General features: G+C 70.0%; 47 protein-coding genes and 2 pseudogenes (1 of these 49 running past the window's edge). 20 read left to right on the top strand and 29 right to left on the bottom strand.

The window, feature by feature from the left end; genetic code table 11:
• Positions 1-787 precede the first annotated feature (787 nt).
• Complete coding sequence (locus KME79_RS28450; RefSeq protein ID WP_219547332.1) at positions 788-1,606, top strand: DUF4259 domain-containing protein; 819 nt, start codon at positions 788-790, stop codon at positions 1,604-1,606.
• A gap of 437 nt (positions 1,607-2,043) precedes the next feature.
• Entirely contained in the window at positions 2,044-2,472 is a 429-nt protein-coding gene (locus KME79_RS28445; protein WP_148030836.1) for a hypothetical protein, read from the top strand.
• A gap of 126 nt (positions 2,473-2,598) precedes the next feature.
• Here the strand turns inward: KME79_RS28445 and fmdA are convergent, their stop codons facing one another.
• From fmdA to KME79_RS28395, 10 genes are all read right to left on the bottom strand, one after another.
• Positions 2,599-3,846 carry a formamidase gene (gene fmdA, locus KME79_RS28440; RefSeq protein WP_219547330.1) on the bottom strand — a complete coding sequence of 416 codons (1,248 nt, stop codon included), beginning with the start codon at positions 3,844-3,846 and terminating at the stop codon, positions 2,599-2,601.
• A 69-nt stretch (positions 3,847-3,915) separates the two neighbouring features.
• The gene (locus KME79_RS28435) at positions 3,916-4,566 is read right to left on the bottom strand and encodes an AmiS/UreI family transporter (protein ID WP_219547328.1); all 651 of its coding nucleotides are present in this window, start codon (positions 4,564-4,566) and stop codon (positions 3,916-3,918) included.
• A 94-nt stretch (positions 4,567-4,660) separates the two neighbouring features.
• A complete protein-coding gene (locus KME79_RS47510; protein WP_219547326.1) occupies positions 4,661-4,936 on the bottom strand; it encodes an FmdB family zinc ribbon protein in 276 nt (91 codons plus the stop codon).
• 270 nt (positions 4,937-5,206) lie between these two features.
• Positions 5,207-6,445, bottom strand: a complete 1,239-nt coding sequence (locus tag KME79_RS28425; protein WP_219547324.1) for a GNAT family N-acetyltransferase — start codon at positions 6,443-6,445, stop codon at positions 5,207-5,209.
• 12 nt (positions 6,446-6,457) lie between these two features.
• Positions 6,458-6,793, bottom strand: a complete 336-nt coding sequence (locus KME79_RS28420; protein WP_219547322.1) for an ArsR/SmtB family transcription factor — start codon at positions 6,791-6,793, stop codon at positions 6,458-6,460.
• 278 nt (positions 6,794-7,071) lie between these two features.
• A complete protein-coding gene (locus KME79_RS28415; protein ID WP_219547320.1) occupies positions 7,072-8,274 on the bottom strand; it encodes a TetR/AcrR family transcriptional regulator in 1,203 nt (400 codons plus the stop codon).
• 45 nt (positions 8,275-8,319) lie between these two features.
• Positions 8,320-9,144 (bottom strand): SDR family NAD(P)-dependent oxidoreductase, encoded by an 825-nt coding sequence (locus KME79_RS28410; RefSeq protein ID WP_219547319.1) that lies wholly within the window; start codon positions 9,142-9,144, stop codon positions 8,320-8,322.
• 18 nt (positions 9,145-9,162) lie between these two features.
• Complete coding sequence (locus KME79_RS28405) at positions 9,163-9,576, bottom strand: MaoC family dehydratase (RefSeq protein WP_219547317.1); 414 nt, start codon at positions 9,574-9,576, stop codon at positions 9,163-9,165.
• Positions 9,573-10,010, bottom strand: a complete 438-nt coding sequence (locus tag KME79_RS28400) for a MaoC family dehydratase N-terminal domain-containing protein (protein ID WP_219547315.1) — start codon at positions 10,008-10,010, stop codon at positions 9,573-9,575. Before KME79_RS28400 ends, KME79_RS28405 begins: the two co-directional genes overlap by 4 nt.
• A gap of 1 nt (position 10,011) precedes the next feature.
• On the bottom strand, positions 10,012-11,199 hold the full coding sequence (locus KME79_RS28395) for a lipid-transfer protein (RefSeq protein ID WP_219547313.1): 1,188 nt from the start codon (positions 11,197-11,199) through the stop codon (positions 10,012-10,014).
• A 145-nt stretch (positions 11,200-11,344) separates the two neighbouring features.
• Between KME79_RS28395 and KME79_RS28390 the strand changes: the two genes are divergently transcribed.
• From KME79_RS28390 to KME79_RS28380, 3 genes are read left to right on the top strand one after another with little or no spacing between them, the layout of a single operon-like run.
• On the top strand, positions 11,345-12,280 hold the full coding sequence (locus KME79_RS28390) for an NAD(P)H-dependent flavin oxidoreductase (protein WP_219547311.1): 936 nt from the start codon (positions 11,345-11,347) through the stop codon (positions 12,278-12,280).
• 5 nt (positions 12,281-12,285) lie between these two features.
• Positions 12,286-13,848 (top strand): acyl-CoA synthetase, encoded by a 1,563-nt coding sequence (locus KME79_RS28385; RefSeq protein WP_219547309.1) that lies wholly within the window; start codon positions 12,286-12,288, stop codon positions 13,846-13,848.
• A gap of 25 nt (positions 13,849-13,873) precedes the next feature.
• The gene (locus tag KME79_RS28380) at positions 13,874-15,574 is read left to right on the top strand and encodes a tannase/feruloyl esterase family alpha/beta hydrolase (protein ID WP_219547307.1); all 1,701 of its coding nucleotides are present in this window, start codon (positions 13,874-13,876) and stop codon (positions 15,572-15,574) included.
• A gap of 101 nt (positions 15,575-15,675) precedes the next feature.
• Here the strand turns inward: KME79_RS28380 and KME79_RS28375 are convergent, their stop codons facing one another.
• From KME79_RS28375 to KME79_RS28365, 3 genes are all read right to left on the bottom strand, one after another.
• A complete protein-coding gene (locus KME79_RS28375; RefSeq protein ID WP_219547299.1) occupies positions 15,676-16,275 on the bottom strand; it encodes a sigma-70 family RNA polymerase sigma factor in 600 nt (199 codons plus the stop codon).
• A gap of 241 nt (positions 16,276-16,516) precedes the next feature.
• On the bottom strand, positions 16,517-17,965 hold the full coding sequence (locus tag KME79_RS28370) for an FAD-dependent oxidoreductase (RefSeq protein ID WP_219547297.1): 1,449 nt from the start codon (positions 17,963-17,965) through the stop codon (positions 16,517-16,519).
• Between the two features lie 135 nt (positions 17,966-18,100).
• Positions 18,101-19,162, bottom strand: coding sequence for a flavin-containing monooxygenase (locus KME79_RS28365; RefSeq protein ID WP_219547295.1), 1,062 nt, complete (start codon positions 19,160-19,162; stop codon positions 18,101-18,103).
• A gap of 65 nt (positions 19,163-19,227) precedes the next feature.
• Between KME79_RS28365 and KME79_RS28360 the strand changes: the two genes are divergently transcribed.
• From KME79_RS28360 to KME79_RS28340, 5 genes and pseudogenes are all read left to right on the top strand, one after another.
• On the top strand, positions 19,228-19,551 hold the full coding sequence (locus tag KME79_RS28360; protein WP_219547293.1) for an ArsR/SmtB family transcription factor: 324 nt from the start codon (positions 19,228-19,230) through the stop codon (positions 19,549-19,551).
• 71 nt (positions 19,552-19,622) lie between these two features.
• Positions 19,623-21,002, top strand: coding sequence for an FAD-dependent oxidoreductase (locus KME79_RS28355; RefSeq protein ID WP_219547291.1), 1,380 nt, complete (start codon positions 19,623-19,625; stop codon positions 21,000-21,002).
• Between the two features lie 124 nt (positions 21,003-21,126).
• A complete protein-coding gene (locus KME79_RS28350) occupies positions 21,127-21,849 on the top strand; it encodes an MFS transporter (RefSeq protein ID WP_219547348.1) in 723 nt (240 codons plus the stop codon).
• A 32-nt stretch (positions 21,850-21,881) separates the two neighbouring features.
• Positions 21,882-22,232: an ArsR/SmtB family transcription factor gene (locus KME79_RS28345; protein WP_219547289.1), complete on the top strand. Its 351-nt coding sequence runs from the start codon at positions 21,882-21,884 to the stop codon at positions 22,230-22,232.
• Positions 22,229-23,102, top strand: a pseudogene (locus KME79_RS28340) (FAD-dependent oxidoreductase). Before KME79_RS28345 ends, KME79_RS28340 begins: the two are co-directional and overlap by 4 nt.
• Here KME79_RS28340 and KME79_RS28335 read toward each other — a convergent pair.
• From KME79_RS28335 to KME79_RS28315, 5 genes are all read right to left on the bottom strand, one after another.
• Complete coding sequence (locus tag KME79_RS28335) at positions 23,092-23,484, bottom strand: arsenate reductase ArsC (protein ID WP_219547287.1); 393 nt, start codon at positions 23,482-23,484, stop codon at positions 23,092-23,094. The pseudogene KME79_RS28340 and the gene KME79_RS28335 overlap by 11 nt on opposite strands.
• Positions 23,477-24,547, bottom strand: coding sequence for an ACR3 family arsenite efflux transporter (gene arsB / locus KME79_RS28330; protein ID WP_308249081.1), 1,071 nt, complete (start codon positions 24,545-24,547; stop codon positions 23,477-23,479). The genes KME79_RS28335 and arsB overlap by 8 nt, the downstream gene beginning before the upstream one ends.
• A gap of 30 nt (positions 24,548-24,577) precedes the next feature.
• A complete protein-coding gene (locus KME79_RS28325) occupies positions 24,578-24,919 on the bottom strand; it encodes an ArsR/SmtB family transcription factor (RefSeq protein WP_148030859.1) in 342 nt (113 codons plus the stop codon).
• Between the two features lie 48 nt (positions 24,920-24,967).
• Positions 24,968-25,642: an arsenate reductase ArsC gene (locus KME79_RS45400; protein ID WP_219547285.1), complete on the bottom strand. Its 675-nt coding sequence runs from the start codon at positions 25,640-25,642 to the stop codon at positions 24,968-24,970.
• Between the two features lie 456 nt (positions 25,643-26,098).
• A complete protein-coding gene (locus tag KME79_RS28315) occupies positions 26,099-27,085 on the bottom strand; it encodes an NAD-dependent epimerase/dehydratase family protein (RefSeq protein ID WP_219547283.1) in 987 nt (328 codons plus the stop codon).
• Between the two features lie 161 nt (positions 27,086-27,246).
• Here KME79_RS28315 and KME79_RS28310 point away from each other — a divergent pair, with 161 nt between their 5' ends.
• The gene (locus tag KME79_RS28310) at positions 27,247-27,699 is read left to right on the top strand and encodes a MarR family winged helix-turn-helix transcriptional regulator (RefSeq protein WP_219547281.1); all 453 of its coding nucleotides are present in this window, start codon (positions 27,247-27,249) and stop codon (positions 27,697-27,699) included.
• Positions 27,700-27,812: 113 nt separating this feature from the next.
• Here KME79_RS28310 and KME79_RS28305 read toward each other — a convergent pair whose 3' ends face one another.
• Both KME79_RS28305 and KME79_RS28300 read right to left on the bottom strand, forming a co-directional pair.
• Positions 27,813-30,218, bottom strand: a complete 2,406-nt coding sequence (locus tag KME79_RS28305; protein WP_219547274.1) for an ABC transporter permease — start codon at positions 30,216-30,218, stop codon at positions 27,813-27,815.
• A complete protein-coding gene (locus KME79_RS28300; RefSeq protein ID WP_308249082.1) occupies positions 30,218-30,886 on the bottom strand; it encodes an ABC transporter ATP-binding protein in 669 nt (222 codons plus the stop codon). Before KME79_RS28300 ends, KME79_RS28305 begins: the two co-directional genes overlap by 1 nt.
• 180 nt (positions 30,887-31,066) lie before the next feature.
• Here KME79_RS28300 and KME79_RS28295 point away from each other — a divergent pair, with 180 nt between their 5' ends.
• Together KME79_RS28295 and KME79_RS28290 are read left to right on the top strand one after the other, a co-directional pair.
• Positions 31,067-31,741: a response regulator transcription factor gene (locus KME79_RS28295; RefSeq protein ID WP_219547263.1), complete on the top strand. Its 675-nt coding sequence runs from the start codon at positions 31,067-31,069 to the stop codon at positions 31,739-31,741.
• Complete coding sequence (locus tag KME79_RS28290; RefSeq protein WP_219547261.1) at positions 31,734-32,807, top strand: sensor histidine kinase; 1,074 nt, start codon at positions 31,734-31,736, stop codon at positions 32,805-32,807. The genes KME79_RS28295 and KME79_RS28290 overlap by 8 nt, the downstream gene beginning before the upstream one ends.
• 161 nt (positions 32,808-32,968) lie before the next feature.
• Here the strand turns inward: KME79_RS28290 and KME79_RS28285 are convergent, their stop codons facing one another.
• Both KME79_RS28285 and KME79_RS45395 read right to left on the bottom strand, forming a co-directional pair.
• A complete protein-coding gene (locus KME79_RS28285; RefSeq protein WP_219547259.1) occupies positions 32,969-33,733 on the bottom strand; it encodes a VOC family protein in 765 nt (254 codons plus the stop codon).
• 384 nt (positions 33,734-34,117) lie between these two features.
• A pseudogene (locus KME79_RS45395) lies at positions 34,118-34,463 on the bottom strand (transposase); the annotation flags it as partial.
• Here KME79_RS45395 and KME79_RS28275 point away from each other — a divergent pair.
• Positions 34,455-34,838, top strand: a complete 384-nt coding sequence (locus KME79_RS28275) for a hypothetical protein (RefSeq protein WP_219547255.1) — start codon at positions 34,455-34,457, stop codon at positions 34,836-34,838. The pseudogene KME79_RS45395 and the gene KME79_RS28275 overlap by 9 nt on opposite strands.
• Before the next feature lie 129 nt (positions 34,839-34,967).
• Here KME79_RS28275 and KME79_RS28270 read toward each other — a convergent pair whose 3' ends face one another.
• From KME79_RS28270 to KME79_RS28260, 3 genes are read right to left on the bottom strand one after another with little or no spacing between them, the layout of a single operon-like run.
• Positions 34,968-35,456, bottom strand: coding sequence for a hypothetical protein (locus KME79_RS28270; RefSeq protein WP_219547253.1), 489 nt, complete (start codon positions 35,454-35,456; stop codon positions 34,968-34,970).
• Complete coding sequence (locus KME79_RS28265) at positions 35,453-36,931, bottom strand: ATP-binding protein (protein ID WP_219547251.1); 1,479 nt, start codon at positions 36,929-36,931, stop codon at positions 35,453-35,455. Before KME79_RS28265 ends, KME79_RS28270 begins: the two co-directional genes overlap by 4 nt.
• A gap of 7 nt (positions 36,932-36,938) precedes the next feature.
• Positions 36,939-37,613, bottom strand: a complete 675-nt coding sequence (locus KME79_RS28260; RefSeq protein WP_219547249.1) for a response regulator — start codon at positions 37,611-37,613, stop codon at positions 36,939-36,941.
• Positions 37,614-37,804: 191 nt separating this feature from the next.
• Here KME79_RS28260 and vanY-N point away from each other — a divergent pair, with 191 nt between their 5' ends.
• The 4 genes from vanY-N (at position 37,805) to KME79_RS28240 (ending at position 41,049) form a co-directional block, all read left to right on the top strand.
• The gene (vanY-N, locus tag KME79_RS28255; protein ID WP_219547247.1) at positions 37,805-38,377 is read left to right on the top strand and encodes a D,D-peptidase/D,D-carboxypeptidase VanY-N; all 573 of its coding nucleotides are present in this window, start codon (positions 37,805-37,807) and stop codon (positions 38,375-38,377) included.
• Between the two features lie 630 nt (positions 38,378-39,007).
• Positions 39,008-39,610, top strand: a complete 603-nt coding sequence (locus tag KME79_RS28250) for a superoxide dismutase family protein (RefSeq protein ID WP_219547245.1) — start codon at positions 39,008-39,010, stop codon at positions 39,608-39,610.
• 144 nt (positions 39,611-39,754) lie between these two features.
• A complete protein-coding gene (locus tag KME79_RS28245; RefSeq protein WP_219547242.1) occupies positions 39,755-40,162 on the top strand; it encodes a DUF3592 domain-containing protein in 408 nt (135 codons plus the stop codon).
• Positions 40,163-40,212: 50 nt separating this feature from the next.
• Positions 40,213-41,049 (top strand): alpha/beta fold hydrolase, encoded by an 837-nt coding sequence (locus KME79_RS28240; protein WP_219547240.1) that lies wholly within the window; start codon positions 40,213-40,215, stop codon positions 41,047-41,049.
• Positions 41,050-41,129: 80 nt separating this feature from the next.
• On the opposite strand, the gene KME79_RS28235 is transcribed toward KME79_RS28240, so the two are convergent.
• From KME79_RS28235 to KME79_RS28225, 3 genes are read right to left on the bottom strand one after another with little or no spacing between them, the layout of a single operon-like run.
• Positions 41,130-43,307 (bottom strand): xanthine dehydrogenase family protein molybdopterin-binding subunit, encoded by a 2,178-nt coding sequence (locus KME79_RS28235; RefSeq protein WP_246640557.1) that lies wholly within the window; start codon positions 43,305-43,307, stop codon positions 41,130-41,132.
• Positions 43,304-44,287: an FAD binding domain-containing protein gene (locus tag KME79_RS28230; RefSeq protein WP_219547238.1), complete on the bottom strand. Its 984-nt coding sequence runs from the start codon at positions 44,285-44,287 to the stop codon at positions 43,304-43,306. Before KME79_RS28230 ends, KME79_RS28235 begins: the two co-directional genes overlap by 4 nt.
• Entirely contained in the window at positions 44,284-44,736 is a 453-nt protein-coding gene (locus KME79_RS28225; protein ID WP_219547344.1) for a (2Fe-2S)-binding protein, read from the bottom strand. Before KME79_RS28225 ends, KME79_RS28230 begins: the two co-directional genes overlap by 4 nt.
• A gap of 699 nt (positions 44,737-45,435) precedes the next feature.
• Here KME79_RS28225 and KME79_RS28220 point away from each other — a divergent pair.
• Complete coding sequence (locus KME79_RS28220; RefSeq protein WP_219547236.1) at positions 45,436-46,176, top strand: pentapeptide repeat-containing protein; 741 nt, start codon at positions 45,436-45,438, stop codon at positions 46,174-46,176.
• 72 nt (positions 46,177-46,248) lie between these two features.
• Here the strand turns inward: KME79_RS28220 and KME79_RS28215 are convergent, their stop codons facing one another.
• Positions 46,249-46,743, bottom strand: coding sequence for a hypothetical protein (locus tag KME79_RS28215; protein ID WP_219547234.1), 495 nt, complete (start codon positions 46,741-46,743; stop codon positions 46,249-46,251).
• 281 nt (positions 46,744-47,024) lie between these two features.
• On the opposite strand from KME79_RS28215, the gene KME79_RS28210 reads away from it, so the two are divergent.
• Positions 47,025-48,802, top strand: the 5' portion of a protein-coding gene (locus tag KME79_RS28210; protein WP_308249080.1) for an AMP-dependent synthetase/ligase. The gene runs 16 nt beyond the window's last position; 1,778 of the gene's 1,794 nt are visible here — the first part of the coding sequence; the start codon lies at positions 47,025-47,027; its stop codon lies beyond the right edge, outside the window.

The raw sequence follows: 48,802 nt of genomic DNA, 5'->3' as shown, positions 1-48,802 counted from the left end.
GGCGAAGACTTCACTCTGGATTGGGATATCGCCCGCCATCGGAAGTACTAGAGGAATGGTTCGATAACCGAGTCGCGGCATGATATAGTTTCATTTGGGTCGAGTCCGGAAAATTCGGAGCCCCTCAACCCACGCCGAGGGAGGGCAGCAGCCAGAGCTGGGTGCGCAGCATGTCTCCCAGGACAGCCAGCCTGCCCCGGAGATCGGATGGCCCCATCGTCTATCCCGTTCCTTGGACGATCGTCCGCAGACTCCGCTTTGATCACCTGGCCGGTGTTCGCGGTTCGAGGTCTTCCTCCAGCAGCCGCCCATCCATCACCAGCACTGTGGGCGTGCTTTGATCGCCTTTCGCCCTGATGTTGATCGCGTAGTCGGCCAGGCGACCAGGCGAAGCATCACCGGCGCATAGGCGGCGACAGCGGCGATGGCGAGATGGAGGAGTTCACTCCCTGACCCGAGAAGCACCCCGATCCCCGTTTCCTGTCTGACGCCGCGGCATGCCTTGAATACCCTGCGTGCGCCGTTCATACCGTTCGTTTCCAGTGGTCTGCCCCGCCGCCTTCAGTATGGGACGCCGGCGCCGAAGCGACCTCCGTGGCTCCGGCCTGCGGAGGGCTGGCGCCAGGGGAGTTCCAGATGTTCAACTGGCATGCCTTTCGGTGCTCACCGCTGAGCATCCCTACGTCGGGTCGGTGATCTTGGGCGATCAGGTGCGACTTGTGCTCGTAGATGGATGACCGTGACCCCTGCGCATACCCTGATCGCCTCTTCGCTAAGGAGTCGCAGCATGGATGACCCGACGCCCTTCTTCGAAGGCCCCTTCGACAGCGACGAGGCCGCCGACGCCGTCGCGGAATTGGAAGAAGGCGATGACATCGCGGCGGCGATGACCGAGGTGCTCGACGAGTTCGTCCGCGACAGCGAGGACTATGCCGAGGAGGGCCAGGTGGAGGCCGCCCTGGCGATCGCCTGTCTGATCGCGGCCCGCATCTCGGGAATCGCTCCCGATGAGGCCGCTCATCACTGGCTGGACCGCAACCCCTTCACCGTCTCCGATGACCTGCGTCGCCTGGCCGCCGTGGCGTTCAATGTGGCCACCCGTGCCGACGACAACTATCTCCGCGAGGTCTGGGCCGCGGACTGGCCGGTGTTCCTGGAGCATCTGGAGCCCTACCGCAAGGCCCTGTTCGGTGAACCTCAGGAGCCGGCGGCCCCGTTCGTTGTGGACTTCTCCCGCCCCGGCAAGCACTGGCTCCAGGTGTTCTGGAGCACCACCGACCAGAGTCTGCCGCACGACAGCGCCTACGCCGATGTCGCCGGACACCTTGTCCAAGCTGTCAACGAGGCTCCGGAGTGGCTCGCCTGGTGGCGTCGGGCCGGCCTGCAGGAACTGCTCGTCTTCGGGGAACTCGTGCCGGGCGTCTACAGCGAGCGGATCTCTCGTGGCCGCACCACAGCCGAGGTCTGGATCGGCTTCGGTCACTCCCCTGAAATCTCCAGGGACTCCGCCATTCAGCAGGTCGCCGATGATGTTCGTACGGCTCTGAGCGCGGCAGGCCGTTACCTCGGCCTCGCTCCTGTTCCCTCGCTTCCCGCCCTTGACTGAGACATCCCGAAACCACCGGCTCGGCAAGCGGAGCGATCGATCGACGTGGTGACCACGCACAACCCGTGAGCCGTGAACGACCTCTACTTCTCCCGGCAGACCGGATTCCCGCTGGACCGGATGAACCCGTACGGATCGAGCCTGGTCTACGGTCACCCGCAGGTGCCGACGGGCGCGGCCTCTTCAGCGGCTGCGCGGCCGGGGACACGGCGGGGGCTGTGGTCGTGGAGGTCAGCGACCCCTGAACACCGGCGTGCAAGCTCACCTTGGATGGGATGGCCACTGGGCCAAATTCTGGCAAAGCTATTTCAAAGTCACTTCCACCCCCCACGGCTAACCTCACAAATGCGGCAATTCACCCACAATTCCAGTTACCCTCGTTGACAGCCTCGTACAACTCCGGAACAGGAGCGCTCGCACCTTCGAAAGGTTGATCAATGAACAACGACGCCGTGTGGGTTCGGGGCGTGACAGGTATGCAGCTGCACCACTCCACGGACCTCCAGGACGCCGGCCGCTTCCTGGGCAACGCCATGATGGCGCTGCGGGCGGCCCACGTACGAACCGGCGACGACCGGTACTCTGACCTCGCCTCCCAGCTGAAGACCCTGGTGGCGGAGGCCCGCACGCTGGAGACCCAGGCTCGCACCCGCCTGGAGGGACTGCACGCGACGCACCCGGAGCAGTTCGTACGCTGCCGCGAAGGCGAAGACCCGTGGCCGGACGAGATCCAGGCGGGGTTCATTCCCCGTCACACCTGCTACGACCAGTGCCTCTACCACGACCACGGTGTCCTCGATGCCATCACGCAGTGCACCTGCGGTCGTCCGCCGTGCCGCGCATGCGCTATCGGCGGCACGCCGTGAGGTGAAGCTCGCCTCGCATCCTGGCATTCAGTCACAGCACCGACCTGATCGCCGACCTCTCGGGGTCCAAGCGACGAGCGGCGAGGCCCGGTCGGCCCCGCCGTCGTGGTCTCGGTGACGTCCCCCTCAACTCGTCACGGCGCACTTGCCCCGGTCCTGCTTGACGGGCCCTTCCATGTTCGGACGTACGTCGAAGTCGAAGATCTCGGTGGGCAGGTAGAGCGAGCAGCAGGCGTTGGGAATGTCGACGATCCCGCTGACACGCCCTTCGATCGGCGCCGAGCCGAGGAGCAGATAGGCCTGTTCGCCGCTGTAACCCCACCTCTTGAGATACTCGACGGCGTTGAGACAGGCCCTGCGGTAGGCCACCGTCGCGTCAAGGTAGTAGTTGGTGTCGGTGTCGTGGTCCACCGAGATCCCGATGAACGAGAGGAACTCGGAGTATCTCGGCTCCACGTTTCCCGGCATGAACAGCGGATTGGTGGTGACACCGTACTTCTCCATGCCGCCCTTGATGAGGTCGACGTGGAAATCGATGTAGCCGCCCATCTCGATGGCGCCGCAGAAGGTGATCTCCCCGTCGCCCTGGCTGAAGTGCAGGTCGCCTCCGGAGAGTTTGGCGTCACGGACGTGGACCGGGTAGAAGACCCGGGCGCCGCGGGTGAAGTTCTTGATGTCGTGGTTACCGCCGTTCTCCCGCGCCGGCACGGTGCGTGCTCCCTCGGCGGCGATCCGCTGTGCCAGGTCGCCGTCGGCGGTGCCGGCGAGCGTGTGCTCGGGCAACGGCGGCAGGCCGAGCGGCGGAACGCGTCCCGCATCGGTGTCGATGAGCGCCTGCTCCCGGCGGTTCCAGGAACTGAGCAACTCGGCCGACGGCGCGGTGCCGAAGAGTCCAGGGTGGGTGATCCCGGTGAACCGGACTCCCGGCAGGTGGCGGGAGGTCGCGACCTGACCGTGGAAGTCCCAGATCGCCTTGTACGAGTCGGGGAAGTAGTCGGTCAGGAATCCGCCGCCGTTCCGCTTGGCGAAGATGCCGGTGTAGCCCCAGCCCTGTCCTGGTGCGTCCCCGACCTGCTGCGGCACCGGGCCGAGGTCGAGGATGTCGACGATGAGGAGGTCTCCGGGCTCGGCTCCTTCGACCCCGATGGGCCCGCTCAGCATGTGCGCGTAGCTCAGGTCGACATCGCGTACGTCGTTCGCCGAATCGTTGTTGCCGATCTGGGCGTCCGTCCATTCGCGGCACTCGACCCGGAACTCCTCACCGGGGCGTACCATTTCCACCACGGGAATATCCGGGTGCCAGCGGTTGTGGCCTGGGGTCGCCTGGTCCTTCATCGGCTTCGACTGGTCGACGCTGAATACGACTTTCGGCATGACACTTCCCCTCCTTTGTCGATGACTCCTTCGCGGTCAGCGTGTCGCCTCACCTCTCTTCGAGCTCGGTCACGTCCGGTGGAAGCGATGCGTGCCGGTGGTCCCCTGCGCCTCTGAGGTTTCGCCGGCCGGTTCCCCGTGTCTCGTCAGCGGCCACAGCACGGCGAACACCACCAGGCCGAACACGGCGAGAATGACCGCGAAGAGGGCGGTGGTGCGCCAGGATCCGGTGAGGATCATGAATGCCGGAATCGCCGCCGTGACCCATCCCTGGATAGCCGCGACCCAGCCCGTGTACCTGGTGATCTGCGTGCGTTTCAAGCCGAGCAGGACGAAGAAGAGCGTCCACAGGAAGGACCAGTAGAGCCAGATGACTCCGAAGCCCGGATCACCGAGGAGCTGGAAGTTGGCGTAGGAGTATCCGAGCGCCATGATGGCCACGAAGAGCGAGAAATAGCCGACACCTGTGGAGTCGAATCCGCCCAGCAGATTGATCCCCACATAGAGATAGGTGAATCCGAAGAGGTAGAGTCCCGACGCGTTCAGGAGCACGGCCGGATCGCCGGGGCTGAAGACGATCAGCAGGGTCGGTGTCACCACCTGCAAGGCTCCGACGAAGAGATTGAAGATCCCGGCTGCGCGCGGCTCGACCTTTCCCAGGAGCATCAGGCCATTGAGGAAGAGCACTGCGCCCACGTACAGGAGTCCGACGGCTCCCATCCCCACACACCTCCTCACGCCCCAGACGGGCGGTGTGTTCAGGAACGCCACGAGTCCAGGCGTACGCAACGTTCAGATCGATCGTCATGTCTGCTCAAGGCCGAGGCAGGCGCGACAGCGCCGGGTGCTGCGGTGTTCGTCGCCGCTCGGGAGTCACGTGCGTGACCACCTCGGGTGCTTCCTGACTCTGTTCGTCCCGGGCCAGCGCGGCGGACATCGCCGGGGACCGCCGGGCGAGGCTCGGCGCGGTGAAGACGCGGCGAGCCGGAGACCGGCACGCCGGGCAGTCGGCAACCGCCTCAGCGGTCCCTATCGGCAGGCGCACCTCGAACGGCCCGCACTCCAGACAGCGATACGCATAAGTCGCCATGACGCCCCCCGTCGAGATCCTCATCGCCTCACTGACATGCGGCGATAGAGGCCTTACCTCCAGCACACCTCGGGGGTTGTCGCCATGTCAAGACAAGAGTCAGGGGTGCGTGGGGCGGGGGACGACCCGTCGTACACGACATGGGCTGCACCAGGGTGGACCACCCTCGCTTTGTCATGAGGGAGCACGCATGCTCACCACCCGGTTCGTGCCAGGCTCGCCGTGCTGGATCGAGCTCGGCAGTCCGCACCTGGAGACCGCGAAACGGTTCTACGGCGGTCTGTTCTTGGTTGCGGGGCTGCGGCGCTCAATCAGCAGGACGTTCCGCCAGACGCCGTGGTGGCGGCCGATGCGTTCCCGGGTGCCGACCACCCGGAAGCCGAGCGCCTGGTGCAGGGCCAGGCTGGCGGCGTTCTCGGCGAAGATGCCGGACTGGATCGTCCAGATTCCGGCGTCCTGGCCGGCGGCGATGAACGCCGACAGCAGCGCCCGGCCGATGCCCTGGGCCTGGCATCCCGGGTGGACGTAGACGCTGTGCTCGATCACCCCGGCGTACACGGGCCGGGCCGAGACAGAGGAGGCGGCCACCCAGCCGAGCACCTGGCCGGTGCCGGTGTCGAAGGCCACGTAGCGCAGGTGGGGGAGCCTGGCCGCGGTGAAGCCCTCCCAGCTCGGGGCGGTGGTCTCGAAACTGGCCTGGCCGGTGTCCAGCCCGGCCTGGTAGATGGCCAGCACCTGGTCGGCGTCGTCGTCGCGCATGGGCCTGATCTCCGTCCCGGGTGGGGCCTCCGGCTTGGCGGCCTGGACGATCGCCGAGTGCACGCCGTCGCCGTGGCCGGCGGTCAACGTGATGTGCAGGTCCATGAACCCCGATGCGGCCAGCAGCCGCCGGTACTCCGCCACCGGCAGCGCCCCGGCCGCGCAGCCGATCCGCTCTTCGACGGCCGCCCGCCGATCGGGGTCCGGTTCGCCGTCCGTCACGACGTCGCTGACGCCGAAGCGGCCGCCCGGCCGGAGCACCCGGAACGCCTCGGCCAGCACCGCGGCCTTGTCGCTGGACAGGTTGATGACGCAGTTGGAGATGACCACGTCCACCGACCGGTCCGGCAGCGGCACCCGCTCGATCGTGCCGTGCAGGAACTCCGCGTTGCGCGCGCCCGCCTGCTCGGCGTTGCGGCGGGCCAGCGCCAGCATGTCGGCGCTGGCGTCCAGCCCGTAGGCCTGGCCGTGCTCGCCGACGCGGCGGGCGGACAGCAGCACGTCGATGCCGCCGCCCGAGCCCAGGTCGAGCACGGTCTCACCGGGCCGCAACTCGGCGACGGCCACCGGGTTGCCGCAGCCCAGACTCGCCCGTACCGCCGCTTCGGGCAGCAGGCCGAGGTCGTCGTAGCCGGCGGCGCCGAATCGGCCCTGGTCGAAGGCTTCGGGGCCGCAGTCGGCGATCGTCCGGCCGGCCGCGGCGTCGCGGGCCAGCGCGGAGTAGCGCCTGATGATCTCCTCTTGCGCCATGGCATCGCTCCTCTACTCGCAGGTGGGCGGGGCCGGGGCGGAGTTGCCCATGACCACGTCGGCGGCGGTCGGGAAACAGCTCACGCAGACCTCGTTGATCCGGTACAGGCCGGCGGTGCCCCGCCGCTCCACCAGCACGAACCGCACCTCGGCCAGAATCTTCAGATGGTGCGAGACGGTGGACTGGCCCACCCCTGAGGCGGCCACGATCTCGCCCACGCTCATCGGCGCGCGCCGCCGGGCCAGGAGCGACACGATCTGGATCCGCGTCGCGTCTGCCAGTGCCTTGAACCAGCTCGCGTACTCCTCCGCCTCCGCGCGCGGCAGCGGTCCCGTTTCCTCGCTCATCGTTAATCGACGATAATAGATCAAAGGGAAGAGCGAAAGCCCTGGGAAGCACGTATGTCGAACTTGCGCCGGCCACGCCATGCCGGCGGCGAGGACAAGGCGCGTGACGCATCGCCTGCATCACCCACGAACAAGGCGCGGCCCTTGCGTCATGAGCGTCCCCGTGTGGCTTGAGTACGTCAACGCCGGAGGCACCGCCGTGGCTCTTCGAACTGGACGTTCCCGCCAAGCTCTGGAGCGCCACCGAGCCGGCTCGACGCAAAACCCGGCCGCTGATCTCACCCGGGGCGTGCGAGCAGGAGAGCCTGGCAGGCGGCAAGAAGATCGCCGGACAGATCACCCCGTTCGCGCAGATGGTCGATCCGGGCGAGGTCGTTGATAGTGGTGAAGACCGCGTGCACGACGACCCGGGCCTCAGCTTCGATCAGCTCGGGTCGCTCGGCGGTAAGCAGGTGCACCCACTCGCTGACGTAGTCGTACTGGAGGCGCCGGATCGTGTGGCGTTGCTCGGCGGGAAGGTGGATCACCTCGGTGATCAATGTGCCGGTGAGGTGGCTGTGGCTGACCGTCAGGTCGATGTAGGAGCGCAGCAGCAGGTCGAGAGCGTCCCGGGGGCTGGTGGCGGTGGCGAAGGCGCGGGAGGCGTCGAGCTGCAGGGCGTCGGCGGCGCGGGTGAGCGCGGCCACCAGGAGGTCGGACTTGGCGGTGACGTGGTTGTAGATGCCCGCGCCGCTGATGCCCGCGGCAGCGCCGATGTCCTCCATGCTGACGGCCTGGTAGCCGCGCTCGTTGAACAGCCGGGCGGCCGCGTCCATGAGGACTTCCCGGCGGGAGGCGCGAGCCAGCCCCGGGTGCGGTTGATCGGACGGGGCCGCGCCGGCTGACGGGCCCTGCGCCTGAGGCAGGACGACTTCGGTGAGGGTGCTGCCCATCGCGTGCAGCAGGTCTTCGAAACGGGCGCGCGGCAGGCTCACCGAGTGGTGGGACGGGCTGGCGAACGTGGCGAAGATCGCCCACACCAGCAGGTCGGCGTCGGCGGGGGAGAGGCCGGGACGGGCAGCGACGAGGGTCGCCGCCGCACGGGCCGCGATGGAGCGAAAGCGGTGACGGAGCTGGTCGCGCTCGGGCGCCGGGAGATTGCGGGACTCTCGCTGCCACAGCACGCCGAGATCGCGCCGGTCCAGCGTGAGAGCGGCCATGGCGCGCAGGAGGCCGTCGACGTCACCGGCCGCGTGGTTGTCGATGAGGGTCTCGAACGCCAGGAGCCCGTCGAGGACGGTGCGCGCCAGCAGTTCCTGTTTGTTGCGGAAGTGCCGATAGAGGGCACCCGCCGTGATGCCGACCGCGCTCGCGATCTCTTCCATCGTCACGGTGTGGTAGCCCTGGCGATGGAAGAGCTCGGCGGCGATGGAGACGATCTGCGCCTTGCGGTTGCGGGGACGGCTGCCCCGGGCGGGCGCCGCCGCGGTCCGCGCCTTCATCGTCTTCCCTCCGTCGAAGTCACCTGCGCATCGTAGGCCGGTACGTCAGCGGTACCCGCCCCCGCAGACGATCACTTCGCCGCTGATGTAGTCGGACTCGGGTGTGCACAGCAGGTAGACCGCGCCGGCGGCCTCCTGCGGGGTGCCGGCCCGGCCGAGCGGGATCATGCGCTCCATGGCGGTCAGCAGGTCGGGGTTCACGCCCACCTTGATCTCGCGGCCCTGGACGTCGATGGTGGCGTCGCCGCCGGCCGTCGCCTCGGTGAGCCGGGTGCGGATGAGACCGAAGGCGACAGCGTTGACGTTCACCCCGTACCGCCCCCATTCCTTGGCCAGGGTCCTGGTCAGCCCGACGACGCCGGCCTTGGCCGCGCCGTAGTTGGCCTGCCCGGCGTTCCCGCTGAGCCCGGCGATGGAGGAGATGTTGACGATCTTGCGCTGGACGTGCACACCCCGGGCGCGTTCCTCCTTGACGCGGGCGCTGATGATCGGCTGGACCGCGCGCAGGATCCGGAATGGCGCCTTGAGGTGGACGTCGATGATCGCGTCCCACTGCTCGTCGGTCATCTTCTGGATGACGTTGTCCCAGGTGTAGCCGGCGTTGTTGATCACGATGTCGACGCCGCCGAAGGTGTCGGCGGCCGTGGCGGCGAACCGGTCGGCGAAGCCGTCGTCGGTGACGCTGCCGACGCAGGCGACGGCTTCGCCGCCGGTGGTCTTGATCAGTCGTACGGTCTCCTCGGCAGGTTCGGGGTCCAGGTCGTTGACGACGACGCGCGCTCCCTGCTGGGCGAGTTTCAGGGCGATGGCCTGGCCGATGCCGCGCCCTGAGCCGGAGACGAGGGCGGTCTTTCCGTCGAGCGTTCCCACGGGTGTCCTTTCGATGGTTCAGGTGAGGGCGACGAGGGCTTGGCCGGTGAGGGTGACGGTGCCGTCCTCAAGCGCCACTCGCAGGTCCAGCCGGGCCCGCCGTTCGCCGTCGGCCTCTTCGATCGCCGTGACGCGGCCGGTGCAGGTCGGCTGTCCGTGGACGGGGGTGATGGCGGCGAAACGGACGCTGTAGGAGCGGATGCGCTCCTGGGGCACCCAGCCGGTCAGCAGCCGGCCGAGGTAGGCCATGGAGAGCATGCCGTGGGCGAAGACGTCGTCCATGCCTGCGGCCCGGGCCGCGTCCAGGTCGATGTGCATGGGGTTGTGGTCGCCGGAGGCGCCGGCGTAGAGCGCGAGCGTCGTACGCGAGATGGAAGGCACGCGCAGCGGCGGCAGCTCCGTTCCCACGGCGATGTCATGGAGATTGTTCACGCGGCTGCCTCCCCGCGGACGACGATGACGTTGGTCAGGTCGGCGACGGGCTCGCCGGCTCGGGTGACGCGCGTTTCCCGGACGAGGAAGCGCAGGGCGCCGCCCTTCTTCTCGTACGTGTCGGCGATGTGCGACTCGAAGGTCAGCTCGTCGCCGGCGTGAGCCATGGCGTGGTAGGTGAAGCGCTGCTCGCCATGCAGGACGCGGGCGAGATCGATCCCGGCCTCGGCGAGGAAGGAGAAGGGGTCGGGCCGGTCCATCTCCAGGCAGAACAGGAACGTGGGCGGAACGGGGAGGTCCGGGTGCCCGGCCTTGCGGGCGGCGTCGAGGTCGCTGTAGATGGGGTCGTGCTCGCCGATGGCCTGGGCGAAGAAGCGCAGGCGGCCTCGCTCGGCGGGCACGGTGAAGGCGGGTGTGCGCAGGTCCGCGGTCATGTCAGGCCGTCCGCTCGTAGAGGGTGACGACGCAGGCGCCGCCGAGTCCGAGGTTGTGCTGGAGGGCGAGCCGGGCGCCGTCTACCTGGCGGTTTTCGGCCTGCCCGCGCAGCTGCCAGACCAGTTCGGCGCACTGGGCGAGGCCGGTGGCGCCGAGCGGGTGGCCCTTGGACAGCAGCCCGCCTGAGGGGTTGGTGACCACTTGGCCGCCGTAGGTGTTGTCACCGTCGAGCACGAACTTCTCGGCCGTCCCCTCAGGGGTGAGGCCGAGGGCCTCGTAGCTGATGAGCTCATTGGTGGTGAAGCAGTCGTGCAGCTCCACCACGGGAATGTCCTGTGGGTCGACACCCGATTCCTCGTAGACGCGGGTCGCGGCGGCGCGGGTCATGTCGTAGCCGACGACCTTGGTCATGTCACCGCTGTCGAAGGTGGTGGAGGTGTCGGTCGTCAGCGCCTGCGCCCGGATCGTCACCGTGGCGTCCAGGCCGTGCCGGCGGGCGAACTCCTCGCTGCACACCACGGCGGCGGCCGCGCCGCAGGTCGGCGGGCAGCACTGCAGTCGGGTCAGTGGCCCGTAGATGGGGGGAGAAGCCAGCACCTCCTCCTCGCTCACGGGGGTGCGGAAGACGGCGTAGGGGTTGTTCGCGGCGTGCCGGCGGGCCTTGACCGCGATCTTGGCGAAGGTCTCGGGAGCGGTGCCGTACTTGTCGGCGTAAGCCATCCCCGCGCCGCCGAAGTACTGCGCGGCGATCGGGGCGTGGTCGTCGATGCCCTGGATGGCGGTCATGGCGTCCGCGCTCCGGGCAAGCGGGCTGGGGCGGTCGTCCCAGACGTTCGCCAGCGCGCCGGGGCGCATCTGCTCGAAACCCAGGGCGAGCACGCAGTCGGCCACGCCGGACTTGACCGCCTGCCGGGCGAGCCAGAGCGCCGAGGAGCCGGTCGAGCAGTTGTTGTTCACGTTGACGATGGGGATGCCGCTCTGGCCCAGGCCGTAGAGGGCCGCCTGTCCGCAGGTCGAGTCGCCGTACACGTAGCCGGCGTAGGCCTGCTGCACCTGGTGGTAGTCGATACCCGCGTCGGCCAGCGCGGCTCGCGCGGCGCTCTCGGCCATCACGTCGTAGGGCTCGCTTGCGCTGGGTTTGGCGAACGGGATCATCCCGACGCCCGCGATCTGGACGGTACGGTCCATCTTCTGTCCTCCACGGGACTGGAGCCGACGACTCACTCTTGCCAAAGCGACATTAATCCATATTTACTTACGACATCAAATGCGCAGCGAGGCAGGCATGTGAGCCTCATCAACGCAACATTTGATCTTCACTAGTGGAGGGACGATGGCCCTACCGTCGCCGCTGTCGCGGCTGGCGCTACCGCTCATGGCCGCGCCGATGACCGACGTCTCGGGACCGGAACTGGTGATCGCGGCGTGCCGCAGCGGGGTCATCGGCGCCTTCCCGACGCACAACGCCCGTTCACCAGAGGAACTCGACGTCTGGCTCGGGAAGATCACCACCTCGATCGCTGAGCAGGACGACGCCGCCCCGTTCGCCGCGAACCTGGTGGTCCACCGCAGCAACGAGCGGTTGCGCGCCGACGTCGAGTGCCTGGTCCGATACGGCACCCGGCTGGTCATCACCAGCGTGGGCTCCCCGGTTCCGGTGCTGGAGCCGCTGCACGACGCCGACTGCCTGGTCTTCGCCGACGTGGCGAGCCTGCACCACGTGGAGCGCGCGATCGAGGCGGGCGTGGACGGGCTGGTGCTGCTGACCGCCGGGGCGGGCGGCCAGACCGGCTGGGCCAATCCGCTGTCGTTCGTCCGCGCCGTCCGCGCCCGGTTCGACGGGCCGATCGTGCTGGCGGGAGGGGTGCCGGACGGAGCCGCCGTCTGGGCGGCGCAGGTTCTCGGCGCCGACCTGGCCTACATGGGGACCAAGTTCATCGCCACACACGAGAGCCTCGCCGGTGAACGTCTCCGGGCCGCGCTGGTCGACGCGACCCTCGACGACGTCACCTTGTCCACCGCGCTCAGCGGCCTGCCCGCCAACTTCCTGCGCAGTTGGCTGGAGGAGCAGACAGCGCAGAACGCTGCCCCGGTGGAGGGCTTCACCCAGCATCGCCTGCTGACCCGGCGCCACGTGTGGAGCGCCGGCCACAGCGTCTCGGGGGTTACGGAGATCACCAGCGTCGCGGAGCTCGTCCGGCGTACCCGCCGGGAGTACGAGCAAGCGCGACAGGCGACGGCGGCCACGCTCGCCGGAACAGGGAGGTAACCATCATGTGGGGTTCGACACCGAGAGTGTTCGACATGGCGTGCGCGTACTACGCCGAGCGCACCGCACTCGTCGACGGAGAACGCCGCCTCACCTACCAGGAGATGAGCGGCTGGGCCAACCGCATCGCCAACGGCCTGTCGGAACTCGGCGTGGGGAAGGGCGACCGGGTGGGGCTGCTGATGCCCAACTGCCTGGAGTTCATCCCCGCCATGGTCGGCATCTGGAAGTCCGGCGCGGCGATGACCCAGATGCCCGCCCGGGCCACGGCCGAGGACTTCTGCTTCTTCCTGGAGGAGGTGCAGGCCTCGACGCTCATCTACCACCAGGCCTTCGACGACGCCATCGCCCAGATCCGGGACCGGCTGCCCAACCTCAAGCACGTCATCCGGCTGGCCAGTGGAGGCGACACCATCCCCGGCATCCTGGACTACCAGGAGACGTTCGCCGCCCAGCCGACCGCGCCGCCCGCGATCGAGCTCGCCGACGACGACCTGGCGTTCGTCGGCTTCACCTCCGGCACCACCGGCGTGCCCAAGGGCGTCCTGCAGACGCACGCGACCTGGTCGCACTACGCCATCACCGCGGGGCTCGAGATCGGCGACATCCGGCCGGGCGAGGTGTTCGCCCACGGCGCGCCCCTGACCCACTTCACGCAGACCTTCGTCATGCCGGTCTTCATGCGCGGCGGGACGAACGTCATCCTGCCCGGCCTCGACCTCGATCTGCTCCTGGACGCCATCGAGCGCGAACGGGTCACCGCCACCGCCGTCGTGCCCACGATCGTCTACATGCTCCTGGACCACCCGCGCCGGGCCGACGCCGATCTGTCGTCGCTGCGCACGGTCATCTACGCCGGATCGCCGATGGCCCCGGAGGGCCTGCGCCGGGCGCTGGAGGCATTCGGCCCCATCTTCGTGCAGACCTACGCCGGCACCGAGCCCGGCTACATGACCTGCCTGCGCAAGGAGGACCACCGGCTCGACACCCCCGAAGGGGAGGAACGGCTGGCCTCCGCAGGACGGCCGATGTACCACGTCGACCTCACCATCCGCGACCCCGAAGGCCGCGCCCTGCCCGTCGGCGAGATCGGCGAGATCTGCGCCGCCCAGCCCGGCCAGATGGCCGGCTACGTCAACAGCGGTCTCGACCCGGAGGTGATGCAGGACGGTTGGGTCCGCTCCGGCGACATCGGCTTCGTCGACGAGCTCGGCTACGTCTTCATCGTCGACCGCAAGAAAGACATGATCGTCACGGGCGGGTTCAACGTCTTCCCCAGGCAGATCGAGGACGTCCTGGTGACCCATCCCGCCGTCGCCCAGTGCGCCGTCATCGGCGTCCCGGACGACAAGTGGGGCGAGGCCGTCAAGGCCGTCGTCGTCACCCGGCCCGGCGCCGAGGTCACCGCCGAAGAGCTCATCGCCCTGGTCAAGGAGCGCAAGGGCAGCGTATGGGCGCCCAAGAGCATCGACTTCGCCGCCACCCTGCCGGCCAACCCCTCCGGCAAGATCGACAAAAGATCGCTGCGCGCCCCGTACTGGGCCGGGCGCCGCCGCCAGGTCAACTGACCGCACCCCCGAAAAGGACAAGGCCATGAAAGGCACAGCCCGGCTCTTAGCTTCCGTCCTGCTGCTGATCCTCGCCACGGGCGCCGTCCCCGGCCAGGTCGCCGCCAGCACGAGCACGGACCTCACCCCCGCCATCACCTGTCAGCAACTCGGCGGGATCGACCTCACAGGCCTCCCCGAAGCCCCCACCCGAATCCTGAGCGCGACCGCGGTCTCCGCCACCGCGCAGAAACCCGCGTACTGCCAGGTCAAGGGGTACGTCTCACCACAGGTGCAGTTCGAGGTCCGGCTGCCCTCCGAAGCCTGGAGCGGCCGCTACCTGCAACTCGGCTGCGGCGGCTTCTGCGGGTTCGCCGACCCGGACAACTCCAACCACCACCTGCCCGGCAACTGCGCCCCACCCGACGACGGCAAGGTCGTCATCGGAGCCGACAACAGCGGCCACATCGGGGCAAGCTCCGTCGACGGGCTGTGGGCGCACTCCAGCCCACAGCTGCGAGTCGACGCCGGCTACCGCTCCGAACACGTCACCGCACTGGCCGCCAAGGCCCTCATCAAGGCGTACTACGGCCAGGCACCCAGGTACTCCTACTTCGCCGGCTGCTCCAACGGCGGACGCCAGGCACTCATGGAAGCCCAGCGCTTCCCCGAGGACTTCGACGGCATCATCGCCGGAGCTCCGGGCAACAACCTCACCGCGCTGGCCGGCATGTTCTTCCCGTGGATCGCCAACGCCAACACCGCCCCCGACGGCGGCCAGATCCTCGGTGTGGACAAGATACAGCTCCTGCACCAGAAGGTGCTGGACACCTGCGACACCGTGGACGGCCTGCAAGACGGCCAGATCGACGACCCCCGCAGGTGCTCGTTCGACCCCGCGAGCCTGCGCTGCACGGCCGGCCCACAGGCCGACTGCCTGACGGACGCGCAGGTGGACGTGGTCCGCAAGTTCTACCAGGGGCCGGTGGACGACAAGGGCCGTCGCCTGTTCCCCTCCGGCCTCCCCAAGGGCACCGAGCCGGCCTGGCTCGGGTACGTGGTCGCCCCCGCCGGCCAGCGCGCCGTACTCGCCTCACTCGGACTCGACTACCTGAAGTACTTCGGCTCCTGGCGCAACCCGCCCGCATCCTTCACGCTCGCCGACCACCGCTTCGACCGCAAGACCCTCGACAAGCTGCGTGACATGCGCGGCGTCTACGACTCCACCGACCCTGACCTGCGCGCCTTCAAGAACCGCGGCGGCAAGCTCATCCTCTGGCACGGCTGGTCCGACCCGGCCATCCCGGCCGGCAGCACGCTCGCCTACTACGACGCGGTGACCAAGCGGATGGGCGGCTCGCAGGCCACCCAGCAGTTCGCCCGCCTGTTCATGTTCCCCGGCGTCTACCATTGCACCGGCGGCCACGGCCCCGACACCTTCGACCTGTTCAGCCCGCTGTACGACTGGGTGGAGAAGGGCATCGCCCCGCAGAAGGTCATCGCCGGCAAGAAGAGCGGCGACGACGTGGTACGCACCCGCCCCGTCTACCCGTATCCCATGCAGACGACGTACACCGGCAGCGGCAGCATCGACGACGCGGCCAGCTTCACCGGCGTCATGCCCGCCGAGCTCCCCGACGACCGGTACCCGTGGGTGGGCGCGCCCTTCACCTCCGGCTACCAGGAGTGGTGCCGCTGGGAAGGCATGACGCTCAAGTGCGGCCGATCCCAACCGAAGTCCGGCTGACGTCCGAGGGCGGCGCTGCTCACCGGCGGTGCCACCCGCTCGGCTGTTCTGAGCAGATCATCCCGCTACACGTCTATCCAGCGGAGGGACTACAGAACGGATCAGCTACTGCCAGGTTGGCGAGCTGACAGGGAAGAACAGGAGCAAGCGGGCCGGATCGCGCGCACGTCGCCGCGTACGTCGACGGCGATCTGGCAGCACTGCGTCAGAAGATCGCGCAGGCGGGCGCGGGCGCGCTGGGTGCGCGACTTCATGCCGGATACCGAGATGCCCAGGCGCCGCGCAGCCTCGGTCTGGGTGAGGCCGTCGTACTCCACCATGGTGATCGCCTGCCGGTCGCGCTCGTTCAGCAGGGCCAGCAGCGGGGCCAGACAGCCGGTCAGCGCGGTCAAGGCCTCGCGCTTGTCCGGCTCTGCCGAGGAGGCGAGCCGTTCCTCGGCCGCCGCGCGGGCCTCGGCGTGGCGCAGGCGGGCGGCGGCCCGGTGGTGGTCGATGATCGCGTTGCGTGTCACCTGGTAGATCCACGCTTCCAGGCGTTTGCCGTCCCGGAGCCCGCCGATTCCCCCGCCGACCTTGATGAACACGTCCTGGACGATGTCTTCCGCGTCCGAGTGACCGGCCACGCGGTCGGTGACGAAGACGAGCAGCCGGTCGCGCATCGCCTGCCACGCCTCGACCAGCTCGTCGGTCCCGGTGAGCATGAGAGCCTCCTGTCGACGGAGGCAGGGGCCCGGCGGCTCCGGGCCCCTGCCTCCAGGGTTACCGGCAGCCGCAGGTGCTCGGCGCTTCGTCCGCCGCCGTCCCGGTCGCTGTCTGCTGGGTGCCGCAGCATTCGGCTTTGGCTTCGCCTTCGCAGCAGGTCGTCATCGTGGTGGGCGGGCAGCATGCCGTCATGGTGGTTTCCTTTCTCGTATGGATGCGTACGTCAGATAGACGCCGCCGTCACGAGATGGACGCACCGTCGAACTGCTCGGCGGCGAAGGCCGCCAACTGAAGGGCCGCGTTCTCGTCGATGCCGAGTTCGGCGGCCGCTGCGAGCACCGCCTCTGGCGCGCTGGTGTGGGCGGCGAGGTGGCGGGTGGTGGCGGCGATCAGCCGGGCGGGTGTGTCGGGGTCCAGGCCGAGTTGTTCGGCGATGGCCTTGACGCCGAGGGTGGCCGAGCACACGCCGGTGGCGGGCAGCTCGAGCCGGACGTCGCGGGCCGCCTCCCAGTCGCCCGCCAGCGCGGCGGCCACCGAGCGGGCCTGTTCGTAGCCGGTGGCCAGCAGAAAGGTGGGGGCGCGGCCGTAGCTCTTCATGCCGATCGCGTAGTAGCCGGGCTCCGGGTGGGTCAGCTCGTCCACGCCGTGCGGGCGTACGGTGCCGCAGGAGTGGTCGTTGGGGTCGATGAGCGGGGCCAGCAGGCGGGTGGTGCCCAGGATCGGGTCCAGATCCAGGCGGAGTTCGGCGACGATGGCGTGGTCGGGACGGAAACCGGTGGCCGCGACGACGCGGTCCGCGGCGAGCCGCCGTTCCGAGCCGTCGGCGTGCCGAGAGACCAGTTCCACGCCGGCCGGGCGTACGCGCACGGCTCGGATCTTGAAGTTCGCGGCCAGTTCCACCAGGCCCTTGTCGACCAGCAGCCGCAGGCCGGAGCCGAGCGAGCCACGGGCGGGCAGCGCGTCGTCGTCCCCGCCGCCGTAGGCCCGCTCGGGCGCGTCGGCGCGGATGGCCCAGGTCAGCCGCGTGCCTGGTGCCTGGTTGGCGAGTTCGGCCAGGGCGAGAAGGGTGGTCGCCGCCGAGTGGCCGGCGCCGACGATGACGGTATGCCGGCCCGCGTAGCGGTGACGATCGACGCCCAGGACGTCGGGCAGCGCATGGTCGATCCACGGCGTGGCGGCGGCTTCGCCCGGGGCAGGTAGTCCGTTGGCACCCAGCACGTTCGGGGTGAGCCAAGTGCCGGAGGCGTCGATGACGGCGCGGGCGAGGATCTCCTCACCGTCATCGAGGTACAGCACGAACGGCGTCGTCTCCCGTCCGGGGGTGCGCAGGCGGTCGGTGTCCAGGCGGCTGATCGCCGCGACCTTGGTCGCGTAGCGGACGTACGGCGCGATGCCCGCAACTTCGGCCAAGGGCCGCAAATAGCGATCGGCCAGCTCGGCGCCGGTCGGCAGCTCGTCCGCGTCCGGGGCGGTCCAGCCCGCTTCGGCCAGCAGGCGCCGAGCGGCGGTATCGGTGTTGAAGCGCCACGGGCTGAACAACCGCACATGCCCCCACTGGCGTACGGACGCGCCGGGTGCGTCTCCTGCTTCCAGGATGGTGAAGGGCAGCCCGCGCTCGGCCAGGTGGGCGGCGGCGGCCAGGCCGACCGGGCCCGCGCCGACCACCACGACGGGCAGATCTGTGTTCATCAGGCGAGTTCCTTTCGCAGGAGAGTGGTTCTTCGCAAGGGGATGAGCGCGAGCCCGGAGACGGCGTACATGACCAGCCCGTACGCCGCCACCAGGAGCAGCACAAGAGCGACCGTGACCGGAGGGGATTACACGTCAGAAGCCGTATGCCGCCAGGGCCTTGCCGGCGTAGACGGCCAAGGGCGTGGCGAGGTGGGCGGCGTCGCGGGCCACGCCACGCAGCGTGTTGGATGCGAACGAGCGCTGGAACTCCAGCCCGACATACGCGAGCCCGAGATGCGTGGTGGACAGGCCTTCGACCTGCAAAGGCAGCCCATGGGCGTCGAGGGCGCCGAGCGGGCGCAGGTAGTCCAGGCTGGGCCGGTAACCAGTGGCGAAGATGACGGTGTCCACGACTTCTCGGGTGCCGTCGGCCCAGACGATCTCGTCGCCGTCGAAGGCGGTGAACATCGGCCGCCGGTCGAACCGTCCAGCCTGCAGGGCGGTGGCGTAGTCGCCGGTGTCCAGGACGAGGGTGCCGCCGGCCAGGCGGGCCAGCCAGTGCGGGGGCAGGTCGTCGAAGCCGGTGGTGGTGTGCCAGTGGTGGATGTCGTGGCCGCCGACCATCTGCGGCATGAACTGGACCGGCTGCCGGGTTGCGAGGGTGACGGTGGCGACCTCGGCGAGTTCGTAGCCCACCTGGACGGCCGAGTTGCCGCCGCCGACCACGACGATGCGTTGCCCGGCGTACTCCTTGGGGTTGCGGTACCCGGCGACATGCAGCGACTGTCCGGTGAAGTGTCCAGGCAGGTCGGGGATGTACGGGTTGCCGAACGAGCCGCTGGCCGCGACGACGCCACGGGTTCGCAGGGTCTCGCCGGCCGTGGTGTGGACGAGGAACCCGCCCGCGCCGTCGGATTCGACTGTGGCGACCTTGGTGCCGGTGCGGATCTCGGCGTCGAGGGTGGCGGCGTAGCTCTCCAGATAGGCGACGGTTTCGTCACGGGTGGGGTAGCGGTCGGGGTCGCCGGGGAAGTCCTGGCCGGGCATGGCGCTGTGGCGGGCGGGCGAGAAGAGGGTGAGGCTGTCGTAGTAGCCCGCCCAGGAGCCGGTGGGCCGCTCGCCGGCTTCGAGGATGACGGGGGCCAGGCCGGCGTGGCGCAAGGCGCGGGCGGCGGCCAGCCCTGACTGTCCGCCGCCGATGATGATCGTGTCCATGTTCGGCATCGTATCGTCAAATCGTGAAATCATGGACTGACAATACGAGGCGGTAGAGTCGGCCCGTGGAGACGACGAACGGGATCGAGCTGACCGACGCCGCGCGCGGCTTCCTCAAGGCGCTGGCCAGTGATACCCGCCAGCAGATCCTGCTGCTGTTCGGCGGCGAGTCCGAGCTGACGGTCGGCGAGGTGGCCGAGCGTCTCGGCCTGGCTCAGTCGGCCGCGTCCGCGCAACTGGCGACGTTGCGTGACAGCGGCGTGCTGGTGGCGCGGCGGGAATGGAAGACCGTCTACTACCGAGTCGATCCGAACGGGATCGCGCGGGCGCTCGCGGATCTGCAGGCGACCCTGCGGGCGTGCTGCCCGCCGGACGGCTCATGCGGCTGATTTGACATTCTTCTAACCAGCGCCGCATGATGGGCTCTGTTTAGAAAGATATCTAATCAGGAGCGGTGATCATGAGCGACGCATGCTGCGGCACCACCACGTCCCTGGAGAGCGAGCAGCCCAGGAGCCCCATCGACGCCGAGGCGCTCCCCGTGGTCGTCATCGGCGCGGGGCCGGTCGGGCTGGCCGCCGCCGCCCACCTGGCCGAGCGTGGCCTGGACTTCCTCGTACTCGAAGCAGGCGAACAGGCGGGCGCGTCCATCGCGCAGTGGGGACACGTGCGGGTCTTCAGCCCGTGGAAGTACGACATCGACGCCGCCGCCCGCCGCCTGCTGGAGGCGCACGGCTGGACCGCCCCCGACCCCGAGTGGCTGCCCACCGGCGCCGAAATCGTCAGCCACTACCTCGCCCCACTCGCCAAGGCCCTCGGCCCGAACGTCCGCTTCCGCTCCAAGGTGACCGCGATCAGCCGCCTCGGCTACGACCGCGTCCGCACCAACGGGCGCGATCAGGCGCCCTTCCTGATCCGGCTCGACGACGGAGAGGAGATCAGGGCCCGCGCGGTCATCGACGCCTCCGGCACCTGGACCACCCCCAACGTGCTCGGCGCCTCCGGCCTGCCCGCGCGCGGCGAGGACGAGGTCGAGATCGAGCACGCCCTGCCCGATGTGCTCGGCGCCGACCGGGAGGCCTACCAGGGTAAGCACACCCTGGTCGTGGGTGCCGGGCACTCCGCGGCCACCACCCTGCTCGCCCTCGCCCAGCTCGGGGACACCGAGGTCACCTGGGCCATCCGCGCCGGTGACGCCGCCCGCGCCTACGGCGGCGGCGGGGCCGACGCGCTGCCCGCCCGCGGCGCTCTCGGCGCCCGTCTGCACGCCCTCGTCACCTCCGGCCGCGTCCGCCTGCTCACCGGCTTCTTCACGCACGCCGTCGAAAAGGCCGGCGAGCGGGTACGGGTGACCAGTCTCGACGGGCGAGACATCAGCGTCGACCGGATCATCGGCGCGACCGGCTTCCGTCCCGACCACTCCATCGCCTCCGAACTGCGTTTGGACCTGGACCCGATCCTCGGCTCCACCCGTGCTCTGGCCCCGCTCATCGACCCGAACCAGCACTCCTGCGGCACCGTCCCTCCGCACGGCGCCGACGAACTGGCCCACCCCGAGCCGGGCTACTACGCGATCGGCGTCAAGAGCTACGGCCGCGCCCCCACGTTCCTGCTGGCCACCGGATATGAGCAGGCCCGCTCGGTGGCCGCCGCGCTGGCGGGGGATTGGGAGGCGGCCCGCGACGTCCAGCTCGACCTGCCGGAGACCGGCGTGTGCTCCAGCAACCTGGCCGAGGCACAGGAGCAGCGGATCGGCCTGGCCACCGGTATCAGCGGCGGGCTGCTGGCCACACCTCTCCCGCTGGCGACTGTCTCCTCCGGTGGAAGCTGCTGTGGCTGAAAGGAGCGCGACATGTCCGACGGCCATCCCACGGCAGCGCGGAACGAGGCCCTGCGCCTGATCTGCGAGCGCGGCCTCATGACCGCCGGGTCCGTGATCGGCACCGCCGCCCTTCGCGTCATCGATCTTCCTGCCGCTGACCGGGCTGCTGGTCGAGCGGTACGGGTGGCGGCAGGCGCTCGTCATCCTGGCCATCAGGTACGGCGCCCTCGCCATCCCCCTGCACGCCCTGGTCGTGCGGCGGTCCAGGATGCCGGCCGCCAAGCCCGGGCGGCGAGCGGACCTGGTGCGGGAGGCGGTGCGGGCCCGGCCGTTCTGGTTCCTGGTCGCGGCCTTCACCGCGCACGGCGGCGGGGTCTCCGTGATCGGTGTCCTGCTGGTCACGTACCTGATCCACCTCGGTCACGCGCCGGTGTTCGCCGCGACCGTGGCCGGGCTGCTCGGCATGCTGTCGGTGACAGGCCGGGTGGTCACCACGGGGCTGCGCCGTCGCTGGGCGGCGGCTCCGGTGGCCGCCGCGGTCTTCGCCGTGCAAGGGCTGGGCGCGCTGCTGTTGCCGGTGGTGGGGGAGAGCGCGGCGGGGGCGATCGGGTGCGTGCCGCTGTTCGGGATCGGGTTCGGCGTCGGTACGATCACGCTCCCGTACCTGCTGGCCGACCGGTACGGCACCGTCGCCTACGCCAGCCTGTCGGGGCGGATCGCGATGTTCTCCGTCGCGGACAAGGCCCTGGCGCCCCCGGCCGCGATGGCGCTGGCCCAGGCGGTGGGGTACGGCTGGGTGATGGGCGCGGTCGCGCTGCCGTGCGTGGTCGCGGCATTCGCCCTGGTCGCCTACCATCGCCTATGATTAGACATACTTCTAAATAAGAGGTGTCTTCGATGGACGTCAGCCCCGTCGCGTGCTGTGCCCCGATCGCCAAGCAGCCGCTTGAGGAGTCCGAGGCCGTCGAGCTGGCCGCGCTGCTCAAGGCCGTGGCGGATCCGGTACGACTGCGCCTGCTGTCAATGATCGGCTCGCATCCCGATGGCGAGGCCTGCGTGTGCGACCTGACCGGCGCCTTCGACCTCAGCGCGCCCACCATCTCGCACCACCTGAAGACCCTGCGCAACGCTGGGCTCATCGACGGCGAGCGGCGCGGCACCTGGGTCTACTACTGGATCGTGCCCGCCCAGGTCGCGAGGCTCGGCGAGCTGTTCAGCCCGTTGGCCGAGCCCGCGGCCACCACGTGACCCGTCAGATCGACGTCCTGGTCATCGGCGGCGGGCAGGCGGGACTGGCGGCAGGCTACTACCTGCGCAGAGCCGGAGCCGACTTCGTCATCCTCGACTCCCGGGAGCGGCCGGGCGGAGCGTGGCAGCACGCCTGGACATCGCTACTCCTGTTCTCGCCCGCCCAGTACAGCTCGCTGCCGGGCCGTATGATGCCCGTCCCGCCCGATGGCGGCTACCCGAGCGTGGCCGACACCGTCGCCTACCTCACGGACTACGAACGCCGGTACGAGCTGCCCGTGCTCAGGCCGGTCATCGCGAACGCCGTGAGGAGAGGCGACGGCCACCTCGTCGTGGAGACCGATCGGGGAGTCTGGCAGGCCAAGACGGTGATCGGCGCGACCGGAACCTGGTGGCGTCCGTACGTGCCGCACTACGCCGGCATGCGCCACTTCGGAGGCGAGCAGCTCCACACCGTCGGCTACCGGGATCCGGAGCCCTTCCGCGGCCGTCATGTGGTGATCGTCGGTGGCGGTAACTCCGCGGCCCAACTGCTCGCCGACATCTCCACGGTCACCACGACGACCTGGGTGACCCGGCGGCCGCCGCGCCTGCTGTCCGACGAGCTCGACGGCCGTGCACTGTTCGAGCTGGCCACTCGCCGCCTGCGACGTCATCCTGTGGTGCACCGGGTTCCGGCCCGCGCTCGGCCATCTGGCGCCGCTGCGCCTGCGCGCTCCCGACGGGCTCATCCCCGCCGAGGGCACCCGCGCCGTCGGCGAGCCCTGGCTGCACCTGCTCGGCTACGGCGACTGGACCGGACCCGCCTCGGCCACCCTCATCGGCGCCGGCCGGACCGCGAGAGACATGGTCGCCCAGATCAGCCGGTGAGCTCGGTGATGAGCTTCTCCACGCGGGCGCGGATGTCGTCACGGATCGGCCGGACGGCCTCGATGCCCTGACCGGCAGGGTCGTCGAGCTTCCAGTCCTCGTACCGCTTGCCCGGGAAGATCGGGCAGGCATCCCCGCAGCCCATGGTGACCACCACGTCGGATGCCTCGACGGCCTCGGTGGTGAGGACCTTCGGCTGTGCGGCGGCGATGTCGACGCCGACCTCCCGCATCGCCTCGACGGCGATCGGGTTGATCCGGTCCGCCGGGGCCGAGCCGGCCGATCGGACCTCGATCCGGTCGCCGGCCAGGTGCGACAGCCACCCGGCGGCCATCTGGGAGCGGCCGGCGTTGTGCACGCACACGAACAGGACGCTAGGCATGAACGGTCTCCTTGCCTCGGAACAGTCGGCGGCCCCACAGGCTGACGTAGACGAGCGCGACCAGCACGGGCACCTCGATCAGCGGCCCGACCACTCCGGCCAGCGCCTGCCCGGAGGTGACACCGAAAACGCCGACCGCGACCGCGATGGCCAACTCGAAGTTGTTGCCCGCCGCGGTGAAGGCGAGCGTGGTGGTCCGCTCGTACCCGAGGCCGATCATGCGGCCGGCGAGGAACGAGCCACCGAACATGAGGAAGAAGTACGCCAGCAGGGGAAGGGCGATACGGGCCACGTCGCCGGGCCGGGAGGTGATCGTCTCGCCCTGGAGTGCGAACAGGATCACGATGGTGAACAGCAGCCCGTACAGTGCGACGGGGCCGATCCTGGGCAGGAAGCGGGACTCGTACCACTCCCGGCCCCGAGTACGTTCGCCCAGCTCGCGGGAGAGATAGCCGGCGATCAGCGGGATGCCCAGGAAGATCAGCACGTACTGGGCGATGTCCCACATCGAGACGTCCAGCGCCGTCTGCGACAGCCCGAGCCAGCCGGGCAGAACCTGCAGATAGAACCAGCCGAGGGCGCCGAACGCGACCACCTGGAAGATCGAGTTGAGCGCGACCAGGACGGCGGCGGCTTCACGGTCGCCACAGGCCAGGTCGTTCCAGATGAGGACCATGGCGATGCACCGGGCCAGGCCGACAATGATCAGCCCGGTGCGATACTCCGGCAGGTCGGGCAGGAGGGCCCAGGCCAGGGCGAACATCAGAGCCGGGCCCGCGACCCAGTTGAGGACCAGGGAGGCCGGCAGCATCCGGCGGTCGGCGGTGACGGCGTCGAGCCGGTCGTAGCGGACCTTGGCCAGCACCGGATACATCATGAGCAGCAGGCCGAGCGCGATGGGCAGCGAGATCTCACCGATCTTGACCGCTTCCAGGGCCGCGTCGAGGCCGGGCACCGTCCGTCCGAGCAGCAGTCCGGCGCCCATCGCCAAGCCGATCCACAGTGGCAGGAACCGGTCGAGCGTGGACAGGCCGCCGATGACCGCCGGGGTTCTGGCTGTCACGTCGGTCGATGACAAGGCCGCTTTCCTTCCTCAGACGGCGGCGGGGGTGTCGAGCAGGGCCGACAGTTCGCCGAGTCGTTCGGGCACCAGGCGGTAGTAGACCCAGGAGGCGCGGCGCTCGGAGGTGAGCAGGCCGACGTCCTTGAGCACCTTCAGGTGATGGCTGATCGTCGGCTGGGACAGTTCGAACGCGTCGGTGATGTCGCACACGCACACCTCGCCGCCCTCGTGACTGGCCACGATCGACAGGATGCGCAGCCGTACGGGATCGCCCAGCGCCTTGAACACCCGCGCCAGGCCGGCGGCCTGTTCGGCGTCGAGCGGTTCGCGCGCCAGGGGCGGGCTGCACTGGAGCACCTCGAGTGGTTCCATCGCGTCTCCTCGCATCTGACATGGACCACTGTCTATATTGACAGACATCTATTGAGCCTCGATACCTGGGGTTCGGCTCGCTGGAATCTCGAGGTCGGCGAGGAGCCGGCGGACCCGGTGCTCGATCTCGTCGCGGATCGGCCTGATGTCCTCGACGCTCTTGCCCGCGGGGTCGTCGAGCTCCCAGTTGAGGTAGCGCTTGCCGGGATAGACCGGGCAGGCGTCGCCGCACCCCATCGTGACCACCACGTCGGCGGCGCGGACGATCTCATCGGTCCACGGCTTGGGGAACTCGCGTGAGATGTCGATGCCGAGCTCGGCCATGGATTCCATGGCCGCCGGGTTGACCTCGACGGCGAACTCTGAGCCACCGGACCAGCCCACGGCACGATCTCCGGCCGACTGCTCGAAGAAGCCCAGTGCCATCTGCGAGCGTCCGGCGTTGTGCACGCACAGGAACAGCACGATCGGACGACCGTCGTGATGTCCTTCGACCCGGGCCAGGGCGTGCAGGCGCTGGCGGGCGAACCGCTCGGCGAGCAAGGGCAGGTAGTGGGGCACGACCGCTTTGCCGGCGAACTGGTCGTAGCTGGTGTGAAGGAACCGCTCGATGGTCTCCGCGCCGAACGTGCCGGCGAACGCCTCGGCCAGGCGACGGGCGGCGGTGGCGAGAGCAAGCCGTTGGCCGATTGCGAGATCGCCTCGCTTGTGCGTGCTGGACATCGTTCACTCCCGAATGACATCGACTAGCGTCTATATTGACCGAGGTCGATGTAGCGTGCGCGAACGCGAGATGAACAGTAGAGTGCTCGCGCTTCTCGCCGAGTGAGGTCGCAGCTATCTCCCCTGGGGTCTTGGGCGTCGTGCGCGGCGCCGACCACACCCCCACCGGTGTCGCGCCCTACGTATGTGTGGATGGGGCCGTCTCAGGTGAGCCGGGAAGTCTGGTCGGCGCGTCATGCTGTCGAGGCTTGAGGATGCACTGTGCGCGCTCGTGACCTGATCATCGACCTTCTCGTGCTCGGCCTGAACGCATCCGTCGGCGACGCCGTGCGGCTGCTCGCCGAGCGGGATCTGCCCGGACTCATCGTGGTCGGCGACGACGGATCGCCGTACACGGTCCTGCCGGGCACCGAGGTTCTGCGGCTGGCCCGCGAGTACGGGCTCTTCGTCGTCACCTCACGAGAAGCTCATCTCCGCCAGGCCCTTCTCCAGCGTCACGTCAGGCGAGTAGCCCAGTTCCTTCCTGGCGGCGGTGATGTCGTAGGAACGGTCACGGCCGGTGAAGCTGACGAGCCAGTTCGTCAGCGGCGGCGCCGTCTTCCGGCGAAGCAGGCGTGCCGTGCGGTCCATCATCGCCGCCATGGGCGCCGCCATCGCCAGAGGGACGCTGCGGCTCTTGGACAGATCCACGCCGCGGGTCGCCAGCAAGGGGGTGAGGAAGTCTCGGATGGGCATCGGCGTGCCGTCCGTCACGTAGTAGACCCCCTTGTGGCGGCCCCGCGTGAGCGCGAGGATCGCGGCACCAGCCAGGTTCTCGACGTGGACGAAGTCGACGATGTGCTTGCCGTCGTCGATCCAGGCGAACCGCCCGGCCTCGGCGACCTCGACCATCTCGTTGATCGTCGTCATTCCGCGGCCCCAGATGAACGGCGGGCGGAGCACCACCAGCTCGGTCTTCCCGCTGCGGGCTTCCAGGAGCGCGCGCTCGGTGGCCAGCTTGACCCGGCTGTAGGCGATGTTCGGCCGGCCCTCCGGCGTCGACTCGTCGACGACGGGACGGCGTTGACTGCCCGTGGAGACGGACGCGGCGCTGGTGAGCACGAAGCGTCGCACCCCGGCCGCGACGCTCGCGGCGTGCAGGGCGGCCGTCGGCACGTGATTGGCCTGTTCGAAGAGCGAGTCGGGCCCCCAGAACTCCATGTACGCCGCGACGTGCACGACCGCGTCGGCCTCGCGCAGCTTGGCGAGCCAGTTCGGCGCCGGGGAGCCGGCCTGACCGAGCTCGGCGAGATCGCCGGACACGGGTTCGGCGCCGGCCGCACGTACCCGCTGGATGCTCGAGCCCGATCTGGCCAGTGCCATGACCTCATGTCCCTCGGCGAGGAGGCGGTGGACGAGAGTGCCGCCGACGAAACCGCTGCCGCCCGTGATGAAGATCTTCATGTGTTCACTCCTTGTGATTGGGTGCGCACTTATCGCGCGCCCTGGGGTCCTGAATGTGGCTCCGGCCACCTCGGATACATCGACACCAAATAGTTTGACGTCAATACATCTACGTCTATGTAACCTCCCGTACGATGGGGGCGTCAAGTGGGAGGTGGACGATGCCACACGCGGACAAGGGCGTGACCGCAGCACAGGTCGCCGACGAGTTCAGCCGTACGGCGAAGGTTCTCGTACGTCACTTCAACGAGCGTCTGGGCGAGCACGGGGTGTCGACACCGAGATCCCGCCTGGTGGTGGAGGTGGCGCGGTCGCAGCCGGTTCGTCTCACCGAGCTCGCTCTCGCGGTCGGCATCGCGCAGGGGACCGCCTCCACCCTGGTCGACGCGCTCGTCCGCGACGGACTGCTCGAACGCCAGACCAGCGCGGACGACCGCCGGTCCGTACTCCTTCGAGTGACGGCGCAAGGGGCCGCACTGGCTCAGGACTGGACGGCCGGCTATGAACTGGCGGCGGAAGAGCTGTTCAGGCCGCTCACTCCCGAGCAACTGTCAACACTGGTCGACATCTTGCGGACGCTCAGCGCCGACGAGGCGCCGGCCGCCGGCGACTGAAGAACGCCTTGCCTGCGCGTGGATCGCCGGAGCGCCTCGCCGCCGATGATCCGCGACCGCGAAGGCGCAGGTGGTCCACGTCTTCCCCTGAACCTCCGGTCATCCGTAGACCCTCAGTCGAGTGACAGTCCTGCGACCGGACTCACCCGGGCGGCCCGGCGTGCGGGGAGAACGGCGGCGAGGAGTCCGGCCAGGGCGGCGATGAGGACGACGACGCCGAGCGACAGCCAAGGGATGTGCATGGTGGCGTCGCGGAGGGCCGGTTTCACGATCGTCTCGCAGGCGGCCCAGGCGAAACCGACGCCGAGCACGGTGCCGAGCACGGTGGCCACCAGCGACAGCAGGACGGCCTCGGCCGCCAGCATCCGCCGGAGCTGCCCGCGGGTGAGCCCGAGCGCGCGCAGCATCGCGTGTTCGCGGGCGCGTTCGAGCACGGAGAGCCCGAGGGTGTTCGCGATCCCGATCAGGGCGATCACGATGGCGATGCCGAGCAGGCCGAGCGCTGACCAGGTGTAGATCTGCAGCTGCTGGTCCAGCGACTCCCAGGTGCGCAAACCGTTCTCGATCGTCGCGCCGACGGGATCGGCCAGCTCGTCCAGGTCGGCGCCGAGCCGAGCCGGGTCGGCGCCGGTGGAGGCGCGGATCCAGACGGCACGCGGCTCGGGGGCGTCGGTGAGCGTCGCCAGCGTCTCGGGCGCGACCACGCCCGCCGGGCCCCAGCCGGTGCCGACGGCCACCTGCAGCTGGATTCGCCGGTCGCCGGCGCGCACCGTGACCCGGTCACCCGGCCGCGGAGTCAGGTCCTTGCCGAAGGCGTCGGCATCGATTCTGATCTTCCCTGGCTCGACCCGTGCGAACACTCCGCCGTCGCGGGCCACCTGCCCGGCGGCGGGCGCGGTGACGACCGGGATCGGGTCGTGGAGCCCGGCCACCTGGGCCACGGCGCCATACACGGGAATCGCCCGCTCCACACCGGGAGTGCGACGTATCCGGGTGAGGAGGTCAGTGGTGAGCGGACGCGTGGGCGAGGTGAGCGCGATGTCTATGGGGTGGTCTCTGCCGATCTGCTCGTTCAAGGACGTCCGCCATGTGGCCATCCCGGTGAGTACGGCGATCGTCAGGGTGACGCCGACCAGCAGGGAGGCGGTGGTGGTGGCGGTCCGGCGCGGATGGTGTGCGGCGTTCTCGGCCGCGAGCCGTACGGTGGGGCCGAGCGGCGCGCCCGCGATCCGGACCAGGCGGGGGACGAGCACCGGACCGGAGAGCAACACCCCGGCGAACACCGATCCTCCGCCTGCCAGCATGAGCGCCGTGCTGCTCCTGTCCATCGCCACCCCCAGCAGGGCCAGTCCGATGACCAGCAGGAGCGCGGGTCGCGCCAGGCCGGTGCGGGTGCGCGCGTCCACCCCGGCGTCCGGGCGCAGCGCCGCAAGCGGGCTCACCCGGATCACGCGCCGGGTCGGCAACCAGGACGCGACCATGGTGACCGCCAGGCCGGCGGCGAACCCTCCCAGCAGCCAGGGCACGGGCAGCTCGGCGGCGCCCATCGGCACGGCGGACGCGAGGGCGTCGATCACGGCGATCAGCCCGTGGCCGAGACCGACGCCGACCAGTGTCCCGGTCAGCGACGCGAGCACGCCGACGACGGCCGCCTCGCGGCGTACGGAACGCACCACCTGCCGCCGGGTCGCGCCGACGCAGCGCAGCAGCGCGAAGTCGCGGAGTCGTCGCGCGAACAGGATGGAGAAGGTGTTCGCGATGACGAGGATCGAGACGAACAGGGCGATGCCGGCGAACAACAGCAACATCACCGACAGGCTGTCGACCCTGTTCTGCACGTGGGTCAGCCGCTCAGCGGTGAACGCCTCCGGCGACAGCGCCTTCGCGCCTTCAGGGAGCGGGCCCACCTCGCCGCGCACCGCCACCGAGCCCAGATGGAGGTGGTCGCGCCACAGCAGCAACTGGGGCCAGGTGACGTACATCGAGGCCTGGGCCGGGGGAGAGGGCGACTCCACGAGCCCGACCACCTGGACGTCGGACGCGGCGGCTCCCACCCCGATCGTGATCCGGTCGCCGACCGCGAGGTCCTCGGCCAAGGCGGCATACACGTCGACCGCGGCCTCGCCCGTACGTGAGGGGAAACGGCCCGAGCTGAGCTCCTGCCAGCGCCACACCTGCGAGGTGGCGATCGGCCCTACGGTCGTCGTGTCCGAGAGCTTCCGGCTCCCGGCGTGCGCCGGAAGCGTCGCCCGGCCGATCGCGGACGCGTTCTCGCCGTGCCGCTCGGTGAAGGCGATCACGGCCGCCGGGTCCAGCTCGGACGACGGCCACCCCTCGGGGGAGACCACGTGCTCGGCATTGCGGTACGGCGCCCCCAGTCCGTCCATGAGCCCGCTTCGCGCGCCGGAGGTGAGTATGCCGACCACGACGACGAAGGCGACGGCGACGGTGACCGCGACCGCCGCCGCGACGTACCTGCGGCTGTACGTGCGCAGCGACGCGAGGAAGACGGCACGCATCAGGCGATCCGCCCGTCCTGCATGGTGACCACGTGGTCGGCGTACGCCGCCGCGTCCCGCTCGTGGGTGACCATCACGACGGTCTGGCCGAGCTCGCGTGCCGAGCGGCGCAGGTGGTCCAGCACCTCCGCCGACGTGGTGCTGTCCAGGTTTCCGGTGGGCTCGTCGGCGAACAGCAGGTCCGGCTGTGTGATCAGGGCGCGCGCGATCGCGACCCGCTGCTGCTGTCCGCCGGACAGCTCCGCGGGCCGGTGCGCGAGCCTGTCGGCCACACCGAGGATGTCGGCGAGCAGGCGGACGCGTTCCCGCGCCGCGTCGTCGATCCGGCGGCCGCCCAGTTCGAGCGGGAGCACGATGTTCTCGCCCGCGGTGAGCATCGGCAGCAGGTTGAACGACTGGAACACGAAGCCGACGTGCTCGCGGCGGAAGATCGTGAGCGCGTCGTCGTCGAGCGATCCGAGGTCGGTGCCTGCCACCGTGACGGTGCCGCCGCTGGCCTGGTCGAGTCCGGCCAGGCAGTGCATCAGCGTGGATTTACCCGATCCGCTCGGGCCCATGATCGCGGTGAACCCGCCTCGCGGGAGGTCGAGGTCGATGCCGCGCAGGGCATGGACCTGGGTTGCGCCCCGGCCGTAGGTCTTGGTCAGGTTCCGCGCGCGGGCGGCCACGGCGCCGGGGCTCGCGGCCGTCCGGGGAAGCCGCGGGGCCGGGTCATGCCGTGAGCCGGTCACTGCTGGGGTCCTCGCTTCGCTGTGGGCCATGCCCGCAGTCAAGGCGGCGCGGTGTTGTCAGCGCGTATGCGGTTTCCGATACGCCGGCGATACGCCCGGGCTCCTAGCATCGAGTGCATGCGTGTGTTGATCGTCGAGGACGAGCCCTACCTGGCAGAGGTCATCCGCGACGGGCTGCGCCTGGCGGCGATCGCCGCAGACATCGCCGGTGACGGCGACACCGCGACGGAGCTGCTGAGCGTCAACGCCTACGACATCGCCGTCCTCGACCGCGACATCCCCGGCCCCTCGGGCGACGAGATCGCCAAGCGCATCGTGGCCTCGGGCAGCGGCATGCCCATCCTCATGCTCACCGCCGCCGACCGGCTCGACGACAAGGCCTCCGGGTTCGGGCTCGGGGCCGACGACTACCTCACCAAGCCCTTCGATTTCCAGGAGCTCGTGCTCCGCCTCCGGGCACTCGACCGCAGGCGCGCGCACAACAGGCCGCCCGTACGCGAGATCGCCAGCCTGCGCCTGGACCCGTTCCGCCGCGAGGTCCACCGCGACGGCCGCTACGTCGCGCTCACCCGCAAACAGTTCGCCGTGCTGGAAGTCCTCGTCGCCGCCGAAGGCGGTGTCGTCAGCGCGGAGGAACTCCTGCGGCGGGCGTGGGACGAGAACGCCGACCCCTTCACCAACGCCGTCCGCATCACGGTCTCGGCGCTGCGCAAACGGCTCGGCGAACCGTGGCTCATCGCCACCGTGCCCGGCGTCGGCTACCGCATCGACGCGGGAGACGAGGGTGGATAGGGCGCGCGGGATGAGCGTCCGGCTCAAGCTCACCCTCAGCTACGCCGGGTTCCTCATGCTCGCGGGCGCGTTGCTGCTCGCCGCCGTGTGGGTGTTCCTCCTGCGGTACGTGCCCGACGGCTGGCCCGCCCTTCTCTACGTGGCGCCCAACCGCATCCTCCTCCTGGGGGCCTTCGCCCCCGCGGCGGCCGCGGTGATGGCGTTCCTGCTGGTGTTCGGCCTGCTGGGAGGATGGATTCTCGCCGGACGCATGCTGGCCCCCCTGACCCGCATCACCGACGCCACGCGCATGGCCGCGAACGGATCGCTCTCCCACCGGATCCGGTTGCCCGGCCGCGCGGACGAGTTCCGCGAACTCGCCGACGCCTTCGACGCCATGCTCGTACGGCTCGAAGCACACGTCGCCGAGCACCAGCGATTCGCGGCCAACGCCTCACACGAACTCCGCACCCCGCTGGCGATCTCACGGACGCTTCTCGACGTGGCCCGCCGCGATCCCGACCGTGACACCGGCGAACTCGTCGAACGCCTGCACGCCGTCAACACCCGGGCGATCGACCTCACCGAGGCGCTCCTCATGCTCAGCCGCGCCGACCGGAGATCCTTCGTACGGGAACGCGTCGACCTGTCCCTGGTCGTGGAAGAAGCCGTCGAGACACTGCTCCCGCTCGCGGAGAAACGCGGTGTCACCATCGAGACCTCAGGTGAGATCACCCCGGTCGAGGGGTCGCAGGCGCTCCTGCTGCAACTGGCGACCAACCTGGTGCACAACGCGATCGTGCACAACCTGCCCGTACAGGGAACCGTGTGGATCAGAACCGGCATCGGCCCCGAGGCGCTCACCGTCGAGAACACCGGCGAGAAGCTGTCTCCAGAGATGGTCCCGGCACTCACGGAACCGTTTCAGCGCGGCACGGGAAGAATACGCGACGACCACGCGGGCGTCGGACTCGGCCTGGCCATCGTCAAGAGCATCACCCACGCGCACGACGGAACACTCACCATCGTCGCGCGCCCCGCGGGCGGACTCGGCATCGCCGTTCAACTACCCGCGTGCGATCGATGAGCTGCGACTGCAGAAACCGATCGCCCGTCGATCAGCGTCGCCTGTCGATACCGGACGTGAGTACGGACTTCGGGCGGGAGGCTGTTCCCGGTGCTTCGAGCACGGCTCACGCCCCAGGAAACCGGTCAAGATCCGCGCGGCCGCACTGGGGTGGCGGTGCGTCAGCCGGAGCTGGTGATGACGGCGAAACGGGCACCGTGCGGATCGGACAGGGATGCCATCCGGCCCACGCCCTTCACCTCCTCCGCCGGGCTGCGGACCGTGCCGCCGAGCTCCTGGCACCGGGCCACTGCCGCGTCGCAGTCGGGCACTTCGAAGTAGGTCAGCCAGTGGGGCCGGTCGCCGGGTGCGAGCGGCGCCAGACCTGCCACAGACGAGTCGGTGCCCGGAGCGCTGCCGAACGGAGAGATCAGATGAGAGGTCACATCACCCATCCGCGCGTCCTCGAACCGCCAGCCGAAGACAGACTTGTAGAAGCCGCGGACGGCCGAAGTGTCGGACTCGCGGAGCTCGATCCAGGCCATCGAGCCAGGCTCGTTGACCAGGTCCACGCCCGGCACGTCGCCGGGCAGCCAGATCGCGAACTCGGCGCCGCCCGGATCCCTGAACCGTGCCATCTGTCCCTGGGGCGCCATGTCCACCGGCGGCATGAGGACGGTGCCGCCCGCCCGCTCGACCGTCTGGCTCGTGGCCTCGCAGTCCGACACCAGGAAGTAGGGGGTCCAGGCAGTGGTGACCGCCTCTCCCATAAGCGCGCCGATTCCCGCGACGTTCCTGCCGCCGAGCTGGCAGAAGGCGTATTCGGGCACCTGCTCCTCGAACTCCCAGCCGAACAGGCCGCCGTAGAACCGTTCGGCGGTCTCCAGGTGCGGGCTCTCGAGCTCGACCCAGCACGGTGAGCCGGGCACGAACCGGGTGGTGAGCATCGGTACTCCTTCATCGCCATGTGAGGGTGGACAGCCTCGCGGAGCGGGAGGCAACTCCACTCGTGGCTCCAAGCGTGGCATGACTACCTGCGAAGACACGGGTGACACGCTTTCCCGAGAAGAGGCACGAACGATCACGTGAACAGGCCGGCGCCCACGGCGGGCAGCTGCGGGGTCCGTGAGCGGGAGATCACCTGGAACCAGTCCGGCCCGGTGGGCCCCGCGGGCCCGCAGGGAGACATCGGCGCCCAGGGACCACAGGGGATCGCGGAGCGCCTGGTCTGTCGGAGGTGCAGACGGTGATGGGGTCGACGGTGTCCATCGCCCCTGGCCGTATCGACAATGCCTTCGCGCAGTGCCCGCCGGGCAAGATCGTCATCGGCGGATCTTCGACCCTTTCTTGTCGTGATTGACAGGATTCGGGCCGGTCAGGTCCTCCTTCGGTGGCCAGCACGCTGACGGAGTCGATCGCGCACCGCGACCAGTCCAACGCGCCACGGGGGCCGAGTTCGTCCAGCAGGATCGGGTACAGCTTGGCCCACACTCGCGCAGCGCTCCACTTGGCGGAGCGGCGGTGCATCGTCTGCGAGGAGGCGCCGAAGACCCGGGGCAACTGCCGCCGGGCGCACCCGGTAGTGGCCACGTACACGATCGCCGCCAGGACGACCCGCTGGAACAGCTTCCGCAACTCATCGGGCACCAGTCGCTGAAGGAACGCATCATGATCGATCTCACGACCGACACCCAAATGAGCCACGGTCTTGTGGTGCTGAGCGCGCCCCCGGGGATCGAACTTTCGACCGCCGGATCGGAAGCTGCCCCGTCCACGACGATCTCCTGCACGGACGACGGCACGTTCACCGTCACGCTCACCGCGAGCGACGGGGTCAACGCGCCGGTGAGCGACTCGGCGCGGGTCCGGCTGCGCAACGCGCCGCCGCGGCCGTCCATCACCGGTCCCGCGCCGTGGTCGGCCCATCGCGCGGGCACGCCGGTCAGCCTCACGGCGCCCTTCACCGATCCGGGCGCCAACGACACCCACACCTGCGCGATCGTCTGGGACGACGGTCGTACGGACTCCTTCGCGGCGACGAGCGGCGGCTAGCGCCCGCCTCACCGGCACCGAGTTCGACCTCGACCGCTTCGATCCTCAGGCCGTCACCGGAGGGAACATCACGGTGCGCCACTGAGCTACGCCCGCCCTGTCATGCGCGAGCGTGACAGGGCGCAGCCGTCACTCCGGGCACGTCCGGGGGCCGACGCTCTGCCCGGCACCGACGACGGTGACCTGGAGGAGCTTCTCCGGCGACGTGGCGCCGGCCGTGCACACGATCTGGTCGACGGCCAGCGGGGACAGTTCGCCGGCAGGAGTGGACAGGGTCACCGTCACGTGGCCGACCGGCTCGGCGGTCACCGAGAACGGGCCGGCCTCGGACGGGACGTCGGTGGTGAATCCGCGCGCCCGCTCCCTCGCGGTGGGTCCGGCCGCGAGCAACGCGAGCGTGTCCGCTTCGAGCAGTGGACGACCACCCGGTCCGGGCCGCGTCACCGCCAGGAGCCGGCCGTTCCTCACCAGGTAGAGGGTGATCGCCGTGGTGGGCGCGACGCCTCCGCTCGGCGGGTCGCCGGCGGGGATGACGTCGCTGGGCCGCACACCGCAGCCGGCCACGGCGAGCGCTACGAGACCCGCGGCGAGCACGCGGCGGGCCGGCCCGGTCCTCACGCGGAGCCTCCGTCCGGATCGTGCGTCCGGCAGGGCAGGCGCAGCGTGAACACGGCGCCGCCGTCCGGGGCGTTGACGACAGTGAGGTCACCTCGGTGCAGGCGCGCGTTCTCCCGCGCGATGGCGAGGCCGAGGCCGCTGCCTTCCGACCTGGCCCTGGCCGCGCTGGCCTTGAAGAACCGGTCGAACACGTGCGGCAGCACCGCTTCGTCCAGCCCCGGTCCGTGGTCGCGGACCTCGAGAGCGACCCAGCGCGGATCGGCGGAAAGCCGTACCGACACCGGCGGCTCGCCGTGCCGCAGGGCGTTGCCGACCAGGTTCGCGAGGATGACGTCCACTCGGCGCGGGTCCAGGCGTGCCGTCACCCCGGGGGGAAGCTCGGTGTGCACCGACTCCGACCAGCCCCGGGCACGCAGGGTCGCGCGCACCAGCTCGGCCACGTCGACCTCGTTCAGCGCGAGGGTCGCGACGCCCGAGTCGAACCGGCTGATCTCGATGAGGTCGTTCACCAGCCCGGTGAGGTTGAGCGTCTCCTGGCTGACCAGCCTGGCGGCCCTGCCGGCGTGCTCGGGCAGCCCGGCCGCCTCCTCGTCGAGGACGTCGGCGACCGCGGCGAGCGCGGCCAGCGGGGTGCGCAGCTCGTGGGACACGTCGGCCACGAACCGGCGCGAGTCGGCCTCCATCTCACGGAGCTGCTCGACGTGCCGTTCCAGCTCCGCGGCGGTGTCGTTGAACGTGCGCGCCACGTCGGCCAGCTCGTCGGAGCCTCGGACCGCGACCCTGGCCCGCAGGTCGCCCTCGCCCAGCAGGCGCGCCGCCCGGCCGAGCTCGCGCACCGGGCGCAGCACGCCGCGAGTGGCCAGCGACGCCAGGACGACCGCGAACACCAGGGCCGCCCCGCCGGTGAGCCAGGCCCAGGCGGCGAGCCCGTCGATGCTGCGCTGTTCGGGAACCAGGCTGTGGGCGGTGTAGACCTCGATGCCGGACACCCGCGTCGTCCGGTCCGGCTCGGTGATCACCAGAGGCGCGCCGATGATCAGGAAGGGCTCGCCCTGCCACACCACGCGTTGCCACGCCATGCCGCCCTCGGCCACCGTCCGCCGCAGCTCCGGTGAGATCGTTCCGGGAGCCAGGCCCGGCGCACGCGGCGGCCGGCCCGGCACCGCCTGTCCCGGCGGCGGGCCGGCCGGTGACTGCGCACCCTGGTAGAAGGCGACCGCGGAGCTGTTCCGGTCGGTCATGGCACGGGCGATCTCGCCGAGCTCGGCCGGGCCCGGCGTCGCACTTCGCAAGGGGTAGAGCGCCTCCAGCCGGCTCCGCATCGCCTCCACCGCGGCATCCTGGGTCCGCTGCAGGATGTCGTTGCGGGCATGGACGTAGATCCCGCCGGCCACCCCTGCCGCGGTGACCACACACAGCAGGGCGAACGCGGACAACAGCCGGGCACGCAACCCCAGGCTCGGCCACCGTGCCACCGGCGGCTCACACCGGCCCGAACCGGTACCCGAACCCACGCACCGTCTGAACGTAGACGGGCGCCGCCGAGTCGTCCTCGATCTTCGCGCGTAACCGCTGCACGCACGCGTCCACGAGACGCGAGTCCCCGAAGTACCCGTGCTCCCACACCGACTCCAGCAGCTGCTGGCGGCTGTGCACCCGGCCGGGCGTGCCGGAGAGTTCGAGCAGCAGGCGCAGCTCGGTCGGGGCGAGGCTGACCGGCGCGCCGCGCTTGGCGACCACCAGCCCGGCGCGATCGATGGTCAGGTCCCCGTGCCGCTCCAGCTCCGCCTGGTCCCGCCCGATCCGCCGGAGAACCGCGCGAATGCGTGCCTCCAGAACCCTGGGCTGCACCGGCTTGACCACGTAGTCGTCGGCGCCCGCCTCCAGCCCGGCCACCACGTCCATGTCGTCGCCGCGCGCGGTCAGCATGATGATCGGCACCTCCCGGGCGGCCCGGATGCGGCGGCAGACCTCGAACCCGTCGATGCCAGGCAACATGAGATCGAGCACGACGACGTCGGGAAGGTCCACGCGCAGCCGGTCCAGCCCCTCCTCGCCGGACTCCACCGCCCGCACCCGGTGTCCATGCCGGGTCAGGGCCAGCTCCAGGCCCTCCCGTACGGCCGGGTCATCTTCGATCAGCAACACTCGCGACACGCCGCCGAGTTTCACAGCACGCTCCGTACCTCGCCCGCCGGTCAATCCCTCCACTGTCGGCCAGCCGTGTCCCCGCCTCGTCAGCACCGTGTCATGGTTGTATCACGGTCGCACCCGGCGCCGGCCGCCGTCGACGAACGGTGACATGCGGCGGACGGCGCGCGCGCATCCGGCGCCGATCGTTGTTCGTCATGAACGAACCGCGAACCATCCCACTCCGACCCCGTGACCGGCTGTTCGCCGCGGTCACGCTGGTGCTCGCCGTGCTCCTGCTGCCCGTGGGGTTCGTCCGCCGTCCCGGCCACGCCCGCGAACTGGCGTGCCGCTGGGCGTTGGGGATGCGATTCCCCGCCGAGGACCTCACCGGGCTCACCGACGGCGCCATGGCGGCGTTCACCGCGGCACGCACCGAGGCGCTCTGGCGTCACGGCCGGCTCGTCGGCCTCACCTCGGGATACCGCGACCCCCAGGTCCAGCAACGGATGTTCGACGAGGAGGTGCGCCGCTCCGGCTCCCCGGCCTCGGCCCGCATGCTCGTGTTACCGCCGGCGGAATCCGGCCACGTCAAGGGCATCGCGCTGGACGTACGCCCCCGCGAAGGCGCGCGCTGGCTGGAGGAGCACGGCGCCCGCTACGACCTCTACCGCGTCTACGACAACGAGTGGTGGCACTTCGAGCACCGCCCGGACCGCCGCGGCACGCCACTGCCACGACGCCCCCACCCCGGCGTGAACCCCATGGTCGAGAACGGGGACCAGGTGTAGCCCCTGTCCGTCAGGACGTTCAGCCGTCGGGATACGAAGGCGTGTCGAGGTCGCGGATGCGCGAGTGCCGCGCCTGGAACCGGGTGTCGCAGCCCGGGGCCCGACTGGTAAAAGCCCAGTCAGCAGCCCCGTTCAGGGGATATCTGGGGAAGGTACGGGTGAGCCGTTGGGTTTGTACCTACGGGAGGGTGCTGAAGCGGTACCCGACTGTGGGCCTGGTGCTCTCCCAGCCGCCGATCGCTTTGGGGGGATGACCATGGCTATCCGCTACTACCTAGTCGGCGCGTCCATCCGCTTGGTGCAGCCGGAGCCGGGAGACGGCTTCGAAAACGGCGAATCCGCGTCACGCCGCCGCAGCCGCAGCCGACGACGCCGCCGTTGAGCGGTCCAGTGTCAGGGCATCCCTGCGTCTCAGGGGCGCCCTGACGGCACTTCTGTGACGAGTTCCCAAGGCTTCGAGCCGGACGCTCTGGCGATGGCGAACTTTTACCTCCGGCATCGGGGCAGTGGACGAAGCCGGGGGGATTTCTGTGGCGAGGCCCCTTGGACATCGCGGCTCGCCGTTCTCGCGTCCAACGGTGCCGCCGTCGTCTTCACCTGGGGAAGACGCCACACAGGGGGAGACTTCTGATGGTACGAAAGGCTCGTCTGGCTCTGGTCGTGATGCTGGGCGTGGGAGTGGTCGCCCTGAGCGCGGCCGCGCTGGGAGCGATGATGCCCGGGCGGGATGGTGCGCCGGCCGGTGCCGTGATCAAGAATGCCGAAGGCCAGACGGTCGGCTCGCTCCAGGTGGAGGACGCCGGGAACGGCAAGTCCAGGATCACGGTCGGGGTGACGAACTTGCCGGCCGGTTTTCACGGCTTCCACGTCCACGCCAAGGGCGTCTGCGACGCGCAGTCGAAGGACCCCGACACCGGCAGCCCCTTCTTCAGTGCGGGAGGACACTTCGACCTGGGCTCGCAACCGCACGACCGCCACACCGGGGACCTGCCCAACCTGCTGGTCGGCGCGGACGGCACCGCCATCGCCTCATCGGTGACCGACCGCTTCCAGGTGGCACAGCTCTTCGACGGCGACGGCAGCGCCATCATGATCCACTCTCTGGCCGACAACTACGCCAACATCCCCGACCGCTACCGGAACGCGGAAGGTGAGGCCGGGCCCGACGCCGAGACGCTGAAGGCCGGCGACTCCGGCAGCCGCATCGCCTGCGGTGTGATCACCAGAGGCTAGCGGGGTCCACGCCCTCCCACGCGCCTTGACGTCGGGAGCCTGAAAAACGTCGATGTGGTGATGAACCAAACCGCCGGTGGCGTAGTCGATCAGATAGAACCCTTGGCAACGGCGGATCGCCGCCCGAGCGAAAGGTGATCCTTAGTGGAATCGACATCTTCGCCCGGCCTGCTCTTCGTTCTCGGGCTGGCGAACCTGGCGTGCGGCGTCTGGCTCCTGCGCAGGGCACGGCGGTTCCGCGCCCACGGGGTCCGGGTGCCCGGCCTGGTCACCGGCCTGGAGCGGAGCAGGGACCCCGACAGCAAGGCGTGCTATCCCGTCTTCCGCTTCACGACCCGCGATGGCCAGGAGGTCGAGATCACCTCGCGTTACGGCGAGAGCAGGCCTCCTCGACCAGGAGATCGCGTCACCGTCCTCTACGACCCTGCGAAGCAGCGGAACGCTCGCATCGACACCGGCGGTCAGGACGGTTCCACGATGGGGAAGTGGGTCGTGGGCATAGGCCTTTTCCTCATCACCCTCGGCGCGCTCACCGCCTTCACCATCATCTGATTCCGGCTGGCTCCGCGGCCGTCGTTCACCCGATCACCCAAGGAGTGTTCATGTCCACGCTGGTGTTAGTCCACGGTTTCTGGCACGGCGCCTGGTGCTGGAACGAAGTCGTCCCCCATGTGGTGGCCGGCGGCCGCCTGACCGTCGCGGTGGACATGGCGGGGCATGGGCTGTACGCCCGCCGTCCTCGATGGTCAACCGAACAGCCGTACAGCCCCGAGGCGGTCGGCACCGAGGTCTCGCCCGTGGCGGACGTGACTCTCGACGACGCGGCCGAGTTGTTGACCTCGCAGATCAAGCGGATCGGCGGTGGCGAGCCGGTCACGGTGGTCGCCCACAGCGCGGCCGGTCCCGTACTGACCCGAACGGCCCAGCGGACACCCGAACTGGTGGCGCACGCCGTGTACCTCACCGCGTACATGCCGGCGTCGGGCGTGTCCGCGGCGGCGTACACGCGGCTTCCCGAGGCCGCCGACGACCGGGTCGCGCCGTTGCTGCAGGGTGACCCGGCCGCCATAGGCGCGCTGCGGCTCGACTTCGCCACGGACGACGCGGTCTACCGGCAGGGGCTTCGCGAGGCGTTCTACGGAGACGTGGACCCGGTCCTCGCCGACGCCGCCACCGGCCTGCTGACACCCGACGGCCCGATCGGCGTCATGCTGGGCGCCACCACCCTGACCCGCGACGGCTGGGGGTCGGTGCCGCGCACGTACATCGTCTGTACGCGGGACATGGCCATCCGGCCGGGCCTGCAGGCGAAGTTCGTCGCGGAGGCCGACGCCGCGTTCCCGGACAACCCGACCTCCGTCGTCACGCTCGACGCCTCCCACTCGCCTTTTCTCTCCAAGCCCGGCGAACTGGCCGGCATCCTCACCCCGCTCGGCTGAAACGACGGCGTAGGACACCCATGTACGGCGGGCCCACGGACGAGCTCCTCGACAGAGCCGCTGACTCCCGCGCGCAGGGGTCAGAGCAGTTTGTCCTGGGTGAAGGGGACGTCCCTGAGGCGCCGGCCGATGGCGTGGTAGATCGCGTTGCCGATGGCCGCGGGCACGCCGGTCCCGGGCGTCTCGCCGAATCCGCGGATTCCGGCCAGTTCGGCGTCCGGTTCCGGCCGGTCCACGAACAACGCCTCCACCGACGGCGCGTCCGCGCAGACCGGGACCAGGTAGGTGGACAGGTTCGGGTTGACGACCCGGGCGGTGGCCGGGTCCACCATCGTGTGCTCCATCAGCGCGAAGCCGAGCCCCCACATCACACCGCCGATGACCTGCCCGCGCGCGGTCCGGTGGTTGAGCACCCGCCCCAGGTCGTGCGCGGTCACCACCCGGGTCACGCGCAACCTGCCCAGCCTCGGCTGGATCCGCACCTCCAGGAACACCGCGCCGAACGAGTGTCCGGGCGTGCTGTTCCGCTTGTCGCCGGTCACCTCGACGGAGCGGCCGTGGCGGGTCATGACCGCGCGGTAGGTGTCCACGCGGTCGCCCCCGGCGGACAGCCGGCCGTCCCGGGCCACGACCTCCTCAGCGGGCACGCCGTGCAGCGGGGAGCGCGGGTCGGCGACGGCGAGCGCGATCACGGCGTTCCGCGCCTTCGCCGCCGCCTCGGCCGCCGGGGCGGCCACGCTGGGCATGGTGGACGACCCCGCTGACAAGGACGCGTCGGGGTAGGCGGTGTCGCCCAGCAGCGTCGTGACCTGGTCGAGCGGCATGCCGAGCCCTTCGCAGACGATCTGGGTGAGCACGGTGTAGGTGCCGGTGCCGATCTCCTGGGTGGCGGCCCGCAGGGTCGCGCGCCCGTCGGGGCCGATGGTGAGGCGAGCCCGGGACGGGATGACGGTGTGCGTGTGGGTCTCGGTGGCCATGCCCCAGCCGACGTACTCGTCTCCGTCCCTGGTGGTCCCCGGCCTGGGGCTGCGCCGGGCCCAGCCGAACGCCTCGGCCGCGGCCCGGTAGCACTCCAGCAGCCGCTTGTCGGCGTACGGCACGGGAGGATCGGGCTGCTGGTCGACCTCGGTGTGGTTGCGTATCCGGAGCTCCACCGGGTCGATGCCGAGCTCGTAGCTCAGCTCGTCCATGGCGGTCTCGAGGCCGAAGTGAGCGGTCGTCTCCGGCGAGCGCATGTAGCTCGACGTCGGCAGGTCCAGCCGCACACCCAGCTGCCGTACGTGGACGTTCGGGCAGGCGTACAGGCGCACCGTGGAGTCACCGCCGTTGTAGACGTTCTCGTCGACGCGGGTCACCTGAGCCGTCGAGGTGCTGACGACGGCGGTCAGCGCGCCCTGCCGGGTGGCGCCGAGCCGGAGGTGGTGGCGGTACTCGGCGCGGTGACCGTTGGAGGTGTACATCTGCGCGCGCGTCAGCACCAGCTTCACCGGCCGGCCGCAGAGTCGCGCCGCCGCCGCGGTGAGCAACGTGTGCGGATAGGTGGGGCCCTTGGCGCCGAAACCACCGCCCAGGTAGGGGGAGACGACCCTGACGCTCCCCTCGGGCATCCCGAACGCGATCTGGACGGTGTTGCGGGCGAAGACCACGCCCTGGGTGCTCTCGTACAGGATCAGCGTGCCGTCGTCCTCCCAGACGGCGGTGGTGGTGTGCGGCTCGATCGGGTTGTGGTGCTGCATCGGGCTGCTGTAGGTCCGGTCGACGCGTACCGCGGCCTGTCCGAGCGCCGCGGCGGCATCGCCGCGGCTGTACTCGTTGGGCCGGTCGCGGAAATCGTCCGGCAGGAACGCCTCGTCGAGCACGTCGGCCATCCGCGCGACCGGATCCTCCGCCCGATAGCGGACCTTCACCAGGCCGGCGGCCTCCTGCGCCTGCTCCAGGGTCTGGGCCACGACGTACGCGACGGGCTGCCCGTGGTGGTGCACCCGCGTGTCCTGCATGGGGATGAAAGGCCTGTTGTACGGGAAGTTCGGCAGGTTCAGCCGCGGCATGTCGGCGTGGGTGTGGACCGCGACGACGCCGGGACGCGCGAGCGCCGCCCTGCGGTCGATCTCCAGGACCTCGCCGCGGGCGATCGTGCTCATCACCAGGGCGCCGTGCAGCACACCGGGCACCTCCTGGTCCGCGGCGTAGCGGGCCGCGCCGGTGACCTTCGCCCGGCCGTCCACCCGCGCCACGCCCTGCCCCACCAGCCCGCTCATCGGAGCCCTCCCAGCTCGCCGAGAACGCTCACCAGCGCCCGCTGGACGAGCTCGACCTTGAACCTGTTCCCCTCGTACGGCTTGGCGTCCCTGACCAGGATCCGGCCCGCCTCGTCGATCGCCTGCGGGGTGAGGGGCCGGCCCCGCAGCGCCGCCTCGACGCGGGTGTCCCGCCACGGGCGGGTGCCCACGCCGCCGAAAGCCAGCCGTACGTCCCGTACGACATTGCCCCTCGTCCGCAGCGCGGCCGCCACCGACACCACCGCGAACTCGAACGTGGCCCGGTCGCGCAGCTTCAGGTAGCGCGACTGCCCGGCCAGGGCGGTGCGCGGCACGTCCACCCTGGTGATCAGCTCGCCCGGGCGCATCGCGGTCTCCCGGTCCGGCGTGGACCCGGGGAGGAGGTAGAAGCCGGCGATGGGGACGGCGCGCTCGCCGCCGGGACCGAGCAGGCGCACGGTCGCGTCCAGGGCGGTCAGCGCCACCGCCAGGTCCGACGGGTGCGTGGCGATGCAGTGCTCGCTGCCTCCCAGGATCGCGTGTCCCCGGTTCTGCCCGGTGATCGCAGGGCAGCCGCTGCCCGGTACCCGCTTGGCGCAGGGGGAGGCCGCGTCGCGGAAGTACCCGCACCGGGTGCGCTGCAACAGGTTCCCGCCGATCGAGGCCATGGTGCGGATCTGCGGGGACGCCGAGGCCAGCAGCGCCTCGGACAGCATCGGGAACTCCCGCCGCACTCCGGGGTGCTCGGCGACCTGCCGCATCCGGGCCGCCCCGCCCATCCGCAACGCGCCGGAGCCGACGGTGATCCCGCCGAGGTCCAGCCGGTTGACGTCGACGAGGTGGTCGTGCGTCTCCGCGCCGTCGCGCATCAGGTTCAGCAGGTCCGTGCCGCCTGCCACGAACGTCGAGCCGGGGGTGGTCGCGGCCAGCCGCACCGCCTCGGCCGGATCGCGCGCGACCGTGTAACCGAAGGCCCTCATCGCCGCACCTCCTTCGCGGCGTCGGCGACGGCGGCGACGATGTTCTGGTACGCCGCGCACCGGCACAGGTTGCCGCTCATCCACTCGCGGATCTCCGCCTCCGAGCCCGCATGCCCCTCGTCGATGCAGGCCACGGCGGACATGATCTGACCGGGAGTGCACGCGCCGCACTGGAAGGCGTCGTTCCGGATGAACGCCTCCTGTACGGGGTGCAGCTCCTCTCCCCGCGCCAGCCCTTCCACCGTGGTGATCTCGGCCCCCTGCCGCATCACCGCCAGCGTCAGGCACGACTTGACCCGCTCGCCGTCGGCCAGCACCGTGCACGCCCCGCACTCGCCCCGGTCGCAGCCCTTCTTGGTGCCGGTCAGGCCGAGCCGCTCCCTTAACGTGTCCAGCAGCGTCACCCGCGGCTCCAGGACGACCTTGCGCAGCCGCCCGTTGACCGTCATGGCGACCTCCACCGACGCCCCCGGGGCGACGGCGTACGCCTGAGCGGTGGCGGCCGGGGGAGTCGCGGCGGCGGGAGCGGCGACGCCCGTGGCGGCCACGGCCGTGCCCGCCGCGGCGGCCTTGAGCACCGCACGGCGGCTGGGCGCGGGCGTGTCGAGGGCTTTCGTCCGTTGTTCCGGTGGCACGTCCGGTTCGGAGGTGGATCCGCTGCCGTGGAAGATCATCATGCTCCTTCTCCGTACGGAACCGGCTCTGCGACAGGGCCCGGTCCCTGGTCCCGGGAGAGCCTTCCGGCCGGTGACCGGATGACATGTAATCGATGGCAACAGTATTTCGTTAACGATGATGCGGTCAAGAGGCGCTAACGGAAAAGTGTTAACGGCGATATGGCGCGGCCTTCCCCGAGGGGTACACGATCTTGTCACGCGACCTCCGGCGTCCCGGCCGCTTGAGCATCATCAAGCCCATGGCCAAGAAGAACGCGAAGCGGCAGTCCGGACGGTGAAGCCTTCGTCGATCACCGTGGCGGTGCTGGTGCTCGAACGAGCTGACCGGCACCGACTGGGCCGCCGCCGTCGCGGCCGTTCGCGGCAACGTCCTGGCCGTGGCCACCGGCCTGGCCGCGTTGCTGGCGGTGTTCTACACCGCGCGCAACGCCGACACCGCGCGGCGCACCTTCCGGCTCGGCGAGCGCGGCCATGACACCGACCGCTTCAGCAAGGCGGTCGAACAGCTCGGCGGCGGCCCGGCCCCGGTCCGGCCCCGGTCCGGCCCCGGTCCGGCTCGGTGGCCTGTACGCGCTCGAACAGCTCGCGCAGAACAACCCGAGGCTGAGGCAGACAGTCGTGGACGTGATCTGCGCGTATCTCCGGATGCCGTGGACTCCGCCGCGCGAGGAGGACCGGCAGCAGCGGATCCGCGCCGCCCAGCGCCTTCTCGCCGACCACCTGGCCTGGTGCGAACGCCGCTGGTGGCAGCGCCCCACCTCGGTCAACCCGCGCTTCTGGCCGGGCATGCGCCTCGACCTGTCCTACGCCACCTTGCTCGACTTCGGTCTCGCCAACTGCCGTGTCCTTCACGCGGACTTCCACGGGGCGACCTTCATCGGCCGCACCTCGTTCAGCCGCGCGACCTTCGTCGGCGGCGCCTCGTTCACCGGCTATGCCTCGTTTCACAGCGCGACCTTCACCGGCCACGCCGACTTCGGCGGGGCGGCCTTCACCGACTACACCGCGTTCCGGGGCGCGACCTTCAAGGGCGCCACCTCTTTCGATCAGGCGACCTTCAGCGGCACTGTCTCGTTCGACAAGGCGACGTTCGCCGGCCGCGTCACCTGCACAGACGTCCGGGTGACGCACCCGAATCCTGGGAGCACATGGCCGCCGGGATGGCGTCTGGAGTACGGGCGCGGCGGCGCGGTATTGAGGCGGGACGGTTAACCCTCGAGAAGACGAAGACGCCCCCACCTGGTGACGGGCGGGGGCGTACGTCGTCGTTCCAAGGAGGCTGGTTCAGCAGACGCTGATCCACTCCGTCGCGTACAGGATTTCGTTGGGGATGCCGTGCCTGCCGTTTCCGTAGGACGCGATCTCCGCCTGTGAGGCGTTGTAGAGCCGCACCCTCGCGCCGCCGTACTGGTTGTTCACGACAGCGCCCGCGTTGATGAAGTTGTAGACCTTCCGCCAGCCGCACTTGAACATGGGGAAGCCGGTGTGCGTTCCGTCGCCGTCTCCCACGGTGATGCATGCGTAACCATTGAATTGCTCGGTCTCGCAGATATCCAGGAACTCCTCCCGCATCTCAGGGAAACTCAGGTCCATGCGGGGCTCGCCGGAGTAGAGCGGAACGACCCGAGGGGTCCAGGCCGCGGTCGCGATGGCCGTCGATGTGGCCGTCGCCGACGTCGTCGACGCGACGATCATGGTCGGCACCACCAGTGCCAACCCGATGAGCATGACAAGTGCCCTGAGCGCGCGCCTGGGGCTGGGAATGCTGCGAGTTCCCATCAGTCCTCCTGACTGTCAGTTCTGGGCTTCATCCTCATGCGGTACGTATAGATCAGCCCAGGACACCCTGAGGACATTCACCGGACACAGCGGCCCCGCCCGAAGGCGTCGATGGGACGCCGGTGCCCGGGGCCCACCACGCGTCGACCGCGGCGATGTCGGCGTCGGTGGGATGGGCGAGCCGGCTCACCAGGTCCACGGTCGGCGACGGCTGTCACGTGTGTGCCCGGTGACCTGGGGAAGCAGGCTAATTGCTTCGCCCCTTCTGCACAGGAGGACGGATGATGCGTGTCCGTGAAGTCCCGGCCCCGATGATCGTTGCCCCCGACGCCCAGCTCGCCGACGTGGTGTTCGCCGACGACCGGGTCGACGGCGACATGGTCCTGTTCCGGCGCCGCTCGGCCGGCGGCTGGCGTCCGGTGACGGCCGGGCAGTTCGCGGCCGACGTCCGCAGTTTGGCGGCCGGTTTCCTCGCTGCCGGGATACAGCCCGGCGACCGGGTCGCGCTGCTGGCCGCCACCAGCTACGAGTGGACGCTGGTGGACTACGCCCTGTGGGCGGTGGCGGCGCTGCCGGTTCCCATCTACGAGACCTCCTCGGCCGAGCAGGTCCGCTGGGTGCTGGAGGACGCCGGCCCGGTCGCGGCGGTGGTCGAGCACGAGACGCATCGCCGCTTGGTCGAGGACGCGGCCGAGGGCCTGCCCGGGCGGCCGCGGGTGTGGCAGATCGACGACGGCGGGCTGGACCGTCTCCGCGAGGACGGGCTGGCCGTGGACGAGGCCCGGCTGCGTGAGCGCCGCCGGGCGGTGTCGGCCGACGACCTGGCGACGATCATCTACACCTCGGGCACCACGGGCCGCCCGAAGGGCTGCATGCTGAGTCACGGCAACCTGCTGTACGAGGCGCGCGTCGCGATCGACAGCCTGGAGCGGATCTTCGGCCGGGACGCCTCGACCCTGCTGTTCCTCCCACTGGCCCACGTGTTCGCGCGGGTGATCCAGGTGGCCTGCGTGGAACGGGGTGTGTGCCTGGCGCACAGCGCCGACCGGGCCAGGCTGACCGAGGACCTGGCCGCCCTGCGACCGACGTTCCTGCTGGCGGCGCCCAGAGTGTTCGAGCGGGTCCACAACAGTGCTCAGCAGCGGGCCCAGGCCGAGGGCAAGGGCAGGATCTTCGACTGGGCCGAGCGGACCGCCGTGGCCTACAGCCAGGCGCTGGACGACGGGCGGCCGGGCTGGCGCCTGCGGCTGGCACACCGCCTGTCCGACCGGCTGGTGTACGGACGGCTGCGGGCCGCGCTCGGCGGCCGGGTCGGCTTCGCCATCTCCGGCGGGGCGCCGCTGGGCGCACGGCTGGGCCACTTCTTCCGAGGAATCGGCATCACCGTGCTGGAAGGCTACGGGCTGACCGAGACCAGTGCCGCCGCGACCGTCAATCTGCCCCACGCGCAGAAGATCGGCACGGTCGGGCCGCCCCTCCCCGGGGTCGAGGTCCGGATCGACGACGACGGGGAGATTCTGATCAGGGGCCCGATCCTGTTCCAGGGCTATTGGCGCGACGAACAGAAGACCAGGGAGAGTCAGACCGCCGATGGCCGGCTGCTCACCGGCGACCTCGGCGCCCTGGACGAGGACGGGTTCCTGACGATCTCGGGCCGCAAGAAGGAGATCATCGTCACCGCCGGCGGCAAGAACCTCGCCCCGGAGCCGATCGAGGACCGCCTGCGCACCCACCGGCTCATCAGTCAGGCGGTGGTCGTCGGCGACCGTCGGCCGTACACCGCCGCGCTGATCACCCTGGACGCCGAGGCGCTGGCGTCATGGAAGCGGGCAGCCGGCAGGCCCGAGCACGCCGGCCCGGCCGAGCTCCGTGACGATCCGGATCTGCTGTCCAGGCTGCAGACGGCCGTGGACGAGGCCAACAGGGCGGTGAGCAGGGCCGAGTCGATCCGCAGGTTCCGGATCCTCGCGGTCGACCTGACCGAGCAGAACGGTTATCTGACCCCGGCCCTGAAGGTCAAGCGTTCCTTGGTCCACAAGGACTTCGCGGCGGACATCGA

This window comes from Nonomuraea harbinensis, from assembly GCF_019396385.1.
GTDB lineage: Bacteria > Actinomycetota > Actinomycetes > Streptosporangiales > Streptosporangiaceae > Nonomuraea > Nonomuraea ferruginea.
Note: the sequence above shows the minus strand (reverse complement) of the source record. Positions and strands in the feature narration are given on the sequence as shown.

Coding starts and splice junctions, on each gene's coding strand:
- KME79_RS28450 (WP_219547332.1), top strand. CDS start 788: ATGGATGACCCGACGCCCTTCTTCGAAGGCCCCTTCGACAGCGACGAG.
- KME79_RS28445 (WP_148030836.1), top strand. CDS start 2,044: ATGAACAACGACGCCGTGTGGGTTCGGGGCGTGACAGGTATGCAGCTG.
- fmdA (WP_219547330.1), bottom strand. CDS start 3,846: ATGCCGAAAGTCGTATTCAGCGTCGACCAGTCGAAGCCGATGAAGGAC.
- KME79_RS28435 (WP_219547328.1), bottom strand. CDS start 4,566: ATGGGAGCCGTCGGACTCCTGTACGTGGGCGCAGTGCTCTTCCTCAAT.
- KME79_RS47510 (WP_219547326.1), bottom strand. CDS start 4,936: ATGGCGACTTATGCGTATCGCTGTCTGGAGTGCGGGCCGTTCGAGGTG.
- KME79_RS28425 (WP_219547324.1), bottom strand. CDS start 6,445: ATGGCGCAAGAGGAGATCATCAGGCGCTACTCCGCGCTGGCCCGCGAC.
- KME79_RS28420 (WP_219547322.1), bottom strand. CDS start 6,793: ATGAGCGAGGAAACGGGACCGCTGCCGCGCGCGGAGGCGGAGGAGTAC.
- KME79_RS28415 (WP_219547320.1), bottom strand. CDS start 8,274: ATGAAGGCGCGGACCGCGGCGGCGCCCGCCCGGGGCAGCCGTCCCCGC.
- KME79_RS28400 (WP_219547315.1), bottom strand. CDS start 10,010: ATGACCGCGGACCTGCGCACACCCGCCTTCACCGTGCCCGCCGAGCGA.
- KME79_RS28395 (WP_219547313.1), bottom strand. CDS start 11,199: ATGGACCGTACCGTCCAGATCGCGGGCGTCGGGATGATCCCGTTCGCC.
- KME79_RS28390 (WP_219547311.1), top strand. CDS start 11,345: ATGGCCCTACCGTCGCCGCTGTCGCGGCTGGCGCTACCGCTCATGGCC.
- KME79_RS28385 (WP_219547309.1), top strand. CDS start 12,286: ATGTGGGGTTCGACACCGAGAGTGTTCGACATGGCGTGCGCGTACTAC.
- KME79_RS28380 (WP_219547307.1), top strand. CDS start 13,874: ATGAAAGGCACAGCCCGGCTCTTAGCTTCCGTCCTGCTGCTGATCCTC.
- KME79_RS28375 (WP_219547299.1), bottom strand. CDS start 16,275: ATGCTCACCGGGACCGACGAGCTGGTCGAGGCGTGGCAGGCGATGCGC.
- KME79_RS28370 (WP_219547297.1), bottom strand. CDS start 17,965: ATGAACACAGATCTGCCCGTCGTGGTGGTCGGCGCGGGCCCGGTCGGC.
- KME79_RS28365 (WP_219547295.1), bottom strand. CDS start 19,162: ATGGACACGATCATCATCGGCGGCGGACAGTCAGGGCTGGCCGCCGCC.
- KME79_RS28355 (WP_219547291.1), top strand. CDS start 19,623: ATGAGCGACGCATGCTGCGGCACCACCACGTCCCTGGAGAGCGAGCAG.
- KME79_RS28345 (WP_219547289.1), top strand. CDS start 21,882: ATGGACGTCAGCCCCGTCGCGTGCTGTGCCCCGATCGCCAAGCAGCCG.
- KME79_RS28335 (WP_219547287.1), bottom strand. CDS start 23,484: ATGCCTAGCGTCCTGTTCGTGTGCGTGCACAACGCCGGCCGCTCCCAG.
- KME79_RS28325 (WP_148030859.1), bottom strand. CDS start 24,919: ATGGAACCACTCGAGGTGCTCCAGTGCAGCCCGCCCCTGGCGCGCGAA.
- KME79_RS45400 (WP_219547285.1), bottom strand. CDS start 25,642: ATGTCCAGCACGCACAAGCGAGGCGATCTCGCAATCGGCCAACGGCTT.
- KME79_RS28315 (WP_219547283.1), bottom strand. CDS start 27,085: ATGAAGATCTTCATCACGGGCGGCAGCGGTTTCGTCGGCGGCACTCTC.
- KME79_RS28310 (WP_219547281.1), top strand. CDS start 27,247: ATGCCACACGCGGACAAGGGCGTGACCGCAGCACAGGTCGCCGACGAG.
- KME79_RS28305 (WP_219547274.1), bottom strand. CDS start 30,218: ATGCGTGCCGTCTTCCTCGCGTCGCTGCGCACGTACAGCCGCAGGTAC.
- KME79_RS28295 (WP_219547263.1), top strand. CDS start 31,067: ATGCGTGTGTTGATCGTCGAGGACGAGCCCTACCTGGCAGAGGTCATC.
- KME79_RS28285 (WP_219547259.1), bottom strand. CDS start 33,733: ATGCTCACCACCCGGTTCGTGCCCGGCTCACCGTGCTGGGTCGAGCTC.
- KME79_RS28275 (WP_219547255.1), top strand. CDS start 34,455: ATGATCGATCTCACGACCGACACCCAAATGAGCCACGGTCTTGTGGTG.
- vanY-N (WP_219547247.1), top strand. CDS start 37,805: ATGAACGAACCGCGAACCATCCCACTCCGACCCCGTGACCGGCTGTTC.
- KME79_RS28250 (WP_219547245.1), top strand. CDS start 39,008: ATGGTACGAAAGGCTCGTCTGGCTCTGGTCGTGATGCTGGGCGTGGGA.
- KME79_RS28240 (WP_219547240.1), top strand. CDS start 40,213: ATGTCCACGCTGGTGTTAGTCCACGGTTTCTGGCACGGCGCCTGGTGC.
- KME79_RS28235 (WP_246640557.1), bottom strand. CDS start 43,307: ATGAGCGGGCTGGTGGGGCAGGGCGTGGCGCGGGTGGACGGCCGGGCG.
- KME79_RS28230 (WP_219547238.1), bottom strand. CDS start 44,287: ATGAGGGCCTTCGGTTACACGGTCGCGCGCGATCCGGCCGAGGCGGTG.
- KME79_RS28225 (WP_219547344.1), bottom strand. CDS start 44,736: ATGACGGTCAACGGGCGGCTGCGCAAGGTCGTCCTGGAGCCGCGGGTG.
- KME79_RS28220 (WP_219547236.1), top strand. CDS start 45,436: ATGACACCGACCGCTTCAGCAAGGCGGTCGAACAGCTCGGCGGCGGCC.
- KME79_RS28215 (WP_219547234.1), bottom strand. CDS start 46,743: ATGGGAACTCGCAGCATTCCCAGCCCCAGGCGCGCGCTCAGGGCACTT.